Genomic DNA, 54,059 nt, shown 5'->3' with positions numbered 1-54,059 from the left:
CTTAAATGAGAACTCAAACCCCAGTTTGAGAACTCAATATTAGCTTTTGCGTACTAAATATACTTAAATGAGAACTCAAACCCCAGTTTGAGAACTCAATATTAGCTTTTGCGTACTAAATATACTTAAATGAGAACTCAAACCCCAGTTTGAGAACACAAATCGCGTTATGAGAAGTTTTCAATTTATTACCCCTCGCGGGGATGGAAAAATTGAGCGCAGTTGTCAGTGCGATATCTTCGATGGGCTTCGCCTACGCATCCGCTACTTTACTACAGGCGATCGCACTTGTGATGATGGGGTTGATGTGGCGACGCTCACCAGTCGAATATCAATCAAACTGAGAAATCACAACCTCTCGATCGGGAAAACGCGCTATGATTGTCAGACTTCCGCCAAGAGATTTAATGTATCGAGAGAGGGTGGATATTTGAATATCATCCTGATGCTCAATTTTTGAAAGTGCCGATTGTACCACTCCCATATTTTTCGCGACATCGCTTTGTGTATGTCCAAGGGACTCTCGAAGTTCAGAAAGTGTCAATTTGAGCAATGCAAGGTTTGCTTGCATCTCACTTTCTGCCTGTTGTTCAGGAGTCATTTTTTTACGAAGTTCTTTAAATGGCTTCGTCTTCATAGGAACCCTTCTGTTTTTAATTCTTCTAAATGTTCGTCATACAACGTATCTGCTTTTGGCACATTCTCCTCGTACCAGCGATCGTCTCCTCCCTTGTTTCCTCCAAGAAGAAGAATGGCGACTCTCCTTAGATCAAATGCATAGAGTATTCGGTACGGTTCTCCTCTGTGTTGCACCCTCAACTCTCTCATGTGGGAATGACGTGAGCCGTTTATTTTTGAACTGTAGGGAAAAGGAAGTTCTGGCCCCCGCGCCTCAAGTAGTCGCACTACTGTATCTATTGCAACTTGGGTGCTGTCGTCTAGCTCAACCCACCACATTTCAAACTCGTTTGTGAATTCTACCTCCCACGTCATTATTACTTATACATATTTTCACGAGAATATCACCTTTAACTCATATTATGACTGTATCTGTGCAGAGGCAAGTAAACAAAGAATATTCTTAAACTTGGCGATGTCTACGACGGGCTATGACGCTCGATGACTCGCTACCGTTTCTCTACGAGACGCTACGCGTAGCTTGCTTCTCCGTTCGCGTAGCGTTCCGCAGGAAAGGAGTACGCTATCGGCGTCGCACTCCTGTTCTGTCTCCTTCTAACGGTACAATTTCTCTGGGTTTTTCTCTGCGTGGTCTATTTGATTAATAAAGTGCTACAAGTGACATTTATACTTTAAAAATTGTGTTGATAATGAAGTAGCGATCGCTTATTTAGCAGAAAATTTGCTTGAAAAACCAAGAAAATCAGGGCTTTTACGAATAATATTTACGTATGTTAATATTGTTTGGTTTAGGTACGGATATTCAGTATGGTTCCCATAAAGACCGTTCTAAAAAATTCAGAGCAAGTCACTCAGTTGTTTTCTCATCTCGAATTTGATGGCAAAAAACTCAATCATCAACCGGGTAGTGTATTGGGAAGTAGTGCATTGATTGCAGGAACCACTGTTGGGGCTGGGATTCTCGCTCTACCAGCCGTTACCCTGCCATCGGGTATTGTGCCATCCACATCTGGACTAATTGCTGTTTGGCTCTACGCCTTAGTGTCAGGGTTATTGGTTGCAGAAGTTACCTTAAACACGATGCGAACAGAAGGGCTTTCAAGTATAGGTTTTTTAGGAGTTGTTGAGAAGATCCTTGGTAAGGTGGGAGCGCGAATTGCTGGCGGTGCATATTTATTCATGCATTATGCTCTCTTGGTGGCATACATCACCGAAGGCGGAGAGATTTTAGGAGTGGCGGTGGCAAAAGTCTGGGGTATGCAGATATTGCCGACGTGGGTGGGCACAATGGCTTTCACGCTCTTATTTGGTGGCATTATGTATCTTGGGCGAGAAAAGTTTATTGAGAAATTAAACAGCGCCTTTGTCGGAATTGTCATCGTTTCTTTCTTAGGACTATTATTTCTGGGAGGAAGACATATTCAAAGTGCCCAACTATTATTTCAAAACTGGAGTGCCCTTGGTAGTGCCATTTCAGTGATGTCTGTGGCGCTGTTTTTCCAAAACGTTGTGCCATTGGTTGTGACGCAACTCGAAGGGGATGCCCGCAAAATTCGTCAGTCCATCTTTATTGGTTCTGTGATTCCTCTAATTATGTTCTTGGCGTGGAATGCCGTAATTTTAGGAAGCGTCAGTCCCGATATGCTAGATAGCACATCTGGTACAAGTGTTTTCGATCCACTACAAATTCTCCGAGGAGGTAGTGCAGGGCAATGGTTAGGAGTGCTAGTATCCATTTTTTCAGAGTTTGCGATCGTCACATCATTCATTGGATTTGTGTACGGGTTGCTGGATTTGTTCAAAGATATTTTCCTGCCTGCACAGTGGCAACTTTCTAGCCGCTTACCCCTCTATTCGCTGGTTCTTTTCCCGCCGATGACTCTGGGAACGCTTAACCCCAGCATCTTTTTTACTGCCCTAGATTACACTGGAACATTTAGTATTTCAGTTCTAGGTGGAATTATTCCGGCGTTAATGAGTTGGAAGCAACGTCAAGAACAAGAAAACTCAGATAGCACAAATCAACCACTCGTTCCTGGTGGAAAGGTGACACTCATTGCGATCGTTGGAGTGGCATTAGCTATGATGGGAAGACAAATTATGTCAATTTACACCAAATAAAACCATCAATAAAAATTATGTGCTACAAAAAACTATAATTGTAGTATAAAGATGCTAACCACAATTAAACTGCAACATCAGAGTCAAATGACAAATGACAAATGACTACTTAATCAAATGAGTGATTCTCGACTCGTCAAAATCAGCAAATATCTCAGCAAATATCTGCGACATACGCCAGATGCCATTGGCATTAAACTTGCTCCTGGTGGTTGGGTTGCTGTTGATGACTTACTTACCGCTTGCGCTCAAAATAAGTTTCCGATTACCCGCCAGGAATTACAGGTGGTAGTTGAATTCAACGAGAAACAACGCTTTTCTTTTGATTCTACAGGTAATCTTATTCGTGCAAACCAAGGACATAGTGTAAAAGTCGATTTACAATTAGAAGCTGTTGTTCCTCCAGATCGGCTTTATCATGGCACGGGACGCAAATCTGTAGAGTTAATTCTGCAAACAGGACTTTGCAAAATGTCGCGGCATCATGTCCATTTATCAAGGGATATAGAAACAGCACAAACTGTTGGTGCCAGGCATGGAAAACCAGTGGTTTTTGCTGTAAATACTGCGGCAATGCATCAGGCAGGTTATATCTTCTATTGTTCGGCTAATGGTGTTTGGTTAGTCGATTGTGTGCCACCTGAGTATCTACAAAGAATTTGAATTTTAACAAAATAGAATATTGAACAGGTATTTGCAAATAATTTACATAATGCGGAAGTTGCAACAATTATTGCATATTGGAATTGAACTCAGATCGATAGACCTATTGCACAAATACAAAATTTGCCCTTACCCTAAATCCCTCTCCCATTTTTGGGAGAGGGATTTAGGGTGAAAGCTCATTGATTCATGCAAGAAGTCTAATGTACCCATAGCGCTTGTACTCCTAATACTGTATTCTCTGATAGATTAGCGTTTGCAAAACCAGGGATTAGCAGTAATTCCATTCCGGTTTACACCTGAAAAAGTAACTTTGTAGATTTGTCTATAAAATTACAAACTCTCAATAGTAAAAATACTATCAATCTCTTAGCCTACTCACCCAATGTAGGTTAAAAATCTCACCAAACAAGCATTTTAGATTTATCCAAACCCCAAGATGCCTTCTAAGCGAATCTTGTTTATCAGTAACGGCCACGGAGAGGACAACCACACCTCTCATGTTATTCAGACCCTGCGCCAATTGTCTCCTTCGATTGAGATGGCGGCAATGCCAATTGTGGGAGAAGGAAAAGCTTACCGCAGCTTGGACATTCCCATTATTGGGCCCACACAAGTAATGCCCTCTGGCGGATTCTTTTACATGAAACGCCTCTATATGCTCAAAGATTTTCAATCGGGATTGATTGGGTTAACGTGGCAACAATTACAAGCGGTGTTGCAGTATGCTCCCAACTGCGATTTAATTATGTCTACTGGGGATTTTGTCTCCCAGACATTTGCTTACTTAACAAAGCGTCCCTTCGTTTCGTTTATCTCTTGTCTTTCTGCCCTCTATGAAGGGCAATTGCGTATCAATCCACTGCTGTGGCACGACCTTAATTCTTCCCGATGTCTGGCAGTTTTTACTAGAGATTCCTATACAGCTTCCGATCTCCAACGGCAAGGTATAGCTAAGGCTAGGTTTGGTGGGATTCCGGCTTTAGATCGGGTTGTCCCCACTGGCAAAGACTTGTACCTGAAACCGGATATTCCTGCGATCGCAATCTTACCAGGATCGCGGATGCCGGAAGCCGCGCGAAATTTCAGTTTGCAGTTGCAACTGGTGATAGAAATCGCCAAGGTGATGCCTGAGTCAGGATTCCAGTTTCGCGCTGCCTTAGTACCAAATTTGATGGAGCAATTAGACGACATTGCTAAAAGTCAAGGTTGGCAACTGAATCAAGGCATACTCACCTATTATCCTCCAGGAAGTTCTGCTGCGGAATCACCGCTTGTAGAAGTGAGATGTTACTCAGATGCCTTCAGTGATATTTTGTATTACTCTACCCTCGTCATTGGTATGGCAGGGTTGGCAGTGGATCTAGCTGTAGCGATGGGGAAACCGATCATCCAGATTCCCGGAGAGGGCCCTCAATTTACCTATCAATTTGCAGAAGCGCAAACGCGGCTGTCGGGCATTTCGGCTCAAACCATCGGCACTAAGCCAGCAACCCCTGAGATTCTCAAGCAAGCAGCTAACCGAGTAGTCGAAACTTTAGAAGATTCAGACTACCTCGCTAAGTGCAAAGTAAATGGCCCTGAGCGATTTGGCCCACCCGGCGCATCTGAGAGAATTGCCCGCTTTCTACTAAACTCTCTAGGAGAAACTGAGTAGAATATTGCGTCAGAATTCAGGAGTCGGCACGGTTGGGTAACATGGTGTGGTAGGCTAACGCCGTAATGCATCTCAATTCTGAATCCTGACTCCTGACTCCTGACTCCTGAATTCTTACTTACCTATGAAAGTCCGCTCTAGTTACTGGCAACTGTTGCCTTATCTCTGGCCCCAATGGCCGCTGTTAATTCGGGGATTAGCTTGTATCTTAGGATTTGTGTTATTCACCGTAGCAGTGCCCTATTTAGCAGGTCAGGTCGCTTTTAATCTTGGTCAGGGAAATGTTAACCAGATTGCCTACTGGCTCGGACTAGCCACTTTGGTATTTTTTGTTCGAGGGCTTTGTCAATACGGGCAGAATGTCTTTATGATCGCTGCTACTCTGAACATGGTTTTAAACTTGCGTAAGCGGGTTTATGCTCACCTGCACAAACTTGGATTAGATTACTTTGAAACGACACAGACGGGAGACCTGACTTATCGTCTAACTGAAGATATCGATCGCGTCGGCGAAATTGTAGACAAGTTATCCCATCAGTTTCTTTCCAATTTGTTGCAGTTAATTGCGATTCCCATTTACATGCTCTACCTGAATTGGCCGCTCACTCTTGCGGGTTTGATTTTGGCTCCTTTAATGGCTTGGTTGATCGGGCAATTTGGTCAGCGATTACTCGTGCTATCTCGCCAGAGCCAAAATCAGGTTTCCAATTTGTCGGCGATGCTAACTGAAGTATTTAGCGGAATTCGCGTCGTTCAAGCTTTTGCAGCCCAAGAATATGAAGTGAAGCGATTCAATAAAGAAGCAGAAATCAATCGCCAAGCTAAGTATCGCGCTTTACAACTCAAATCCATTCAATTTCCCGTTGTCGGTTTTTTGGAAGCAGTTAGTATTATACTGCTGTTTTTATTAGGAGGATGGCAGATTTCTCAGGGACAACTGACATCTCAAGGGTTTATCAGTTTCTTAGCTGCTGTGGCTTTACTGATTCAGCCAATCGACATGCTGATTAGCAATTACAACGAGTACAAACAGACCGAAGCTTCTGTTGAACGCATCTTTGAACTGATGGCGAAGGAACCTAGTATCAGCGAAAAATCGAATGCTCAGGCAATGCCACGAGTTATGGGCAAGGTAGAGTATCGTCATGTCGATTTCGCCTATAATCCCGACCAGCCAGTTCTTAAGGATCTTTGCCTGAACGCTTCTCCTGGTGATGTGATTGCCTTGGTTGGTTCTTCTGGAGCAGGCAAATCGACGTTAATTAACCTTTTACTTCGCTTTTATGACCCTCAGAGGGGTCAAATTCTAGTTGACGATCTTGATATCCGTGATGTCACACTTACCAGCTTGCGCCATCAAATTGGCATTGTTCCCCAAGATGTTACGCTTTTTTCAGGAACCATCGCTGAAAATATCGGTTACGGTCAAGAAGAATTAGATTTAGCAGCGATTCAGGAAGCAGCCAAGATTGCCAACGCTCACTCCTTTATCACCCAATTTTCTCAGGGTTATCATACCTGGGTGGGAGAGCGTGGAGTTAACCTATCGGGAGGACAACGCCAAAGATTAGCGATCGCCAGAGCAGTTGCCAACGATCCTCGAATTCTCATCCTGGATGAGGCCACCTCTGCCCTCGATTCTGAATCAGAAGCACTAGTTCAAGAAGCACTAGAACGAGTGATGCAAAATCGTACCGTGTTTATTATCGCCCATCGGTTGAGCAGCGTTCGTCGAGCTGACTGCATTCTCGTCATCGAACAAGGAGAGGTGGTTGAAGCTGGTACTCACACCTCCCTATTGTCTCAAGAAGGACGGTATGCCCGTTTTTACGCCCAACAGTTCTACTCTACAGATGAGTAGTAGTCTGTCAATAAATGAGTAATGAGTAATGAGTAATGAGTAATGAGTGATGAGTAATACCCATTATTTATTACTCATTACTTTAAAATTAAAGACAGTTGGAGTCGGCGATTTATCGCGTTTCTCTAACTTTTTCAAATCAATACCCCAGCAATACAAGCGGTGATAAAACTCGCTAACAATCCAGCAATCATTGACCTTACACCCATGCGAGCTAAGTCATGCTGGCGATTAGGTGCTATCCCCGCAATGCCACCAATGGTAATACCAATTGAACCGATATTTGCAAAATTACATAATGCGTAAGTTGTAATAATTACTGCCCGTTGAGAAATTTTTCCACTTTCAATTAGTGCCTTCAAATCCAAAAAAGCAATAAACTCATTCAAAATTGTTTTTGTACCCAATAAAGCCCCAACTTGGCGACAATCAGCCCAAGGTATGCCCATTAGCCACGCCACGGGAGCCATCAGAAAAGACAAAATCCACTGTAATGAGAGTTGCTGTAAGCCCACAAATGCCCCTAACCATCCCAAAAGTGCATTCAGGGCAGCCAATAACCCTAAAAAGGCGATAATCATCACCCCAACATTAACTGCTAGTTTCACGCCGTCAATTGCTCCGGTGGTAGCAGCATCAATTACATTTACATAATTGGTTTCTATATATGCTTTTGCTTTGCCAGCCGTCTCTGATACTTCTGTTTCTGGGTAAAGTAATTTTGATACCACCAACGAAGTGGGAGCAGTCATAAAGAAAGCAGCAATCAGGTGTTCTGCTGGGATGCCAAAAGAAAGATACGCTCCTAGTACTCCCGCCGCAATTGTGGCAAAACCACCCGTCATCACCGCATGGAGTTCCGATTGCGTCATATTCGCTATATAAGGTTTAACCATCAGCGCCGACTCTGTTGGCCCCAAAAAGATGTTACCTGCACAAGATAAAGATTCAGAACCCGATGTTTTCATCGTTTTCATCATTACCCACGCCATCACATTTACGACTCGTTGTAAAATGCCGTAGTAATACAAGACGCTGATGAAGGCAGAGAAAAAGATAATTGTCGGCAGCACTTGGAAAGCAAAGAAATGATCCTTAAAATTTTCTCCAAAGACAAATTTTGCACCAACATCAGAAAATGCTAGAAATTGGCCGACAATATCCCCCAGAGATTTAAACACAGTTAAACCCCAAGCAGTTTTAAGAATCACTAGTGCAAACACAAACTCCAATCCCAAACCCCACGCCACTATTCGCCAACGCACCGCACGACGATTAACAGAGAAGGCGTAGGATATACTGAGAAAAACTAAAATTCCCAACGCAGAGATGGCGCGTTCCATGATTACTCCTGAAAAGGTATTGTTAAGGCACTTAGTCACAGAGCATACACAAAATCTGCCTTTTTTTGGGGTTTTTTAGTCAATTACTAGAGTTTTGATGCCGTAAATAAGAATTTAGCGATGTCTACGACGGGCTACGCCTACGCACATTCATATCTTGTTACAAAATAGTCTTCCCAAACCTTAAGCACATTTGTATTAATAGGAACAATCAATATAAACAGGAAAAAATTAACTTGGAGGGAAAAGAGAACTATGGTGGCACTGACCGGTTATCAAATACATGAGCTAATTTATTCGGGATCTAAAACCCTAGTGCATCGCGGTATTAGAGAATCAGATAAAAAGCCAGTAGTAATTAAACTGTTGCGGCGTGAGTATCCCACATTTTATGAACTGGTGCGATTCCGCAATCAGTACACCATTGCGAAAAATCTAGATATTGATGGAATTATCAAAACTTATAGTCTAGAGAACTATCAAAACAGCTATGCCTTAGTTATGGAAGACTTGGGTGGCATTTCTCTCCAAGAAGAGATGCCGAAGTGGGGAGACAAGGGGATGGGAGCAACTGCTGATGGGTTGCAGGCATTTTTTCATATTGCTTTGCAAATTGTCTCAATTCTTGATGGACTGTATCACAATCGGGTGATTCACAAAGACATCAAACCCGCCAATATTTTGATTAACCCCACCACAAAAGACATAAGACTGATCGATTTTAGCATTGCCTCCTTACTTTCCAGAGAAACGCAAACTCTGACTAATCCAAATATTCTAGAAGGGACATTAGCATACCTTTCTCCCGAACAAACTGGACGAATGAACCGAGGAATTGACTATCGCAGCGACTTTTATTCCTTGGGTGTCACCTTTTTTGAACTCCTCACTGGAGAGTTACCTTTTATCACAGATGAACCGATGGAGTTGGTGTATTGTCACTTGGCAAAACTTCCTCCACAGGTACATAGTCTCAATCCCAACATTCCGCCAATTCTGTCTGAAATTATCGGCAAACTGATGGCAAAAAATGCCGAAGATAGGTATCAGAGTGCATTGGGGTTGAAGTATGACTTAGAAATTTGCTGGCGTCAGTGGCGAGAAACTGGCAGGATCGATCTGTTTGAGTTAGGAGTGCGGGATATTTGCGATCGCTTCATCATCCCAGAAAAGCTCTATGGTCGGCAAGCAGAAGTAGAAAACTTACTCGCAGCATTTGATAGAGTAGCTAACCCCCCTGAATCACCTCTTGGTAAGGGGGGACTAAGGGGGGTAGAAATGATTTTAGTAGCAGGTTTCTCTGGTATTGGTAAAACTGCCGTTGTTAACGAAGTTCATAAACCCATTGTGCGACAACGGGGTTATTTTATCAAAGGGAAATATGACCAATTCCAACGCAACATTCCCTTGGGAGCTTTTGTCCAAGCATTTCGAGATTTAATGAGGCAATTACTTAGTGAAAGCGATGCTCAACTTGAACAATGGAAAGCCGCAATTTTAACAGCTTTGGGTGAAAATGCTCAGGTAATTATCGAAGTTATTCCCGAACTAGAAAAAATTATTGGGCAACAACCGCCAGTATCTGAACTTTCAGGGACTGCTGGACAAAATCGTTTCAATTTACTGTTTCAGAAATTTATCCAAGTTTTTACAACCAAAGAACATCCTTTAGTGATGTTTATCGATGATTTGCAATGGGCAGATTCAGCATCTTTGAAGTTGATGCAATTGCTGATGAGTGAAGCTGAAATTCACTATATGTTAGTTATTGGTACTTATCGCGATAATGAAGTTTATCCAGGACATCCGTTATTATTGACATTAGAAGAAATTCATAAATATAGAGATTGTCTTAATACTATTACGTTAGCAAATCTTAATCGCACAGATGTCAATCATCTAATTAATGATACTCTTAAATGTAACCTAACAATTACCCAAAATCTCACAGATTTAATATATCAAAAAACTCAAGGAAACCCCTTATTCACTAATCAATTCCTCAAATTCCTGCACGAAGAGAAGTTAATTAACTATAACTTTGATATGGGTCATTGGCAATGTGACATTGCTCAGATTAAAGCATTAACATTTACTAATGATTTGGTAGAGTTTATGGTGCTTCAGTTGCAGAAGTTACCAGAAGCAACTCAAAAAGTTTTGCAGCTTGCAGCTTCTATTGATAATCAGTTTGACTTAGCAACTCTCGCAATTGTCCATGAAAAATCTCTATCAGAGACAGCAGCAGACCTATGGAAAGCTTTGCAAGAAGGTTTGGTCATCCCTACAACTGAAGTTTACAAGTTTTATCAACAGGAATTAGAAGAATCTATAATTACTTCTGATTCTTCGATGCTCAATTCTACTTCCTGCTCCTACAAGTTTTTGCACGACCGCGTTCAACAAGCTGCTTATTCTCTAATTCCTGAAAATCAAAAGCAGACAGTACACCTCAAAATTGGGCGATTAATGTTGAGAAATATCTCGCTTGAAGAACGCGAAGAACATTTGTTTAAATTAGTCAATCAGTTAAACTTAGGAGTTGAATTAATTACTCAATCAGAGGAACGAGAAGAACTGGCAAAATTAAACCTAACCGCAAGTCATAAAGCCAAAATTTCGACTGCTTATGAAGCCGCTGTAGAATACACAAATTTTGGAATTAAGTTACTCACAGAAGATTGTTGGCAACATCAGTATGAGTTGGCATTAACACTATACTCAACCTCTGCCGAAGTCGCCCATCTTAACGGTGATTTTGAACAGACGGAACAATGTATACAAGTAATATTACAACATGGCAAAACACCGATCGATCAAGTCAAAGCCTACGAAGTCAGAATCTTATCTCAGGTAGCACAAAACAGAATGTGGGAAGCTATAAAAACGGGACTCCATGTTCTCAAAATATTGGGAATAGAACTGCCCGAACAGCCAACACCAGAAGATATTAACCGCGGACTACAGGAGACACAATTAGCTTTAGATGGTAAATCTATTGAAGGGTTACTAGAGTTAAAATTAATGACTGAGCCAGATAAGTTAGCAGCCATGAATATTTTGACAAATATTGCTGCTGCTGCTTATCTAGTTATCCCAGAACTCTATCCCTTAATATTATTTAAACAGGTTAATTTATCCCTCAATTATGGAAATACTGCTAATTCGCTTTATGGATATTCATCTTATGGGCTGATTCTTGGCGGGATTGTAGGAGATATTGATTCAGGTTATCAATTCGGTCAACTAAGTCTAAAACTATTAGATAAATTAAATGCTAAAGAATTCATTGCTAAAACATATATGATTGTTTATGGCTGTTTGAATCATTGGAAGAAGCATCTTAATGAACTTTTACTTCCTATCCAATCAGCTTATTATAGCGGAGTAGAAATAGGAGATTTAGAATTTGCAGGTTACTGTGCATGTAATTATTCTTTGAGTTCATATTTTGCTGGTAAAGAATTATCTTCTCTAGCACAGGAAATAGGAAATTATAGTCAAGGACTCGCACAAATTCGTCAAGAACCATCCTTACATAAAAATGAACTCTATCGGCAAGTAGTGCTTAACTTACTCTCAAAAAATCAAAACCCTTGCCGCTTAATCGGTGATGCTTACAATGAAGAAACCATGTTGCCGCTTCATCTCCAAGGCAACGATCAAACTATGATTTGTTCGTTGTATTTTAATAGATTGGTTCTTTGTTATTTATTTGCTGACTATACTCATGCTATTGAAAATGCTGATTTAGTACAGAATTATTTAGAAAGTCTTCTTGGAAGTATTATCCTTGCTCTATTTCATTTCTATGATTCTCTGAGCCAATTAGCCGTATATTATGATGCTTCTGAAGATAAGCAAGTATTAATTCTCAAAAGGGTTACAGCCAATCAGGAAAAAATCCAGAACTGGGCGCATCATGCGCCGATGAATCATTTACATAAGTTTTATTTAGTGGAGGCTGAACGCTATCGCATTCTCGGCGAATATATTCAAGCAATGGAAATGTACGATCGCGCCATTCAAGGAGCAAAAGAAAACGAATATATCCAAGAAGAAGCTCTTGCTCACGAACTCGCTGCCAAATTTTATTTAGGATGGGGTAAAGAGCAAATTGCCCAAACCTATCTGATAAATGCTTACTACTGCTATGTTCGTTGGGGCGCTAAAGCCAAAGTTTATGATTTAGAAAAACTTTATCCTCAATTACTCGCCCCGATTCTCCAATCGGAAACAATTCGCCTCCATTCCACAGAAATAGCATCTACTCTCCATAAGAAAATGCCTCTGTCTAGTTTTAATACTGGTGCAACAATTTCATCTAGTAGCACCGGCATTTCCGAAGCTTTAGATTTAGCAAGTGTTCTGAAAGCCTCTCAAGCACTATCTAGCGAAATTCATTTAGAAAAGTTGTTCTCGACATTAATGCAAGTGGTGATGGAGAATACCGGAGCCAAAAAATCTGCTTTAATTTTACTCAAGGATAATATTTGGGCGATCGAAGCAATCGCAACATTCCAGAAAGCGCCAACTATTCTGCAATCTATTCCCATTGAGTTGAGTCAAGATATCCCTCTAACTCCAATTAACTATGTCAAACGCACCTTAGAAACATTAGTAATTGATGATGCAACTGCGAACAATTCCTTCACCTCCGACTCCTACATTATCCGACAACAACCCAAGAGTTTACTGTGTACCCCCATTCTCCATCAAGGGAAGTTAATCGGCATCCTTTACTTAGAAAATAATCTCATTGCTGGAGTATTTACCCATGATAGACTCCAAGTAATCAACCTATTGTGTTCGCAAGCTGCCATATCTTTAGAAAATGCTTCTCTTTATCAGCGATCGCAAGAGAATGCCCAAGAATTAGAACACTCACTTACAGATTTAAAACAAATGCAACTACAACTGGTGCAAAGTGAGAAAATGTCAGCATTAGGTAATTTAGTTGCAGGTGTAGCCCACGAAATCAACAATCCTGTAGGCTTTATTGCAGGTAATATTCAGCCTGCTGTTGATTTGGTTGAAGATTTGTTTAACCTCATCGAGCTTTATCAAGAAAAGTTTCCGAATCCAGGTGTAGAAATTGAAGAAGAAATTGCCGAAATTGACCTAGAATATATCCGAGAAGATTTGCCAAAAATGATTTCTTCGATGAAATTAGGTATTGACCGAATTCGGAGTATTAGCAATAGCTTGCGAACCTTTTCTAGGGCAGATACAGAAAACAAAGTTGCTTTTAATATTCACGATGGTATCGATAGTGCAATTTTGATTCTGAAGCATCGCTTAAAAGCATCAGAATTACATCCAGAGATTAAAATTGTGAAAAAATACGGGGATATATCTTTAGTAAAATGTTTTCCTGGACAACTGAATCAAGTATTTATGAATTTATTGGCAAATGCCATTGATGCTTTAGAGGAGTCTAATGTTGGACGTAGTTTTCATGACATTAATAATACAATTGAAATTAAAACTTGTTTTAGTGAAGACAAACATCACGTTTTAATTTACATTCAAGATAATGGTATGGGAATGTCTGATGAAGTTAAACAAAAGATTTTTGACCATTTATTTACAACTAAATCTGTCGGTAAAGGTACAGGATTAGGATTAGCGATCGCACGGCAAATTATTGTAGAAAAACATAGCGGTACTCTGGAAGTTAATTCTGTACAGGGAGAAGGTACAGAATTTGTGATTCAAATTCCGATTTAAAACTACGCCTCTTGGCGCGGGTAGCCAAAGCTAAGATGGCTGCCAATGAGCGTGTAGAAGTCATTTGGCGCGTGTGCAGCACCCCCTGCACAACCCGGAACTTTGCACTTATCGCTAACAGTTTGGGCGACTTTAGAAAGCTCACTGGTGTGTGGTGTCATGTCCCATCCTTCGCCACCATAGCTTGTGGTTTTTTCAATGTTATGCAAAACGATCGCTTCCAGCTGCCAACCATTGATTTTACACTCGCCCAAGCGATAAATTTTAGACAATGCTGGATCTGATAAAGCTAAACGTAATTCCCTTTCTATTTGTACAAAATCAGGCTTTTCGGGCTGCATCTGTAAGTAAGCAAGCAATTCTGCGGCTGATGTGCCAGTTCTAAAAAACACCAATGCGTAACCGTCTCCTCCAGAAACGATACTCCAATCAACTAAAGTGAGTTCTGGTGACTGCGCCAGCGCCACAATCAATGAGGTGTCAGTTTGGTTATCTGTGCCAGTTATCCCACCATAACCAGACTCGATGCCAAAATTGCGATCGCAAACACCAATGATTTGCCAGACATAGTGTGCAACAGTAACTATAGGTTCATCTCTTTGTATACCCGACATAACTTCAGCATAGTTGCTCTGGTCAACATACAAATCGTAAGAACCTGGAGTATTGGAGTTTCCACATGGCGCATTGATTAATTTGCCAACAAAGTGGCAACGTTTAAAGCCAGACAGTGGATGCTGGCGCACCAAAGCAGCAAGGCGTTCAGCATCAGACGGAGCAAAAGTGGCACTGAAATAGTAATGAGGCCCTTGTCCGCACTCTTTGATTTCCCAGAACCAATCCTGAAATGTACTCACTATGTAAAGATACACACAACTACATAACGATCAAGATAACTGGTAGTAGATAACATTGAACACCCACGATATAATCTCTAGGCGATCGGGTGCAGTGATTTGTTAGCTAGCATTGGGTTCATCAGGATCTTCATCAACATGAATCGGCTAGCAGATTATACTTGCGATGCTGTTCTTGGGCAAACTCATAAAAAAATCGGACTACATATACAGACTCACCCAAAGAAACGCTCATAATTGTCATGACTACCGATCCAAAACCATGTCACTGTATCTCCTTCCAAAACTCCAAGTGCTCGATAGCCTCGTGTTACCCTCACTGACCAAATCCCCTCCTGACTGTTGATGCACTTGAAATGTAAAGACGGGTGAAATGGATTCTCTGCCCAAAGCCGATATGCTTTCCTGGCACTTTGCCTAATTTCATTGCTCAACTGTCGATACTCAAACCAAAAGGAAGGAAGTACTGCTGACTTCATAGCTGGTCGTAGTTCATTGCAGTGGCTTGTCCCTCTGCAATTTCTTGTTTGGCAAGTTTTGCAGCAGCAATAAGTTTTGATTGTGTTCTCTGGAACGATTCATTCCATGTTATTTCATCTTGTAGATCATCAATGTATTCCCGCAGATGCTCTGCAATTCGATCTTGTACCTCAATGGGTAAAGACTCCATCATTTTGATTACGGTGGTAATTGCTGTTGATGACATAGTGAATTGCTCTCACGCAACGCTTTGCTCTTAAAGCTAACACCAATCGCCTTCTATTCATCAAACTCTCATGCCTGACGACATCATTGACTCTAACCCAAACACAATGAGCAAGTGTTGTGCGTAGCCGTAGCCCCTCGTAGACATCGCTCAAATACCCAATTATTTTAAAATGTTCAACAAATGCAGTGTTAGCTTGTGCCACTACTTAATAATAGTCACCAAACCTGACTAGAATAAGTACTTACTGTACTTAATGTAGTGGAAGAGACTTCTTATTGATGAGATAGTTGTCAGTATTTTGCCAATAGCTGCGGTTGAACTTAGTTCCCATCGCTCCATAGATTTGGCTTCCATGCTATGACCTGCCATATTACGAATAGATCCGATTGCTTGTGAGATATCACGTTGTTTAGTGTTAATGAAACTATAAGCAGTTCCCAAATCATCCCTGTAAGCATACAAAACGTTGTTGGCTAATTCTGAAATGCCAGACTTTGCTCCGATTTTTTTTATGTCAATAGTTCCAATTTCAACAGAAAGCCTTCTCAAAATATCCTCGTAAGCTCTTCCCGAACATTCGATAGCACTTCTTGGGTTATCTTGATAAGTAAGAAGACTAGCTACCAATTCCTCAAGTTCACTGTGGGTAAGCCATTGGAAGACCTCATCACCAAGGACTCTGTTTAAGTAAAGTCTTACTCCTACATCATCTAGCAAATCTCTAGAAAAATCTTCTGTTAGCTCTTTTACCTCTAATTCATACTCTTTGATGATTAAAGATCCTTTAGCATCAATTAAATTGCAGGTCTTAGCCCACAGACTTAGCAACTCGAAAATTGCTTTAATATCCTTATTAAAAGAGTAAAAAGAACTTAGCCTCCTAGCTGATACTTCGAGGCTATCTCCCATCGCTAAGTGACGAAGAAAAAGAATAAAAGGCTCCCATGCTTGAAGCCACTTTCTAAATACAGCAATCTTCAACTCGTCAGAAGGTTTAGCAGTAAGCAACTCAGAGCATTGCTTGACCGTGGCAAAATAACCATTATCTTGGTTGTCTATCATTCTAAGTAAGCAAGCCGCATCAACTGCACTTTTGACATAGGGCTTGCTTTTTCCTGTATATTTTTCTAAAGAGTCTAGGTTGGCTTTACTATAGGAACTACGAATTACTATATCCATCACTAGACTCACTGATACTTTGTGAGCAGGTAGTTGATAAGTCAGATTCTCGATCATCGTCAAAAATTCCGTGAGTAGCTTTGAAGAATGTAATGATTTTGCTGGTATCCCATTCACTCATATCAACATTAATGGAAATAGTCGTCGGTATAACACTCAGTGTTGTGCCCTGTAACGACGGTAGCTCGACATGAGATTTAGATTCAGCAGCAGGTGTCTGGCTGACCGATGGATAATCCTTGAAAACGGACGTAGAATCACTCACATCTATTTGTTCAGAATCAATACTTGAAGACTGTTCTTCTAAGGTTGAATCAGATTTATCAGAATTACACGCTGCATCAATTAAAGATTTCGCATTTTGATTCCATTCAATACGCGATGGCTGTCCTTTCCTACCAGTTATGAATTTACCAAGTCCCGTCAACGAGATGAGTTTACCAAAGGCAACAACTCCATCCTCACGGTTACTCCCAGAAGAACCATAGTTATGTTTCCACCAATAATCTTTTATAGCTTCTGTTTCTGTAGTGGATAAATCACCAGTTTGAGAAATACTTTCAAGGTAATGACCATAGGGCGTATAGCTAAGAAAGAATTTAAGAAAAAGTTCTTCTTTACGTTTGTTATCTTTTTCAATAGCAAACTCTTTTCCAGCAGGGCTAAATATTAGTTGATTTTCTAAAATGCCTAATATTTCAAGAGTTTTTCGAGAAGTTTCAAAGTTTGATTTGTTGTATATCTCCTTAATAGCCTTCTCATTGTCTGGTTTTCTTTTGATAGCTTCAATAAGCTGGAGAATATCTTGATCATCGGTCTTGTATGGTAGTGTAACATTAGATACCTTTTCTGGTGTATCTTCGATACTAGGCATTTTTGTTTTGCTCGATAAAATTATATACGGAATCTTAGCCAATAAAAAGCAACTGTGTCAATACTAGTCGCCCGTATATCAAAAATTAACCTTAGCCTAAAATGATTGTGAATCAAGCTTTTCAGAGATATAAAACTTCTCATACAGAATAAGAAGAAATATTAATTTACTTTTTAGCCCCTAAAAGCTTTCTTTCACAGTATTCTTGAACAAACTCTCATACAACCAATTTGTATTATTTCCGACATACCGCTTCATTTTGCCTTTAACTTTTGAGGAGAGGAATAATGATTATAGAAAAGATGGATGTTTGCTCGGCAAGGTCAAAATACTCTCCTAATCAATAACTTAGTAGCCTAGCGTGAAGTTAAGCGGAGGCAAGCAACCTTGACACAGAGAGCTTGTGTTCGTCTGCTCTAACATTGTGTTAAGTGTCGGAAACTCGCATATCTAGCTGAACCTGGGTATCATCTCTAGCGATTTTGCTTGGGTGAAAGCTCTCTCTATCTGAAGTGGGCAGGGCTTTGTATGTTTGTAGCACTGCATCAATAGGCACAGTGGATATAATACTTAGCCCAGCAACAGGTGATTTCACAGCACTGATCTTTCCTTTTAAAAGTCGTAATGCAACACTAGGCAAATTTGGTGTAACAAGTAGCAACGGATCTGGATTTTCCCATCTGATTCGCCTAGTACTTTGCTTCTTGGCTTTACTTGAGGAGTTATCCAACAACTGAATATACATCCCCGATGAGTCAACAGATTCAAATTCAGTACGTATCTTTTTCATCGCTTCAGCTAAACTATGAGCTAGTTTTTGGTCACTATTTGTCGCAGCCATATAAAAGGGATATGTCCAAGGAATTCCATATTTTAGTAAATCGATCTGCTTGTCATGCTTCTGCTCGACTAGTTTTCTTATAAATTTAGGAATGACTAAAGAACAAGCCCATTCTGAAGAATCAAAATTTGACAAAGATGGTAATGATTTACTGGGTGGATAAAGTTCATCTGTAATTTGGGAGTAAAGACAATAGAGAGGAAACAAGCGGTAATGACGTGCAAAATTTAGCAGCAGGCGACGTTGCTCACCTGAACGATAGTTAAGAGAACGACAAGTCAAATTAGCTGGATTCACAACTTTTGCTTGCACTAATAAGGATAACCAAGCACCAGGCTCACCTATGCACCATAACCAGTCAGCACCACTTTGCGATCCTTCTTCTCTACGACTGAATTTCTTAGTCAGGATAAAATCGCTGTGCTTTAGTGCAATTGTTATTAAGTTGATATCAGTGATACTTTCTTCAAGGATGCTTAAACGAGATGACAGACTACCTTTAATAATGTTGTTTGTCCAAACTGTACGTTCTTGAAATGTTCCATATAAATCCCGAACCGATAATTTCATGCTTACTTATTTCTTTGTATTTGACAACCCCATAACCGTGCGATAATGAAGCTCAATTTGCGCGACGGCTTCAGACTTGCGTTTTGTCTCCCACTGACTGCGGTTAAATAATTCTTGTCGCAATTCATCAGCATTAATTGTTGTCACTTTGCCATCGGCAACAATTTGCTTGCCATTCACCCAAACACTATCAACAACATTACTAGGACGACCTAAAACTAGCAAACCAATGGGATCTGTACGGGGTAACAATGATAAATTGGTGAGGTCATAAAGTACTAAATCGGCTTGTTTACCTACAGTTAAAGAACCGAGTTTTTCTGCTATATTCAGTCCCTTTGTACCTCCCAAAGATGCCATTTCTACTGCTTGTCTGGGTGTAATCCAGTGTTGATAATCTGAGTCTGTAATATTATGTAAAATAGAACCAATTTTGATAGCTTCTAACAAATCTTGGGAGTCATTACTAGAAGCACCATCGCAACCAAAAGTTACATTTACTCCAGCTTGGCGATATTTTAAAATTGGGGCGATGCCACTGCCTAAACGCAGATTACTTAATGGGTTATGAACAACTGTAGATTGAGTTTCGGCAAGGATGGCGATATCAGCATCATTTAACCAAACACAATGAGCAAGAGAAGTTTTATTGCTCAAATATCCGATTCTTTTCAAATGTTCTACAGCAGTACAACCATACTTTTCTTCGGCGAGTTTTTCCTGTGCTTTGGTTTCGAGTAAATGGGAGTGACGACAAAGATTGTAGCGATCGCTTAACTCAGTACATCCTTCAAATAAAGCATCAGTACACAATTGAATCCCCGTTGGTGCAACTAAAATATTTACACCCTCATCTGGGCGATGAAATTGTCTTACCGCCTCTTCAATGATTTCCAATGTTGCCGCAGTTGAACGAAAATAAGGTTCATGAGTTTGGGTTGATTCCCCGGATGGAATACCTGCGGAGAGGGATTCATCTTGAATTAAGGGGGCGATAAAGGCGCGAATTCCCACTTCCCTGTAAGCGCGAGTTGCAATGGCGATCGTTTCTAACTCAAGTCCGGGAATTAACACCAGATGATCTACTACACTCGTCCCGCCGGAAAGTAATGTTTCCACCGCAGTACCCAAGGCGCTGAGATAAACCTGTTCGGGATCGAGGGGGGCAAAATCATACAGTTCCGCCAACCATAATTCTAAAGGAAATATTGACATAATTCCTCGCTGCCACATCTCTGATGAGTGGGTGTGGGCGTTGAAAAAGCCAGGTAGCAATAGCTTATTTTTGCCATCGATAACAGTGCCAATTACTTGTAGATTGGTGGCAATGGCGGCAATTTTATCATCTACAATCTGTACATCTACCGTTGCATAATCATCACTGACGGCAATCAAAACATTCTGGATAGTGAAATTTACCATATTTAACCTTGATTAAGTAATTGTATTTTGACTTGAATTTCAAGTTACAAAATAGAAAATGGTGTTGGGTATTGGAATTTTATGAATTTACCATTACGGACATTGGGAGTTGCCCCAAATGCGTGGACAGTGAATGATGCGATCGCAGATATCACTCGTCCTCAAAAGACTCCACAACCCGTTATCTTATCAACAGAAACTAAAACCCTGCGCCTAGACTTGGCAAAGACTGCTATCCTCGTCATTGATATGCAAAACGACTTCTGTCACCCTGATGGTTGGTTAGCGCATATCGGTGTAGACGTAACTCCAGCGCGTCAGCCTATTGAACCTTTGAACAACTTACTTCCCGAACTGCGTGAGGTTGGCGTTCCAGTCATTTGGATAAATTGGGGTAATCGTCCCGACTTGCTCAATATTAGTGCTAGTTCGCGCCACGTCTATAATCCCACAGGGGAAGGTGTGGGATTGGGCGATCCACTACCAAGCAATGGTGCTAGAGTACTCATGGCAGGTAGTTGGGCTGCGGCAGTAGTAGACGAGCTAGAACAGATACCCGAAGATATTCGTGTGGATAAATACCGCATGAGTGGGTTTTGGGATACACCATTAGATAGTATCTTGCGGAATTTGGGAAGGACAACATTATTTTTTGCTGGTGTTAATGCCGATCAATGTGTGCTAACTACCTTATGTGATGCCAACTTCTTAGGATATGACTGCGTATTGGTTAAAGACTGCACCGCCACAACTTCTCCTGAATATTGTTGGCAGGCGACGTTGTATAATGTCAAACAATGCTTCGGTTTTGTCACTGACTCGCAAGAAATTTTAACAGCGCTGCAAAATGGTGAGGAGTGAGGAGTTAGGAATAATTAGTGATTTTGTGATTTAGAGATACAGTTAACAACTTAATATTCAAGACTTGGATTTTAGGAATTTTCATGCCCATCGATAACTCAGAGGGGATAAATAAATGTACGCTACTCGTTGTGTAATTCCGGTTATCAAATCTAGCAAAGATTACCAAGTATATCGCATCAGTCCCGACGCCTCTAATCGATTAGCAATTATCTTCGATTCGACAAATGCTAATACTTCTTTGACTTGCTGCATAGAAATTTTTGATGTTGGTGGACAAACACCCCCAAATCGCCATCAGTGGGCAGTGGAAATGTTTTTCGTCCTCAAAGGAGAAGCGATCGCTATATGTGATGGCAAGAGTGCCACGATCAAAGCTGGAGATAGTTTATTAGTGCCTCCCACTGGTACTCATTTGATTAAAAATACTGGTTCTACTCGCTTGTACACGTTGACTGTGATGATTCCCAATGAAGACTTTTCGGAATTGATTCGCAGTGGGATTCCGGCGGAGTTAGATGAAGAAGATATGGCAGTAATAGGGAGATTTGATGCTTTGATGCCTTGTTAAATTGAAGGAGGCAGGAGGCAGGAGGCAGGAGGCAGGGGGCAGGAGGCAGGTGGTCACTGAGCGTAGTCGAAGTGAGGCAGGAGGAGCAAATTAATCATCTAGAGATTCGTTCTTCGTTCCCATAAATAGCATGGGAACGAGAGAATATTATGAATTACCAATGATTTGTTTAACAACGCCAACAAAGCGTTCCATGTCGGCTTGGGTAATGGCTCCCATTGTTGATACTCTGAAGATTGATTGAGCTAAATTTCCCTGTCCAGAATAAATTATATAGTCTTGTGCTTTCAGTTGATCGTGAAATTCTTCATAGCTGAAACCATCTGGTAAGTAATAGGCATTCAAGACAACGGATGAACTGCCAAGAGAAAGCAGGGGTTTAATTCCGATTGAGGCTAACCCATCTCTGACTAAGCTGGCAAGTTGGTTGTAATGTTTGTGTCTGGCACGCCAACCTCCTGCTTCTGCCATTTCTTGCAAAGCTTCTGTTAGGGCATAAAATGTCTGTACTGATTGCGTAAAAGGTGTGCCACCTCGGTCTTGTTGCTGGCAATAGGTTCCTAAATCTAAATATAAGGTGCGAGGGATGGTGTCTACTGACGGCAGTGCATCCCGTTGCAGGATGACAAAGGATACTCCAGGGACACCATGCAGACATTTATTCGCTGTCGCAGCGCAAGCGGTGATTCCCCAATCTGCAAAATTTAATTCCTCAGCACCAAAGCTGCTGACTGCATCTACTAATAGTTTGATGCGGCGTTCTTGGCAAATTGGCGCAAGTTCCGCCAATTTATTTAAGCGGCCGGTAGTAGTTTCGTGATGGACGACAGCAAGGTGGGTGATATCGGTGTTTTCATCCAGGAGTTTGACTAAAGCCTTGATATCTATTTCGCCATCCCAAGGATGGGAAAGTGTGATGTAATCAATGCCGTGAATTTTGGCGATTTTGGATAGCCGTTCGCCATATACACCGTTTTCAATTACTAGTAATCTCCCGTTTGTGGGTACTAGACTGCTGATCATCGCTTCCATCGCGGCGGTACCAGAACCGGTAAGGAGAACTGCTGCCCAGCCATCGCTTTCAAGACCATAAACTTGAAGTAGCTGTTCGCGGATTCTGCTTTGAAGTTGGGAAAATTCCACCTCACGATGACACAAATCGGGACGCAACAGGGCATTTCTGACGCGATCGCTCAAATTGACGGGGCCGGGATTTAGTAAAATCATTTTGTCATTTGTCATTTGTCATTTGTCATTTGTCATTTGTCATTTGTCATTAATAAATGAAGAGTTTGTACCTTGAATTTATTAACTACGAATTAGGAATTGCAAGGTCAGAACCAATATGTTTCATAAAGCGTTGTAAAACTGCTTCCGGGGTGAGATTGGGTCTGGGTAGCTTTTCTAAAGTTCCGGGACGGATTTTTAAATGAGCGAATTTAGGTCTAGTGTTAGCATCTGCGGTAAATAAGGCATCTAAAAGGGCGGGATCATCTCCGGCTAATGTCACGCCGTAACCGCACGCTTCGGCAATCTTGGCAAAAGATATACCCGCAGAAACAGTGGCTTGTGCGCCTGTGGAATCGTGGACTTCATTATCTAAAAGAATATGGGTCAAGTTAGCACCGCCATAAGTGCCGATGGTAGCAAAATTACCCATTCGCATTAATGCTGCCCCATCGCCATCAATTACTACTACCTTGAGGTCTGGACGTGCTAAGGATAATCCCAATCCCATTGAGGAAGCGCAACCCATCGAGCCGACCATGTAAAGATGATTGGCGCTGTCTTTACTAGCGAAGAGTTCGCGTCCCGTGTATCCGGTGGTGGCAATTACTACAGTGTTTTCTGGATTGGTAAGTTCCACAATCCGAGCCAATGCTTCGCTGCGAGAAATGCGTTGTTCTTTGCGATCGCGAAAAAAGCTTTGCTGAATATGAGCGCTAGCACTATTTTCTCGTTCGGGGATAGAAGAACGGGTGAGTGCATGGGGGGCGTTGGCGTAGCCCATCGAAGATATCGCTCCTTTACGCATAATTAAAGCATAAGGACGGCGCTCTTGTTGCATATAATCTGTGGCTCTTTGCAGAACGGGTTCTATTTCTGCTGCATCTGTGGGAAAAAATTCCCAAGGTATAGTCATTGTTTGCAGCAATTTATCTGTAATTTGCCCCATTAATTCATGTTGCGGTTCGTCTTGCAATAGGCGATCGCCTCGCAAGGTACAAATCAGCAGCAGTGGAATCCGAAAGATATAAGTGAGGGAGGTTAGCGGGTTAACTGCATTCCCCAAACCAGAATTTTGCATCATCACCACTGCGGGTTTACCAGCAATTGCGGCTCCAGCAGCGATCGCTACAGCATCTCCCTCATTGGCTGCGGAGATATATTTAAGTTGAACGTCATTGATGACGTAGTTAATAAAAGGCGTGAGAAAAGAACAAGGTACGCCAGTGTACCACCCAAAGCCAAGATTACGCGCAGCTTCTACAAATTCCTCTGCCTGAATCATAATTAAAAATTTACAGCAATTTTCAGGGATTTAGACGATTAAGATGGGGAGTGGGAAATTGGGATTAGGGAGAAAAGATTATTACTTCGACTTCAGAAAGCCAAACTTCAGCTTCAGAACTCAAAACTTTAACCTTAAAGCTTCGTCGATGAACCTCAAAGCTTCGTTAATGAACCTCAAAACTTCGTTAATGAACCTCAAAGCTTCGCCGATGAACCTCAGAGCTTCGTCGATGAACCTCAGAGCTTCGTTAATGAACCTCAAAGCTTCGTCGATGAACCTCAGAGCTTCGTCGATGAGCCTCAAAGCTTCGTCGATGAGCCTCAGAGCTTTGTCGATGAACCTCAGAGGTTGTTTGAAAAGTAGTTAGCTGTGATTTTAGGTGCTTGTTGATCCCCCCTAACCCCCCTTAAAAAGGGGGGAACCGGAATTAAAGTCCCCCTTTTTAAGGGGGATTTAGGGGGATCTAGAACGTTTTGCTACCAACAAGAGGACTTTTCAAACATTTTCTCAGAGCTTCGTTGATGAACCTCAGAGTTCAAAATTTTATTTCCACCTCCCCACTCCCTATTGTTTTAATTGAAAAGCAAGGTCAAGATCGTCTAAAGAATTAACATCTAACCAGTTACCGCGAATATAAAGTACCTTGATCGGTTTGCCTTGCTCGATTAAATAATTGCATAATTCTGGCAAACCCAAACTGTTGAATTCCGGTCGTTTTTGTAATTCATTCAGTGCTTCACTAACCCACTCTCTACCTTGACTCCGCAAGCGCAACATCCCAATCCAGCGGCCGCTAGACTTTCCTAATTGCGTTTGTGTGGTTTTAGAAATGTTCAACAGGTTGACATCCTGTCCAAACAGAGAAAGATCGTCTGGAATTGAGCAATAGGCGTAATCAGGTGAACCGCTAACAGATTTGCTGTTGGCTACAGAATCAACCACAGCCACAATTTCTCCGGGACATTCTAATAAATCTCGCAAGATGTAGCTTCTAAATAGTAAATCGCCGTAAAGCACCAGCATTTCTTCGCTAAAACTGGCTTGAGCTACGGCTAAGGATGCTAATTCTCCCGTTGTTTCATAATCTGGGTTGCAGATGACTTTAGTCCCCGGAACATTGATGGTTTCTGCTTTGTAACCGGCGACAACGGTAATATCATTGATGGCAAGTTTCTTGAATTTATCCACCAATAACCTGAGTAAAGGTTTACCTCCAAGGGGTAACATGACTTTTGGTTTATCTTGCGTCAACCCTGCTAATTCTTGTCCTCTGCTAGCAGCCAAAACGATCGCTTGGGTATGTTGTCGTCCGTTGTTAAAGTAGCGTTTTTCAGCTTCTTGGAGTTCATCCGCCCCTTGTAGTCGGAAGATTTCTTTTACGGGAGCAATATCATCTTCAATGTTGATTAAAGTTTCGCTGGCTTTCACTTCACGTGCGATCGCTTGCATACTAGCAACAGCAGATCGAATCAGATGGTTTGCCCAGATGACCAAATTAACTTCAGCTTTGCGAAAAACATCAGTAGGCGTGCTGTAATATTTAGTCGGTATAAACACTAACGGGGAACGACCCGCCCATTCTTTAGCAAAAGCTAGCACTTGATCGGGGCGCGATGATTTACTGTGAATCAAGATCGCGGTTGCTCCGGCGGCGTGGTAAGCTTCAGCCCGACGCAATGCCTCCGAAAGATCCCAGCCGGCGATCAAAGCTTCGAGTCGGGCGACGATGCAAAAATCTGGATCTGTCTGACTATCTTTACCCGCTTTAATTTTGCCGCAGAATTCATCAATTTCAGCCAAAGGTTGGCGACTACCGTTGATAAAGCTATTGGTTTTGGGAAAAAGCTTATCTTCAATACAGACTCCAGCAATACCTCGCTGTTCTAACTTCTTAACTAGGCGACGCATATTATTAAAGTTGCCATAGCCAGTATCACCATCTAATAAAATCGGAATGCTAGTAACATCAGACATAAACTCAAGCATTTCTACAACTTGAGTCCAACTGGCTTCATTATTATCTCGAACGCCATATTGAGCCGAAAGGGCTAATCCACTCGCCCAAATTCCTTTAAATCCAGCCTCTTCCACAATCCGGGCGCTAATCCCATTGTGAGCTTCCATGATGAAGTCGAGTTGAGGCGATTCTAGTAATAACCGCAATTGGGCACACTTATTTAATTTTGCAGAGGTATCATTGGGTGCAAGTATTTGATGCATTTATTCTGCTTTTTTCAACCTATATAATATTGCGGTTCTCAATTACATGGAATACAGACCTCACCTAACCCTCTCCTCAGAGGCTACGGTGTACACACAAGTCTGAAATAGCTAGATTAACCAGGGTTTTACCCCACCCTAACCCTCCCCGTATGTATTGGGGAGGGAACTAGATTTTATTGTTTCCCCCCTTCACAAGCTACGGTGTACACACATCTTTCTAGAAAACCAAAATCGTCGTAGATCCCCCTAAATCCCCCTTAAAAAGGGGGACTTTGAGAGCTTTTTGCCCCCCCTTTTTAAGGGGGGTTGGGGGGATCAAAAGGCTGTGGTGCAACTCTAGAAGACTTGTGTGTACACCGTAGCCTTCACAAGGGGGGATTAAGGGGGGTAATTCGACTTCTGTGTACACGGTAGCCTTTTAGGAGAGAGGTAAAACTGTAATGTATCCAAACCAAAACTACTATAAATAAAGATATTTTCAGACATTTTCTGCTACTTCTATCTGAGGTAAAATCTCGTTTTGGGCGCGTTGAATATCTTGGGGAAAATCGATTTCAAGCCAAGGTAATCCAGTGATGTCTTCGTAGCCAAATGTTTCTGGAGTTTCTAAGAGCAGATCCCGAATTACTTCTTCATAAGGTTCATTATCGCGTCCATCTGCAACATACTGTTCTGTGCGAATCGCAAGACGGCAAGCAACAGCACTTCCAAAACGAAAGAATCCCACTGACTCACCGGCAAAATCGTAAGCTAAACCAGGAGCTACTTGTTTACGAAACTCCACTAGATAATTATCTCTAACACAAAGCTTCACGGGTTCATCTCCCGGTTCAAAATCCCGATCTAATAAAAAGCTGTTGGGGATATTTGTCTTTACCAATCGTTCGATGATGCGGCGATCGCACAATACATCTGCATCCATTAATAATATGTCATCGCCAGCAACTAAATGCTGACGTACAGTCCAAAGGCTGATCGTACTGCCTTTGGTGTAGTCAGGATTATAAATTGTACTGACCCAACTTTCGGCTCCTAATGCTTTGATTTCATCCTGAATTCTTTGTGCTTGATAACCCACAGCAATCACTACTTCATCAATTTGGTAATGACGGAGATAGTCAAAATGCCGCTCTAGTAGAGATTTGCCGTTAAATTTCAGTAAGCATTTGGGTTGGATTTGCCCGTCTTTACCTAAGCGTCGTCCAACGCCAGCAGCTAAGATAATTGCCTTCATCGTCAAGTCACCAACACTAGCTTAGACACCAGTAAATCTGAAAATTTTCCCAGTATTTTATAATGACTGTTTTTGGCTCAAGACAATATTTGTTAATTAATTCTTAACATGGAGGCAGTGTTTCGACTACGCTCAACAACCGGGCAGGAGGCAGGTGGTCACTTAGCGTAGTCGTTGGCGCAGCGTCTCGTAGAGAAGTGAGGCAGGAGGGATGTAAGATGGTGGTGCTAAGAGCGAAATGCTTGGCGAAAACCAAAATAAGCGATGTCTACGACGGTCACTGAGCGCAGCCGTACCACTTCGTGGAAGCAAGCTACGCGCAGCGTCTCGTAGAGAAATGCGGGCTACGCCTACGCATCTTTCATATTCGAGATAAAACGTTTTAGCATACCCATGCGGGTGTCGGTGACGTACTCCAAAGTCAAGACAATGCGCTGTTCGTTGTCACCTAAAGGAGTAACTCTGTGGTAAAGTTTGTCACCATTGAATAAGACTAGAGTACCAGGAGTTAAGGAGAGCGATCGCATTTCCATCTCCCGTTCTAGAATATCTTTGCAAAGTTCATCTAGCTTCAAAAGGATTATTAAAACGCTTGTTGTAGTTGTTTAGATGTCAGCGATTTAATCAAACTTAACGGTAGTGGTTGCTGACTAATTGTATTAACATAATCTGTACTCAAATAGGAAAGGTAAGTTGGCTGTTGAGCAACATAGGTTTCAAAAAAGGAAACACTCAAAGTTTTAACATAACGACGTGCCAAAGCCGGACTTGAACCGATTACCCGTGTAGAAACAGGTATGGTTGAATTTGGTGATTCTGCAATAGTAGAAAAGTGTGTACCGCCCTTGATAAGTGCTAAAAATTTATTTGGAGTTGTTAACCAAGTGAAAGGCTGAATTTGTTCTATTAAAGCCGGAGCAACAGTATCAGAACTGCCAGATACAATCATCACGGGAATTTTTATTTGGCTGAGGCTAGCTTGACCAAAAATACTGCTATCAACTGGATTAATTGCAATTGCTGCTTTTATTCTTACATCAGATAAGTTGTATTTATCCTTTGGTAATTTTACTGCTAAACACTGAAGTAAAAGCGAAATATTTAACGTATCTTCCAAAGCTGGACAGTCAACTTCCAATTGCTCAAAATTAATCTTTGCACCTGCTAATGCTAATGCTGTATACCCACCAAATGATTGTCCTATTATACCAATTTTCTCTAAATTTAAACGCCCCTGAAATGCTGGATTAGACTTTGATAAACGAGTTAATTCGTCTAGTAAAAACTTAATATCTAAAGGTCTGTCAATAAGTTCTCTAGGATTGGTCACTCTATGTGCTGTACCTGATAATAATGCTTGCAGTTGTTTTGAATTACTGCCAGGATGTTCTGGAACAGCAACTACAAAACCATAAGAAGCCAGATGTTCGGCTAGATAAGCAAAACTTGTTCTGTCAGAACCAAGCCCGTGCGAGATGACAATTATCGAACGAGGAGTTTGAGCAATTGGAAGGTAAATATCGACTGGAAAAATTCGCTTACGCGAGAGGTCATTAAGTGTGATAGTTTGCTTTAAGAAACGAGAAGTTCCGGTTTTTCCTAAATCCATCAATGGAACGATATTAAGTGTAGAAGCAGTAGTTGTCTTTGGTTGGGATTGTTGGTTAATAAGTGCTACTGCTTTTTGAGTTTGATTGACTAAATTCTGCAATGTTTCTGCAATTGCCAAACTCTGGTCTAAATTAATTGAAATTGCGTTCGCAGGAAACTTGTGTAATACATTTAAAAGCGTAAAATCTTTTCGATCTGCGGCTGACAAAATCAATGCTGCACGAATTGCATAAAAGCCTGACAATCTAGATTCTGTCTGAAGAACTTTTCCCAATTTTTTTAATAATTCTTCACCAATTGGTGTATAAAGAAACTGCGAAATTTCTATTTCATTTAAAGGAATAGGAGTTAGTAAAACTTTTCGCAGTTGAGTTAGTTCTTTTTTACTTACATACTGTGTATATCCAGCCAAATCCTCGTCTACTTTGCCTGTTCTAGCATAAGTTTCGAGCGAACTAATTGGAATAGACCTTTCTAAAAGACCGTAATTAAATTTTATGCGCTCTGCACCTAAAGCGGGGTAAGCAGTTAGTGTAGGTAGCAACCCGATACTAAAAATTCTCAAAGCCAATTTCAGCGAAACAGTTTGGAGAGCAAGAAAATAAGGATGGCTGCGAACTTTTGATAGCATGGCTATACTAATATCAATAACGAAGGGAATAATTAGAGCGAAACACTTGGCGAAAACCAAAATAGGCGATCGCGTCTTTCATATTCGAGACAAAACGTTTTAGCATACCCATGCGGGTGTCGGTGACGTACTCCAAAGTCAAGACAATGCGCTGTTCGTTGTCGCCCAAAGGAGTAACTCTGTGGTAAAGTTTGTCACCATTGAATAAGACTAGAGTACCAGGGGTTAAGGAGAGCGATCGCGTTTGTGTCTCCCGTTCTGGAATATCTTTGTAGAGTTGATATTCCAACTTACTGGATGAATTATCAACCAAACCAAGCAACACTGTATAGCGTTTACCGTGATAGTAAGAAGTATCGTAATGATACTGGATATGGTCTCCAGGCTCAGTGTAATAGTACAGCGCGTAAGTATGGGGATCGGTATCAGGACAGGGAAGGAGTTTTTCTGCGGTAATTTTGTTCAGGAACTCGAAAAAGGCACTGAGTTGATAAAACTCTCCGAAAATCGGAGCAAGGCTATCTAAGCTATAGCGGCTGATACTACCGCCCTTTTTATGATTGGGAATATAGTTGCGGTTGATAGCAGGTTGCAAAGTTGGCAACAGCGCCAAGAACTTCTCAATGATGGAGTTGGGGACAAAGTTCTCCACTACCAAAAATTCATTTTGAGCTTGAAACTCAACTTGAAGTTTCTGGTAATCAACGGCTGCTATAGCTTTATCAATTTCAGTTTGAAGCTCCATTGATGTCCATTGATAATTATTTATTTATTCTCTCACTGCTTCCTTATCTAGTTTGATTCAGATTGCGGGAGTGTCCAAAATTGCCAAATTACCCATATAGCAAAGGTTGGCGCACCAATTGTCGCTGCGATTAATAACGGCTCTAGTCCATTCAGCAAGGGAACTATGGGAAACAAATACAGCACGTCTTCAATGTCAAAGCCGGCGAAATTTGGTTGACGGCTGGCGTCTTTACCTAAACGTTGTTCCATTTGGTTTCGCAAATGAAAGATGCAAGCTACAGACACGCCAGATACTATCCCCATCACCAACGCCCACCAACCAAATTTTCCTTCCCTAAGACCATATCCAATACACACAAACAATAGAATATGGATGATGGCGTCACTAACAAGGTCATATTGATGTCCCCATTTGCTGCTTTTCCCACTCAAACGGGCTAATTCACCGTCTGTATGATCGAGAAAGTTAGATAAAGCAAATAGCCATGCCCCAATGTTAACCCAAATGGTATCACCAACTGCGAGGGCGACAGCCGCCACTAACCCTGTCACAAGTCTTACTGTGGTGAGATGATTAGGGTTTACCCAACTGTCTTTTAGAGGTCGAACTAGCCAGTAAGCAAGTTGAGCATCCCAAGGCTTTGCGATCATAGATGAACTCGGATTTAATGTGGTCTTTGAATATCTTTAACACTGCAAATTACCACATCCATCTAAAGTTATAAATTTTTATTGATGAACTTTCTCGTTTTGAACGTTAGATTGGTCAGCGAATGCTTTTAACTCGACAGCATCATGACTACAGAACAGGCGTACACTCTTATTGCGATCGCTTGATAATGCGCGTAGCCGATCTTGATTGAGCAACCGAGCCTGACGATCCACTTCCATCATCCATTGGTAGGCGCGCAAACCTGGCGTGCAGCTTTTTTTGGCTGAGTCCATCTCGTGCCGATAAAAATAGGCATCACCTGCGTGGAGAAGCCAACCCTCTGGTGTATCAATAGCGATACCAGCATGACCCCGTGTGTGACCAACAAGCGGGATGAAGAGAATCTCCGGCGGTAGCCCGTCGAGGTTACGTACTGCTTCAAAACCGAACCAAGGTTCGCCTCCCGCCGAATAGTACTTCCAGTGCTTAACCTCATCCCATTGTTCTGGACGATAGCGGCGTCTAGCGATGAAGCCGCGCCGATCCTGGGCGGTTTCTATCTCAGTCTGCATTACGTGTACGGTTGCTTCCGGGAAATCTTCCAGACCACCGGCATGATCGAAATCGAGGTGGGTAAGCACTATATGACGCACATCCCGCGCGGAAAATCCCAACTTTTCAACTCGATCGACTGCTGTGTATTTTTTATCGAACTGGATGCCATTGAAATGAATGAAGAACGGGCTGAGACGGGAGTAAGGCGAGTTGATATCGCGCAGTCCGAAGCCAGTATCAATCAGAACAAGTCCCTGCTCTGTCTCGATCAGCAGACAGTGGCAGACGAGGTGAGCCTTCGGGCCGCGACTGAAGCCATCGAAGAGGGCGCCACCAATCGGGCACATACAGCCGCAATTGAGATGATGAATTTGCATGAATCCTCCGTTACGACTTTGACAGTCAAAGTGAGTAGGGGCGCACAGCTGTGCGCCCCTACAGATGTGCAAATAATTTGGGATAATTTATTTTTTGTCAGTCCGTTAGCCCAGGCGATCGCACCCCGCTTAAAATGAGTCCTAACTGACCATATTCGCTTGATTAGGTGTAAATTAGTTGTTGCCTGACCCCGGCTCACTGAGCTTGCGATGCTGTTCAGCATTGACGGTATCAGGTAAAACCTTGCTCGCAGTGGCCTGAAGCTTCGTTTTGAGGGAACCGGCGATGATGTCATCTTTGCCTGCCATCAAAGCTTCAAAACCCTGCTTGGCGACCTCAGCCGGATCGTCCTTTCGATCGCTACCCACTTTTGTGTCGTCCATACCCGCGCGGTGGAAAAAGTTGGTATCGGTGGGCCCCGGCATGAGGGCGGTGACGGTAACGCCTGTGTCCTTCAATTCGTTGCGTAGTCCCTCGGAAAAGGAATGCACAAAGGCCTTGGAGGCGGCGTAGACTGTCTCGAACGGGCCGGGCATCAAGGCCGCAATCGACGATGTGAATAGGATTCGACCCTTGCCAAGCTCAACCATATCCTTTACCACGCGTTTGGCAAGATGTACAGACGACACGACATTTAGATCGATCAGATTGAGTTCGTCCTTTAGGTCGGTTTCACGGGCGAAATCACCACCGACACCAACACCTGCGTTGATGGCGATCGCATCTACTGGTCGCCCAGTCGCCTTAATCTGGTTGTAGAGTGTCTCAACACCGTCATAGCTAGCGAGATCGGCCTGCACCGTTTCAACTTTAGCACCCAGCCCCTCAAAAGCTTGAGCCGCTTCGTCAATGCTCGATCCGGTGGCTGTAACTAGGAGATCGAAGCCGTTTTGGGCAAACTGTTTTGCGAGTTCATAACCGATGCCGTTAGAGGCACCTGTCACCACAGCCAGGGGTCGGGTCAATGAACTGTTCATAACCATCTAAAATTCCTATGTAACTGCTCCACACTCGCTGGCGATGGTTTCATCGCTACCAAATAATTGCGTGGACTGTGGGCTTTCAACCCTTACAATGTTAGGCAGGTAGCAGTGCGATTGCGTCTTTCCAAGGAAGTATCGCAAGTGTATCTTCAAGGTTACTTTTTTACAGTTCTGTATATACCTCTAACAGACTTTCAGGCTCTCAAAACTTATTTTACTTGTGACGTTAGCTACGAACTTTCGTAACAATTTTCTGGGAATAAAATGAAGCCGATGCTTCATTTTTGGCGCAATCTTGGGCAAACTTAATCAAATGGTGTCCGACAAGTCCAACGTGAACCAAATTTTCAATATTACCTGCTTTTAGCGCTGGCTTGGCCATTTTCCAGAAAGTCTGGCGATAGTTACTAAATAAGCCTATCCGCACCAAAATATTAGTTAAATAAGTTAAACCCTTGCGAATATTAGCCGCAGAAGTCCGAGAGGGGCTGTTAGGTACTTCGATGCGATTTGGATAGGTGTGTTCCATGTTGTAGGCAAATCGCTGATATAAAAATTCCGGCTCATAAGCAGTTGTAATGCAGCGCCGCCACATCTCAATAACTTGCTCATAAGGCATCAAAAACTTAACATTTGATTCCCGGCTTTCATCAAAGAGAAGTCGTCCTTCTGTTTCTAACCTCCGCCATAATGGAGTTCTCGGTAATGCATGAAGTAGGTTAATTGTCAACATGGGAATTTGCGATGCCCGAATAAATTCGATTATTCGGTCTGCTGTTTCTGGAGTATCTGTATCTAACCCGATGATGATTCCTGAAACTACTTCCATACCATAACTATTTAAAACCTGAATCGCTTTTAAGATTGGCATACTCAGATTTTGGTCTTTGGAAATCGCATGGAGGGCATTTGGTTCTGGTGTTTCGATGCCGCAAAAGATTGTACAGAAATAAGCTTCGCGCATCATTTCCAGCAGCTTTGGACTTTGAGCTAGGTTGAGCGTTGCTTCACAGGCAAACTGGATGGGATAACCATTGCGTTTTTGCCAGTCAATCAGATGCGGAAGTAACTTCATGGCGGCGCGGCGATCGCCAACAAAGTTATCATCGACAAAATATACTGCCCCTAAATTGCCAGATTGTCGCATTGCATCTAACTCCGCGACTACTTGCTCTGGTGTTTTCATCCGAGGACTGTTGCCATAGAGTTCGGGAATATCACAAAACTCGCAGCGATAAGGGCAACCACTAGAAAACTGCACATTTGCCAAGAAATAATCATTGATATTCAGCAAATGATAAGCTGGCGTGGGAAACTCTGTTAAGGGTAAACGTTCCTTGGTTTCAAAGCGAATTTGTTGTTGCGGACGTTCGAGATTTTGGTCTAGATATTCGATCATGCGATCGCTAGCATCTCCCAATTCGCCCAAGTGTAAAATGTCAAAATCAGGATAATATTCTGGACACCCAGACACCGAAGGTCCGCCCACAACGGTAATTTTCCCGGCTCGATGGGCAAGTTCGTTAATTTGATTAATCTGTGGTTTTTGGATATGCATTCCACTCACAATCACCACATCAGCCCATTGATAATCAGCCCTCGTTGCTGATTTGACATTCTCATCAATAAACCGCACTTCCCATTCTTTAGGTAAGTAGGCAGCCACAATTAAAATACCTTGGGGTGGCATAAAAGCCCGAACATTACCCATAAGTGGGTAAGCGTGATGAAAAGTACCAAAGGAACGGCTGTACTTGGGAAAAATACACAGAATACGTCGATGGTGCGAAGGAACGTAGCGGGTTCCTTGAGTAACAGAAGCGGTTTTGGAATCGGCCGCTAGATTAATTTGGTTCTCTAAAGACTTCAAATTCACAGTCATCGCAAATTTCACCCTGGAAAACTGAGCAGGTAATTTGACAGTTTCTTGACAGAATTAGCTGTAATTCCAACTAGCTTACCAAAGAAAGGCAGAAGGCAGAAGAAATTATAAATGTATTTTTGCTTAAAACAAAGTCTTAGCGATTATAAATCGCCCAATCTTACCTTCAGTAAATCGCAAAGTTTTTTTCAAACTAAACAATTAATAACTTCCTCAAGGGTTTCTGAATCGGTTAGGGCTAGTTATTTTGGTGAAGTCAAGAGTAATTATTAGGATGGGCGTAAATTCCTTATAATTCAATACAGTTCAGTTAAGCATCTCTCTTCTCTCTGCGTTCTCTGCGCCTCGGCGGTTCGTTAAAAAGTTGACTTTGGTAACAGAGTTTCAACCTTAACTGAACCGTATTGCCTTATAATTTCATTTTTTGAAACTCTTTTCCAGAATATAAGTTTTATAAAAACTTAGGTATTATTTAGAACTAAATATATACGGAGAATTGAATTTAAAAAGCAGCAGCAAATTCCTTTGCAAAATCTTCTAACTTTACTTTGCCCATAGCAATTGGCTTATGCAGTTCATAATCCTGCCGCGATGCGCCGCTGTGAATGCTGGTGCCCATTTCAACAAAGTTGGCCGCAATATGTGTCGGCATTCCACTCTCTTCCAAACCGCCTTGTGTTTGCTCATCGGTCAAGATTACCCATTTTAAATCCGGCTTGCCAATGGCGGCGCCTAAAATGTGAGCAGTTTCGTTGGCTGTATGCTCGTCACTTACCACATACCGCACTTGCTTGCCGGTAGCAGCTGTTTCTATCTCTTCCGCAGCGGCGGCGACAATATCTATTGGGGCAACCATTACAAGCTTGTCGTCGCCACCATAGTTTGCGCCAATAAAGCCCAGCCCTTTTATCATATCTACAAAGTTGTAGAGATTGTAGTAGAAGTAACCAGGGCGCAAATGCGTAATGGCTACGTCTGACAGCTCATTCAAAATGCCTTCTACATCGTGAGAACCGAGGATGAATCCGGTGCCCTTATCTAAATTCGCGCCCATACTGCTGAGATGAACCACACGCTTTACGCCCGACTGTTGAATGGCTTGTACATAGTTGCTACCAGTTCTTTGGTAATACTCTCTTGGATCGGGCACGGTATAGTTTGGCGGCACCATAGCATACACGGCATCGGCACCAGTAAATGCGGACACCAGGAAATCAACGTCTTCCAGTGAGCCGATGGCAGCGGTGGCGCCCAAAGCTTCAATGTCTTTTTGCTTTTCCGGCTTGCTGCTGATAACCGTAACCGTATGACCTTTTTGCACTAACTCCTTTGCCAGTGGCTTGCTGATGTTTCCTAATGAACCTGTTACTATAACTTTCATAAATATTTCGTTTTTGTTTGCGAGGGTTTCTGAATTGGTTAGTGCTATTTGTTTTGGTGAAGTTAATGGTAATTATTAGGATGGGCGTAGATTCCTTAGAGGATGTCTGAAAAGTTTTTTTGTATACACGTAGCCTTTGGAGATCCCCCTAAATCCCCCTTAAAAAGGGGGACTTTAAGACTCTTATTCCCCCTTTTTTAAGGGGGGTTAGGGGGGATCGACAAATATTTGATACTTCTCAGACATCCTCTTATAATAATTTCATTTTTTGAAACTCTTTTCAAGAATATAAGTTTTATTAGTTTAGGTATTATTTAGAACTAATATGTACGGGGAATTGAATTGGCGTAGGCGTAGCCTTTGAGAAAAACTTTGCGATTTACTGACCTTGTGCCTGATTCATGGTGATATTTGAAGGGGTGTTTAACTGGTAAAATATAAAATCTAGCCTAGCAATGCAAATTTAATTGGTTGGCAAACAACTATTATGGAAATCGCGCATGGGACATAAAAAGAGAGATTTTCATTTTTTGTTGTATCCAACTGGGTATAGGCATTCGTCATGAATTTGATTTACTTTCTTTTGCGTTCTTCGTGGGGGATGGTAGCGATCGCGATCGCTACTGGATTTTTGAGTGGCGGTAGTAGTGCTGGCTTGATTGCCTTAATTAGCCATGCTGCAAGTAGCGGTACTCCTTTCCGCCTCACATCGATAATTTGGGGTTTTGCAGGGCTGGCTATAGTTGCACTAATTACCAGTATCGTTTCTCAAGTGATGCTGATTCGCCTTTCCCAGAATGCAGTCTTGCAATTACGGATGCGTTTAAGTCGCCAAATTCTCGCTTCCGAGTTGAGTCATCTGGAACGCTTAGGGAATCCTCGATTATTGGCAACTTTAACAGAAGATATTCAGGCGGTGGCTAATGCTGTTTATCAGATGCCTTTTATCTTTATTAATTTAGCGATCGTCTTGGGTTGTATAACCTATATAACCTGGCTTTCTTGGTTAGTATTGTTGATGGTATGTGGGATTTCAGTAGTTGCGATCGCTAGTTGTCAGTGGCTACTCAACAGAGGCGGGCAATTACTGACTCTAGCTCGTGAAGATGAAGATCATCTGTTTAAACATTTTCGCACCATTACCGAAGGAGTCAAGGAACTTAAACTGAATTACAAGCGGCGTGAAGACTTTTTAGAAGAGAAACTACAATCAACTGCTAACGAGTTCCGTCATCACAACGTTAATGGTCTAAGCCTTTTTGCCATAACTTCAAGCTGGGGCCAACTCATCTTCTTTTTCGCTCTCGGTTTTGTACTGTTTGTCCTGCCTAATCTGCTTACCATCAATCCCGAAACTCTCTCTGGTTACATTTTGACCTTCACTTACTTGGTGTTACCAATGGATAACATCATCAGTAAACTTCCTCTATTAAGCAAAGCTAGCATTGCCTTACAAAAAATCGAATCTCTAGGTTTATCTCTAGCTAGTCGAACTGAAATATCCACTGTTCCACCTGCTCTGAAATCTGACTGGCACAGGTTAAAATTTCAAAGTGTCACCCACACTTACTACACAGAACAAGAAGACAATAGCTTTATTTTTGGCCCCATCGATCTAACACTTTATCCTCAAGAATTAGTCTTCATTGTCGGCGGTAATGGTAGCGGTAAATCTACATTAGCCAAACTAATTACTGGTCTTTATATCCCAGACAACGGCGAAATCTGGTTTGATGACGAGTTAATTAGCGAAGAGAATCGAGAATGGTATCGCCAACATTTTTCCGTGGTATTTTCCGACTTCTATTTATTTGAAGAACTTTTAGGATTAAAAAATTCTAACCTGGATGCTCAAGCCAGAAAATATTTACAAAAACTGCAACTAGACCATAAGGTAAAAGTTGAAAATGGACAAATTTCTACCACTGCTCTTTCTCAAGGACAACGAAAACGGCTAGCTTTACTCACAGCCTACTTGGAAAATCGACCAATTTATCTATTTGATGAGTGGGCAGCCGATCAAGATCCAGTATTCAAAGAAATATTCTACACTCAACTTCTCCCAGAATTGCGATCGCGGGGTAAAACAGTGCTGGTGATTAGCCATGACGATCGCTATTTTCATTTAGCAGACCGAATTATCAAACTTGACTATGGAAAAATAGAGTACGATAAAACTTAATCTGGCAAAACAATTGATAATTATTAAAAGAATATTTGGAGTTTGACTAAATAAAACTAATGTCTGAACAAAAGCCCATAAGTCCTTGGAACTATAAACCTTGGTGGTGTCAACCCTGGTCTATAGTTCTCACAGGTATAACACTGATTGGTGGTAGCTGGTTACTATTTAAAACTATCTGGCTAACAGTTCTCGTTTCCATCCCAATAGGAACGTGGATGGCATTTTTTGTGTTGTTTTGGCCACAACTAATGATTCGCAGTGGAATTTTGGAGTCGTATAAAGAGTAGTTTGAGCTTAATGTAATGCTGGCAATTAGTCCAGGTAGAGAAAATTATTCCACCGTGTTCAGAGATTTAGCATCTCATTACCCCCCTTAATCCCCCCGATATATTGGGGGGAAATAGCAAATTTTGTTCCCTCCCCAATACATACGGGGAGGGTTAGGGTGGGGTAAAACCCTGGTTAATCAGCTATTTCAGACTTGTGTGTACACGGTAGCCGATGCTTTGGGGAGGGGTGCAATGACTGTGGAAATCATAACTAATTACCCGGACTTGATATAGTATTATCTCTGCATAAATATGCAGAGATGAGCAAAAGTGTGCTGCAAAGTTAAGCGATCGCTCAAGGAAATTGTGAGAAGAATTTCCCCGAACCAGTTTCTAACCCTCGGAGCTTATGTAAGTATAAAAAATTAGTAGTATCAAAAACATTAATCCATGATGAAAAACTCTGACGATATAATAAGTTTTGATAATTTTTTGCTCCTATTTATATTTTCAAGCTTCTTTTGGGCAAAAGACCTTGTAAGTATCTAAATACTTAGGGAATTTGCACAGGGAAAGTTAGGGTGACATGAACAACAGAGCAAACCAAAGGCATGAAGCGCATCATGTAATACAATATTTCTGTATATTCAACCGAATGTTGATTTTTATTGCAGAGATGTTAATGTCACGCAGCCTTGTTGCTGGAGAGGTAATGCTGCGGTTGTTCCAAAATTTACAACGTCCCAGACTTTCCTGGCTAAGGCTTAGATGCTCATCTGTGAAAACTCAAGCTGTTCCTCTACCTGACAATGAAGCAGAAAGGCTCAAAGCCCTGGCGCACTACAATATTCTAGATACCCTACCCGAACAAGCTTTTGATGACCTAACTGCTATTGCTGCCTACATTTGTAAGACTCCGATTGCTTTAATTAGCTTAGTTGATAGCGATCGCCAATGGTTTAAATCTAAGGTTGGACTAAAAAGTAGCGAAATACCCAGAGATGTGTCTTTTTGCTCCCATGCCATTCTGCAACCAGATGAGATATTAGTGGTTCCCAACGCCCTTAAAGACAATCGCTTTAATAACAATCCCTTAGTCAAAGGTAATCCCAAAATTCGTTTTTATGCTGGTGTCCCTCTAATTACGCCCGATGGTTTTCCAATTGGGACATTGTGTGTTCTAGATACCATTCCTCATCAACTAAGTTACCAACAGTTAGATGCACTGCGCCGCCTAAGTCGTCAGGCGATCGCTCAAATAGAACTCATTCAGGAAGTTCGCAACCGCAAACAAGCAGAGATCGAAGGAAGACAGTTATTGCTGACCGATGAATTAACAGGTTTGTATAACCGACGTGGTTTCTTCTTAATGGCTGCACAGCAGTTGAAAATTGCTCACCGCATGAAAGTGTTTTGCTGGGTTATTTTCATTGATTTAGATGGACTAAAACAGATTAACGACACCCTTGGTCATGACATGGGAGATGCCTTGATTATTGATGCTGGTCGATTACTTAAGCAAAGTTTTCGGAACTCAGATATTGTTGCCCGCTTGGGTGGCGATGAGTTCATTGTTTTCATCTCTAGCTACTTTAAGGATGCTGATAGTATCCAAGCGCGTCTACAAACAAATGTCGCCAGCTTTAATCAACAGCAAAACTGTAGCTATAAACTTTCGATGAGTATCGGCATAGAGCGTTACTCACCAGAGAGCAATATGTCACTAGAACAACTAATCGCCAAGTCTGACGAATTAATGTATGCTCAAAAGCGGCTGAAGCGGCAATCTCTTATATAGAATATCCTATTACATAACAGTCTTTAACTACGAATTACGAACTTGTACTGAGCGTAGTCGAAGTATTACGAATTACGAATTATTTTAATTTACCACCTGGCTGCCATGACTGCGGGGATCATCTTGATTCGCCGTTGGTGCTACTGGGGCTGAAAACTTGGAAACTTTGCCGCTAGCTTGAGCATAAGGGAGAGACGAACCAGTAACCAAAGCTTCTAAGTTACTAGCCATAATCGTCCGGGGTTGATCGCCGATGGCTTGGGCTATGGTTTCCCCTTGCTGACTCAAAAATACAAAATGGGGAATCCCATCCACCCGATATCTCAGCATTTCCGGCAGCCACTTGGTATTATCCACATTCAGCATGACAAAATTCATCTTGTCAGCATACTCTGTTTCTAGTTGAGTGATATCTGGGGCCATTTTCTGGCACACAGTACACCAATCAGCATAAAACTCTACTAGAGATGGTTTGCCGTTGCTGATGGCTACTTCTAACGGTGTGGAAGTCTCGCTTAACTTGGCTAGAGTTGCCGAGGTTGTTTCAGTTCGCAATCCTAAGACGAGGGAAACGCTAAGTGCGATCGCTACCATTACAATTAAGAAGTTTCTCAGACGCTTCCCGAATGTAGATTCAGGTTTTTCGGGAGAATTAACAGGTGAATCAGTACTCATAACAGCAGAATTATTAAAACTTCTTAAGCAATTTCTTCTTTAGTTTAGCTGACTCCAGGCACTCTATAATTTCTCTAGCTTTGGAAGCTTGAACTGGAAATTGGAAATTGGGCATAAGACACAAGAGGCAGAGGAGCGGAGGGACAGAGGTGCAGAGGGGAAAAACTTACTGCAACTTCTCCCCTGCTCCCCTGCTCCCCTGCTCCCCTGCTCCCCTGCTCCCCTGCTCCCAAAGCGCCTATTTACTTAACTTCCAAAATCGCTCCAGTTTCCTTCAAATAAACCCGCGTAAATGGTTCATCTTCACCCAAAGTATAATCTTCAATCAACCCTTTGCGACGAACAGAAATATCGTTGCCTTTTCTAATCACCACAGTAGAACCATCGAAAACATCTCGCGCCAAAATCATCTCAGTTTCGGTGGGATTATCCAAAACTACGATATTACTATTTTGGTAAAATATACCTTGTTCTTCGAGGATTTCTTCAGGATACTCGGCAATTAGCAAATCAAGTTTGGGATGACGCAGCAAAGTTTGAACATTGTTGTTGTAATCTTTGCTTAATACTTTTTTCGAGCGATTCACAAAAACGGCATCACGACAAACAGCACCTATTGTCAAGTTGGAATTTTGCAAAAGGATATGGTCAATCGTTGCTTGCAGTTCTTCAACTGAGATTTTGTTAAAGGTAATAATTGGTATCCTGGCATCCGTACCCGACTCAAAAAAGGTTTCTAAAATATGAGAAGGTACATCAACACTTTCACCAACAGAAGGTTTAAGATGCATTAAAACGCCTGGTGCAGCATTGATTTCCAAGATAGCAAAGTTACTGGATTTCCAAGATTCTGCAAGACTTTTGGTGATCACATCAATCCCCAGGCAAGTCAGTTGGAAATGTTGGGCAATATCTTGCGCCAAGATAATATTGTCATCATGAACTGTCGGAGTTGCATCGATGCTCATACCTCCAGCTGAAAGATTAGCAACTTTACGCAGGTACACAGTGCGTCCTTTCTCAATCACACTGTCTAATGATAAGCGTTGTTCGTCTAGGTAGAGTTCCATCGCTTCATCGATCTGAATTTTACTCATCGGCGAGGTTGGCGTATCTAAACGTGCAGGTTTGCGGTTCTCTTGGCGAATTAACTCTGCAAGTGTTAAATACCCATCACCCACAACTGATGCGGGACGGCGTTCTGTGGCGGCGACGAATCGACCATTGACACACAACATACGAAAATCCGATCCTGAGATGCTTTTCTCAACAATTATTCGGGTTTGCTGATTTTCGGGAATCGCTGCCACTGAACGATTATAAGCAGATACTAGTTCTTTTGAGTCTTGCACATCAGCCGTGACGCCAATTCCTTTGTGACCTACCACTGGCTTAACTGCCACTGGGTAGCCAATTTCTCTTGCTGCTGCCAAGGCTTCTTTCTCAGAAAAGACAATACTACCTTCAGGTACTGGGAAACCCAAGGTTTTCAAAAATGCCTTACAATCATCTTTGCGGGTAGTAAATTCTGAATCTAGATGGCTATCACAGTTAAATGTTGTTGCTACCCCCCGGACATGGTTTTTTCCCAAGCCGTATTGCATCAATCCTTCTTCCCACAGATAAAAGGCGGGAATACCTTTCTCGTAAGCTGTTCGCAATAGAGCGTAAACCGTGGGGCCACCGTAGACAGATGCGCGAAATCTATCTTGCAACCTCACCAGTTGCTCATCAAAGGCAAAGTCTTCGTCTTGGGTAATGGCTTCAAACCAATCCCAAACAAAGTAAATTACCTCTCTAGTTGTACGTTCATGTAGTGATTGGATGCTAATTCGCGTGAGATTTGGATATGGCTTCGCACTCCAGCGGTTAAGGTGTAAATCCATGTCCAATTTTGCGGCTTCGGACACAACTTGTCCAAAGAGATGCGCATAAGATTCGTAGGTTTGATCGCGAAGATTTGGATAGCGATCGCCAATCCTGGCAATATAATCTTCAATGGGCAAAGGCTCTCTAGAGTCAATTAGAGCAAAATCAAATGCTAGCGCCCCTACATTTAAATAAGGGTTGGGGCCAAGGTAATGCTTGAAGTTGAAAATATCGAATACATCCGTTCTTCTAGCATTAATGCGGACTAATTCACTGCTTTTTTGTAGAACCATTGATTGCGAACCTTCGGCTAAACACCCTGAATTTTTAGTGCTGAGTTTTAGTTACTCAGACTTATTGATTGTAGATTGACTCAAGTTAATTTTGGAGAGTGATGGCTTTGGCACTGAGCTAATCAGAACCCACGCTACCTCTATTACTAAGCATTTTTAACTATCTTAAGGCATAATTAAATCTCCACTCTTCTGCCAGGAAGCAAGAACAGTCAATTCATCCTGATGAATAATCAAAGATATAACCTTTGAAAGGTGCAACACTCATCCAAAAATTGTATAAATAGATGTGGGTTATTAAAAAGACAGTATAAAAAGACAGCAAAGTATGAATAGCACACAAGCTGCTCTAAGAGATGAAATTCGAGAACTAGCTGACGAAGCTTTTCACCAAAAGCTGATCTCTGGACACGGAGATGGGGCAGACATGAATGAGTATCAAATTGTCTACCAAGGTAAGCCCAGGCATCTCCCACTCGAACAAGCACGTTTTTTCTTAACTAACTTGCTTTACAGAAGTCGGGTTCATTAGGGCTTGCCATCAGATATTTATTTGCATCTAGTTAGGGTCAATAGCAATTACTCACATCGCCCGATAAATCTCCAATCGACAATGACAATATAGCCAAAAATGCCTCTAGAAAATACTTCTAGAGGCAGTTGACGTTGTAGATTTTATTTAGTGATTGGAAAATTAGATAATTTTTCAGAAAATTCTCTACGTTCGCGCAGCGTGTTGCAGATAGACACTCCGGGTAGCTTGCTTCCCCGTAGGAGTATGCATCTACGCAAATGTTAACCCTACTTTATCAAGGAATCTATCAAAGGGATGATTTGATACATTGAATTGTCATGTTTTAGTGAAATTTATTAACTCAAATCCCAGGGGACATCATGGTGGAAAGTAATATTAAAAGGCAGTTAGTAATTATTGGGGGAGCCGAAGATAAAGAGGGAGATTCCGTAATTTTACGGGACTTTATCCGACGCGCTGGAGGTACGAAGGCGTACATTGTAATTTTGACAGCAGCCACAGAACTACCAAGAGAAGTGGGAGAAAATTACATCAGAGTGTTTGAGCGGCTGGGAGCTGAAACTGTTCGTATTATTGATACAGAAACCCGTGAAGATGCATCTTCATCTACCGCATTGGAAGCTATTAAGAAAGCAACTGGGGTCTTTTTTACAGGGGGAGACCAAGCTCGGATTACCAGCATCCTCAAGGATACCGAAATCGATACGGCTATTCACCAACGATTCTCTGAAGGCGTAGTGATCGCAGGCACAAGCGCTGGAGCTGCTGTGATGCCAGATAAAATGATTGTGGAAGGTGATTCGCAAACACATCCTCGAATTGAAACTGTTGAAATGGGCCCAGGTATGGGATTTTTACCAGGGGTAGTAATTGACCAGCATTTTTCTCAGCGTGGACGCTTGGGACGCTTGATTTCAGCTTTAATACTAGAACCTGCTGTCTTGGGATTTGGGATTGACGAAAATACCGCTATGGTAGTAACAGATAACCAAATTGAAGTAATTGGTGAAGGTGCGGTTACGATTGTTGATGAATCAGAAGCTACATATAACAATATGGGCGAAATTTTGAAGGATGAATCTTTGGCGATTTGTGGAGCAAAGCTTCATATTTTGCCACATGGCTTCAAATTTGACCTGAAAACTCGTCAGCCTATCCTAAATAATGGCTCTGTGCCAAATGGCTCTCAACAACTTGCTTCAGTTAACACTTAACTTTTAGTTAAGTGTATTTAAACTGAAAGTTTTATTGAACAGAATTCAGGAGTCAGGAGGTAACAGAGCGTAGTCGTTGGCGTGGTAACAGAGCGTAGTCGTTCGCGCAGCGTCTCGTAGAGAAGTGCAGCCTCTCGTAGAGAAGTGAGTCATAATTCAGTTGGGTATTCTGTACAACTGACAAATAGTGCAGCGTAAAGCCTTCTCTTTTCCCAAAGGGAAACGCGGCGCGTAGAAAGCATCTTGATTCTGAATTCTGAGTTCTGCATTTTTCTTCAACTAATCGCTGTAATATCATGTCCGGGTAATTAGTTGTGATTCCCACAGTCATTGCACCCCACCCCGCCGGCGGGGTGGGGTTCTTGGGGTTTAGTAAGTAATCAAGCGGACATGATATAACGCCCCTGCCTCAACCTTTAGTAGGCAGGGGGATATCAAGAAGAATATCAAGGCGATTTCGTTAAACTATAAAAACTGTCAGAACGAATCTGACTGCCATTTCGCCAAACTTCAACTCTTTTTGGAGTAACTAAATAATAAAAACTACCATTATCTGCTCGATATCTGTCTTTACCAATATTCAAAGCTACTATCTTTATAGGCTTGCTTGGGGCTTGCTTCAATTGTCCAATATAAAATAATTGACCATTTTCTTCACAGACTTTTACACGAGAGCTTGTAGTCTCACCTTCAATAAGACTAATTCCATTGCATTTAGTATCAGTGCTTACAGGTGTAAAATCTATTGGAATTGGCTGCTGTGAGGGTGAAACTTGATTGGCTACTGGGGGTGGCGAGACTGGACGGTTCTGGTTATCCACTTGCTGAACTTTAGAACCGGAGCCAACACTTGCAGTTACGGATGTCAACAAACGAACGGGGTCAACTGCTATTCGACCATTTGGATGAACTTCAAAGTGCAGATGAGGTGCTGTACTATTGCCTGTAGATCCCATCTCGGCAATCATTTGACCTTGAATAACCTGTTGACCTTTGCTCACCAACAAACGGCGATTGTGACCGTAAACAGTAATACTGCCGTCGAGATGTTTAATAGTTATGGCATTTCCTAATCCCCAATTATCCCAACCTGCTTTAACAACTGTACCGGATGCCGCAGCAATAACAGGAGTTCCAGATGCCCCTGCAATATCAATTCCTTCATGTTGATATTTGCGGAAGCCTTGAGAAATAAACCCTTTAGTTGGCCAGATTAAGTTAGAAGTAGGGATAGGAATTTGCCCAGTTGGGGAATCGCTTGCCAATTGGGTTAAGGCAGATGTCGCTGTACTTAATACAGCGGTTAAGGATATTAACCCAACTAGTCCATAAGTACGGTATCGATAAATTATAGATTTTTTCATAAGTTGCAAGTCTATTAAAACAATAATTCAGACACTTTCTGATTATTTGTTGTTTCAAGCTTACTCGCAAAATATCAGGAAATCTTTAGTGACTGGAGTTTAGACTAAAGCATGACAAAATGACCCAGCAGTAGTAAGTTTACAAGTTACACATCTGGAAGTAGAAAAACTAAAAGGTCAAACCAGTGGTCAATCGCTTTCTCGACGGTAGTAAAGCTGCCAGAATGAGCATAAAACAGGCATAGACAGTCCCACCCACGCTAACCATAACAGAACGCACACCCAAAGCAGAAAATTGGACCGAAAGGAGAAATCACCATGACCCTGACAATGACACCCACTATTACCGCCTTTGAACGGTCGCCTGATGGCGGCAAGGGACTGGCGCGTGACATGCGCGTTCGCTGGGCACTCGAAGAAGTGGGTCAACCTTACAACGTTCGTCTTGTTTCGTTCAGTGAGATGAAGCAACCCGCGCACCGTGCGCTTCATCCTTTCGGGCAAATTCCAACCTATGAGTCAGGCGATCTCACCCTGTTCGAGTCGGGGGCGATCGTGTTGCATATCGCGGAGCGCCATACAGGGCTGTTGCCAGACGATGCGAATAGTCGAGCGCGAGCGATCGCATGGATGTTTGCCGCACTTAACACGATGGAGCCGCCAATCGTCGATCGGGAAATCGCCACGTACTTAGAGTGTGATGAAGCCTGGTACGAGCAGCGCCTGCGTGTCCTCGAAGGTCGCATCCGTAACCGACTGGCAGAACTTTCCAGTCACCTTGGAGATGCCGACTGGCTCGATGGCGCATTCAGCGCAGGCGACCTGATGATAGTGGAAGTGCTGCTCAGGTTGAAAGACTCGGGTATGCTGGACGACTATCCGAATCTCTCTACCTATGTCGCCCGTGGCGAAGCGCGGCCCGCCTTCAAGCGTGCTTTCGCCGCTCAATTAGCGGTTTTCACTGGCAAGCAACCGACTGGCTGACTAGCGCAAAAGATAGATATAATATCATGTCCGGTTAAAGACTTATCATTAAGACCGCAGAGGCGCAGAGGAGCAGAGGTGCAGAGGGGAGGGGTTTTTGGGCTTTCTGTATAGACTTTAGGAATTAGAACTAATTAGTCGGGCATTATATAACACTATGGACCATAGTGTTACATCGAAAGCTTGTCCGCTTAATTACTTATTAAATCTGAAGAACCCACCCCGCTAAAGCTACGCTTTGTCTCCCTTTCTTGCAAGCAGCTTCTCGAATCGGGGTTAAAGAGTTTATTTGTTTGTAGTGAAAAAATGGGCGAGTTAAACTTGCCTAACCCACCCAATAAAACTAAACATTAGAGAAATTAGCCATTAAAAACGCGACTGCGCCACTTATTCAACCGGGCTTCTCCAATTGTGGCAGACCGCCGGGAATCAGCAATTTGCTCTTGCAAAGCTGCAATCTGTTTTTCTTGGGCGTCAGCTTGCTGTTGCAAAGATGTATATTCACCTGTGCTGGTGGGTAAACTAGAAGACTGCCAACTACTACTAAATTTTGTTGTCCCAATGTTGGCAAATGGTCGTAAGTCTGCTAATTGTTGTTGCAAAGTTGCAATCTGGCTTTCTTGCTCTTTAATCTTTTGCCGCAAGCTTTCTTCGGCTGCTGTAGGAGCTGCAATAAAGGTATTAACTGGAGCAGCAGTTTCTGGCTTGGGCTTGAATATTTCAGCCAGCAATGCACTAATATCCGTGAGTTTCTGTCTACCGTAAGGAGCGTTGGTAATTAGCGATCGCACCAGTTGAGGTTCATTATTGTTTGCTAAGTTCTTATCGCTGCTAGAGTTGCTCCGCAGCAGTTGTAACATATTGGTAAATTCCAATATCTTTTTGCCCGTTTGAGTTTTATAACCCCGGTAATATGGCACTATATTCTCGCCAAAGGCATCTAGATACTCGTCGCTATCAAGATAAGAATCAATATCTGCCTCAAAACCTTCCTCATCTAAAATGTTGCTGTGATGTTTAGTTTCGGAGTAATCATCGGGAGCGCGACCCAGCAGGTGCTTAAAGTTCAGTTCAATTGCCCGATAGCGGTAAACGTTATCAAAAAATCTAGAGCGATACAACTCTGATTTGGCAACTTGACGCACAAACTCACGCACATCGATTATGCCTTGCTTAAGTTGTGATTCTGGAACGATGAGCCGCTCACTTTCCATGATGTAGGCATTACCCAACACTTGCCGATAAACTGCCCGAATTACAATTTCAATGTCATCAACTGAAGCAGTATTCCACAGTTCTATAAATTCTATTTGGGGAAATGCTTGATATTGGCGTCGTCTGGTTTCTTCGTCTAAGAAGGTCTGCATAGTTGGGTTAGTGTGGGTAAGAGTGACTAATTTGTAAAGTAAAAATAAAATTTCTGTAGGGAGCTAGTATTTGGCTTTGGTTTCTAAAGTTGTAGCAACTGGTGAACCAGCGCACTCAAGAGGACATTATGTTAGATGCATATTTCGAGATGATTTGTCACTCAAATACAAATCAAAGCATCTAAGAGGATGTTTTAAAAGTGTTTTGCGGTGACTTTAGGCACTTTTAGATCCCCCCTAACCCCCCTTAAAAAGGGGGGAACCGGAATCAAAGTCCCCCTTTTTAAGGGGGATTTAGGGGGATCTAGAACTTTTTGTTACCGAGAAGAGGACTTTTCAAACAACCTCTAACGCACCACTAGATAAAATGGTGGGTTAGGTTAAAGCCATAACACACCCTACTTAATATTTATTAATTACTGGTTATTGATATTAACTTATCAAGTTTCGGGGAGTTTTTTAGTTACATTTTCTAACAAACTTAGACGGCTAACTATTAATAACTAACAGCTAATCACGATCGGAAATTAGCAATTAGACATTAACAATTAGCCGTCAACCCCCTTGGGGAGTATTTAAAATTCAAAACTTAATTTTGAATTGAAGTATAAACGCCTATCAGAATAATTTCCGTAGGATAGTAACTTTCAAGCACGCTCATCAAATCTAGTGTAGAAACCACCGTATTTTATCCAGTATTGTTTCAAAGTATGATGAGGTGTATGTAAACTAGCTTTTGCCTGATATAAAATAACTTGGCGATGATCTCCCATCCAAATTTTATTAACCGGGTCAACGGATATTACTGTCCCTCCTAAAGAAGCAACGCATTCAGAGAATCTCTCAATCGTTGTATATTCTAATGTCTCGAATATAAAAAAATTACCCGAACAAATCAAATGGCGGCTGCGAATCCAGCAGCGCATCTTTTTTTCAGCCAGTGGAGGCAACATTTTGGTTTTAACAGATTCAAGCTGAATCAACATAATGCGCTCACCGCAGGTAATTCATCAGCAAAACTTGCCCGTTTTTCAAATTGCAATGGCCCAGCAGTAGATCCCCATATTTGCTTGTGGGTTTCAATATCCATACCTTTATCTAGACTTATCCAAGTACGCTCGGTTATTTCTACTTCGCTGACAAGATATGTCTGACATCCATTGCGTTGAATCAAACATTGATTACCCGGTTCCACACTACCTCGAAACATTTCACCTTCTCGTTGGAAAACCATTGAACAGTGATAACGCCGTTCGATGCTTTCTAGGGTGATGGTTTTGAGGATATCTAATTCACGAGCTGCACCTGCATAAAGCATAGGATCTTTCAAGCTGTAATTTTCGATATAAATGCGATCGCCCAAATCGACTAGTCTATGTACTCCTTGACGATAGGGTGTCCATAAATCGTGGTCATAAGCTTGTTCAGAATAGAAACCGATACCAGAAAAAAATTCAATCGGTAAAGGACGAAAATAAATGTGAATGTGGGCGTAAAGTTGTGGATTTGCAAAAGATTGCTTGTAGTTGCTAAAATCTCCTGCCATCCAACAGGCTAAGGTGAGCAAATCGCTAGCGTTAGTGCTAGATTCGCTGGGCGCTATCGTCACGTCGCTTCGCTCCAAATTCAAAATTCAAAATTCACGCATTACAATCCCCATAAATAAATTAGGAGCTTGTATCCTTTTATGTTTTAACCCGATATTTGCTAACTTGTTGAACTTGACAAAGAGCGAATTTCTGAAGAAAAGGAAGCTGTTGTCACGCCTTTACCATCACTGGTTTTAATCGTCGCTACCCGAAATCGGAGATTTGGGTTAGCAAACCAAATTCGCTCTTCAGCAGCAGCGAGTTCATACTCTGTTAGCAGGGTAAAAATACCATCGTCACTCAGATGATATTTAGCCACTGCTGGAATTGTTTCAGCGTACCCCTTGTCCCGCAGGAGTTTGCCCCTAGAAGGATTTTCGACATCGGGAATTGGTACTAGTACAGTACTGCCAGAGATTGGTTTATCGTCCCAGTCTGATTCACCTTCCCAAGTCATCCGAAAAGGGTGAGTGATACTGCTGGGTTCAGTGTCATACAATTGACAGATTGCTACCACTGCTGGATCGGTGGTGGATAGAGACTCAATTTCAATGTTAGACAATACTTCTTCAAAGTGGGCGAATGCTAAATGATGAGCGCTACGCTGCGATCGCCATCGTCCAATTGAAAGTTCAAAAAAGTCAGTAATTTCCATTAGAAAAATGATCTTAAAAAAGTAGCTTAAAATCCAAGAGATATTTTGGCAAAAAAGAAAGTTATTCTCCTAGTCTATATGTTAGCCTCCTTGACTACAACAGCATTTGGGAGTGCTGAGTGGGGAGAGACGCGATTAATCGCGTCTGTACAAGAGTTAGAGGTTAGGAGTTTTCTTTTGTCCCCTTGTCCTCATTCCCCAATCACCAGTTCCCAGTCTCCTACTTAGACAAATCTAAGCAACTTCAGTGATACTGATAATTTTGCCGCCTGTGCGATGAATATTTTGCACTTGTCCAGACAGTTGGCTGTAGTTAACTACATATTCCAGGTTGCCTAGACGAGTACGGAGATTACCTGCACCTTTAACAGCCTTAATCAAGAAGCGTTTGTCGGTGCTGCTGACACTAGAACCAACTGCGGGAGCTTTGATGGATGTGGGTAAGTTGGAACCGATATCACCGATCAGTTTGGCTTTGCGATCGCTATCGCTGCTAGCGAATCCTCTGACTAAGCTAAAGGTGCGGTTAAAGGTAACATTCTTAATTCCGATTTGGGAGCTTGTGCTGCGCACATAAGGAACAATATTCTCGCCAAAATTCTGCTGATATTCGTTGCTATCGATATAGGAGTCGATCTCAGCATCATAGCCCTGTTCGTTGTAGATGCGGACGTGTTCGGAAATTTCTGCTCGATCGGCAGGAGGACGCCCTAGTAGGTGTTTGAAGTTCAGTTCAATGAACCGATACTGGGAAGAAGAGTTGAAAAACAGGGATTGATAAATTTCTGATTTTGCAACTATGTTGACGAATTCGCGGACGCTGATTTTGCGATCGCGCAATTGCGATTCCGCACTAGCTAGTCGCTCGCTTTCCAACAAGTGAGCATTACCCAAAACCTGTTTGTAAACTGCCCGAATCAGTGTTTGTAATTCACTTTCGCTGGTGTTCGGACGCAGATCAACAGTAGGTGAATCAATAGCCCAAAGTGACATTGAAGTATCTCCTGAAAAACGCTAATTAAATTTCCGAGCATCCTACCCCTTGTAGAGGTAGAATTTCCCATCAGTTGTCAGTTATTTTTGCTACTGACTAGCTTTTGTAAAAGTTTAGTTTGTGAAAGTGTGTTAAATATTTTCGTATTTGACAACTGACAGCAGTAATCGCTTTGGCTAACTTTTGATCGGTCGGGATTTACGCAAACTACAGCCGAAAAGAATAATTTTTAGGTCAGGGCAATGTATGTAGACGCATTGCCGAAGCGTCTAATAGAGAAGCAGCTTTCCGCATATTGCCTCTGAACTTGCCTGTAGTTTTGCGTAAATCCCAGAACGAGCGACACTGAGGATTGAAAGATTATAAACTGAGTACAGCGGAATTATTTCCCAATCCCTAATCTCTAAATCCCCAATTTCTATTCTTTAGTTGACAGGGGTAATACTGGCGATCGTACCGCCCTGCTTGTGAATCCGCTGATACTCTTGTGAAAGCTTATTGTATGGCACGAAAAAGACTTGGTTACTGCGGCGAAATTTGGAAATATTATTTACCACATTTGCCTTGTAGCCAGTGACTTCAATCCGGTAAACCTTTCCATCATCACCAGATCCCACACCCTGACGAGTGCGAGGAGTAGATGTTGGGTTGCGGAATGTAGCGCCCTTGCTGGCTGGTGAAATTACAGGAGTAGGTGTACTTTGAATTAGCAAACTGTTTAATTTTGGTTGTTTGCCAGCTAAGTCACCTTTCAGGCTGCTGCTAGAAGAACCACGTACCAGTTGAAACAAGTGGGTAAACTGAACCAAACTCTGAATAGCTTCGGTTTTGTAGCCCCGAATATAAGGGACAATGTTTTCCCCAAAAGTTTCTTGGTATTCGTCGCTATCTAGATAGGAATCTATCTCAGCCTCAAAGCCCTTTGTATCCAGAATAGTGCTGTGTGTACGCGTTTCTTCTAGATCCAATGGCGCACGACCAAGGAAATGTCTGAAATTTAATTCAATCGCCCGATAACGAGGGGCACTATCAAAAAACCGCGAACGGTAAAGTTCCGACTTCCCGACTTGACGCACAAACCCGCGAACGCTAATTTCACCCCGTTTGAGTTGAGATTCAGCAACGGAAAGGCGCTCGCTCTCCATTACATAAGCATTGCCTAGAACTTGTTTGTAGACACTTCTAATTACGGTTTCAACATCCTCATTAGAGCGATTTGGCCACAGATCGACGGGATCGGTGTCTTCAAACAGAGCGACCCCTAATCGTGATGCTGGTCCAAAAGCCATTCAAACTATCTCCCAGTTAACAACTAAATTTTATGAGAAGGATATTCAGCAGATGTTAAAAAACTTTACATCATTGTGACAAAGGGGAGGACATAGAGATTTTAAATCCTTATTAGTCGTGATGATTTTAAGTTTTTGCATCGTTTGCCTTTACACATTGTGATACGATGCCGAAACCATATTTATTAAAATTTGTTAAGTTAAATCATACTTTAGAGAAAATTTAGCTTTTTTTTAGTATTGGATTTGTAATTGGGATGCAAGTAATGGTATTCTCCCATTCCCTTGA

Annotated in this window: 48 protein-coding genes; 17 read left to right on the top strand and 31 right to left on the bottom strand. The window is 42.0% G+C overall.

All coding sequences use genetic code 11. The annotated features are described in order from the left end of the window. Positions 1-203: 203 nt before the first annotated feature. Positions 204-344, top strand: coding sequence for a hypothetical protein (locus V7K84_RS02190; protein WP_334835952.1), 141 nt, complete (start codon positions 204-206; stop codon positions 342-344). On the opposite strand, the gene V7K84_RS02185 is transcribed toward V7K84_RS02190, so the two are convergent. Together V7K84_RS02185 and V7K84_RS02180 are read right to left on the bottom strand one after the other, a co-directional pair. Then, positions 332-637 carry a helix-turn-helix domain-containing protein gene (locus V7K84_RS02185; RefSeq protein WP_334835950.1) on the bottom strand — a complete coding sequence of 102 codons (306 nt, stop codon included), beginning with the start codon at positions 635-637 and terminating at the stop codon, positions 332-334. The two genes, V7K84_RS02190 and V7K84_RS02185, sit on opposite strands and share 13 nt — an antisense overlap. Then, the gene (locus V7K84_RS02180) at positions 634-993 is read right to left on the bottom strand and encodes a type II toxin-antitoxin system RelE/ParE family toxin (protein WP_334835948.1); all 360 of its coding nucleotides are present in this window, start codon (positions 991-993) and stop codon (positions 634-636) included. Before V7K84_RS02180 ends, V7K84_RS02185 begins: the two co-directional genes overlap by 4 nt. Positions 994-1,109: 116 nt before the next feature. Here V7K84_RS02180 and V7K84_RS02175 point away from each other — a divergent pair, with 116 nt between their 5' ends. The 5 genes from V7K84_RS02175 (at position 1,110) to V7K84_RS02155 (ending at position 6,941) form a co-directional block, all read left to right on the top strand. Beyond that, complete coding sequence (locus tag V7K84_RS02175; RefSeq protein WP_334835946.1) at positions 1,110-1,283, top strand: hypothetical protein; 174 nt, start codon at positions 1,110-1,112, stop codon at positions 1,281-1,283. Between the two features lie 163 nt (positions 1,284-1,446). Then, complete coding sequence (locus tag V7K84_RS02170) at positions 1,447-2,760, top strand: amino acid permease (protein ID WP_334835944.1); 1,314 nt, start codon at positions 1,447-1,449, stop codon at positions 2,758-2,760. Between the two features lie 117 nt (positions 2,761-2,877). Beyond that, a complete protein-coding gene (locus V7K84_RS02165; RefSeq protein ID WP_334835941.1) occupies positions 2,878-3,423 on the top strand; it encodes an RNA 2'-phosphotransferase in 546 nt (181 codons plus the stop codon). Between the two features lie 439 nt (positions 3,424-3,862). Then, entirely contained in the window at positions 3,863-5,080 is a 1,218-nt protein-coding gene (locus V7K84_RS02160; RefSeq protein WP_334835939.1) for a lipid-A-disaccharide synthase-related protein, read from the top strand. 124 nt (positions 5,081-5,204) lie between these two features. After that, positions 5,205-6,941, top strand: coding sequence for an ABC transporter ATP-binding protein (locus tag V7K84_RS02155; protein WP_334835937.1), 1,737 nt, complete (start codon positions 5,205-5,207; stop codon positions 6,939-6,941). A 134-nt stretch (positions 6,942-7,075) separates the two neighbouring features. On the opposite strand, the gene V7K84_RS02150 is transcribed toward V7K84_RS02155, so the two are convergent. Beyond that, positions 7,076-8,284 carry a NupC/NupG family nucleoside CNT transporter gene (locus V7K84_RS02150; protein WP_334835935.1) on the bottom strand — a complete coding sequence of 403 codons (1,209 nt, stop codon included), beginning with the start codon at positions 8,282-8,284 and terminating at the stop codon, positions 7,076-7,078. A gap of 255 nt (positions 8,285-8,539) precedes the next feature. Here V7K84_RS02150 and V7K84_RS02145 point away from each other — a divergent pair, with 255 nt between their 5' ends. Further along, positions 8,540-14,014, top strand: coding sequence for a trifunctional serine/threonine-protein kinase/ATP-binding protein/sensor histidine kinase (locus V7K84_RS02145; protein WP_334835933.1), 5,475 nt, complete (start codon positions 8,540-8,542; stop codon positions 14,012-14,014). A 2-nt stretch (positions 14,015-14,016) separates the two neighbouring features. Here the strand turns inward: V7K84_RS02145 and V7K84_RS02140 are convergent, their stop codons facing one another. The 7 genes from V7K84_RS02140 to V7K84_RS02110 all read right to left on the bottom strand — a co-directional run bounded on the left by V7K84_RS02140 (position 14,017) and on the right by V7K84_RS02110 (position 20,466). Next, positions 14,017-14,871, bottom strand: coding sequence for a hypothetical protein (locus tag V7K84_RS02140; RefSeq protein ID WP_334835930.1), 855 nt, complete (start codon positions 14,869-14,871; stop codon positions 14,017-14,019). Between the two features lie 215 nt (positions 14,872-15,086). Beyond that, positions 15,087-15,350 carry a type II toxin-antitoxin system RelE family toxin gene (locus V7K84_RS02135; RefSeq protein ID WP_322665440.1) on the bottom strand — a complete coding sequence of 88 codons (264 nt, stop codon included), beginning with the start codon at positions 15,348-15,350 and terminating at the stop codon, positions 15,087-15,089. After that, positions 15,347-15,577: a hypothetical protein gene (locus V7K84_RS02130; protein WP_069068837.1), complete on the bottom strand. Its 231-nt coding sequence runs from the start codon at positions 15,575-15,577 to the stop codon at positions 15,347-15,349. Before V7K84_RS02130 ends, V7K84_RS02135 begins: the two co-directional genes overlap by 4 nt. 231 nt (positions 15,578-15,808) lie before the next feature. Further along, positions 15,809-16,759 (bottom strand): hypothetical protein, encoded by a 951-nt coding sequence (locus V7K84_RS02125; RefSeq protein WP_334835926.1) that lies wholly within the window; start codon positions 16,757-16,759, stop codon positions 15,809-15,811. Next, the gene (locus V7K84_RS02120; protein ID WP_334835923.1) at positions 16,740-17,633 is read right to left on the bottom strand and encodes a hypothetical protein; all 894 of its coding nucleotides are present in this window, start codon (positions 17,631-17,633) and stop codon (positions 16,740-16,742) included. Before V7K84_RS02120 ends, V7K84_RS02125 begins: the two co-directional genes overlap by 20 nt. A gap of 427 nt (positions 17,634-18,060) precedes the next feature. Next, the gene (locus V7K84_RS02115; protein ID WP_334835921.1) at positions 18,061-19,044 is read right to left on the bottom strand and encodes a hypothetical protein; all 984 of its coding nucleotides are present in this window, start codon (positions 19,042-19,044) and stop codon (positions 18,061-18,063) included. 6 nt (positions 19,045-19,050) lie between these two features. Next, positions 19,051-20,466 carry an amidohydrolase gene (locus tag V7K84_RS02110; RefSeq protein ID WP_334835919.1) on the bottom strand — a complete coding sequence of 472 codons (1,416 nt, stop codon included), beginning with the start codon at positions 20,464-20,466 and terminating at the stop codon, positions 19,051-19,053. Positions 20,467-20,547: 81 nt separating this feature from the next. Here V7K84_RS02110 and V7K84_RS02105 point away from each other — a divergent pair, with 81 nt between their 5' ends. Further along, positions 20,548-21,327, top strand: a complete 780-nt coding sequence (locus tag V7K84_RS02105; protein WP_334835917.1) for a cysteine hydrolase family protein — start codon at positions 20,548-20,550, stop codon at positions 21,325-21,327. Positions 21,328-21,442: 115 nt separating this feature from the next. Continuing rightward, positions 21,443-21,898 (top strand): cupin domain-containing protein, encoded by a 456-nt coding sequence (locus V7K84_RS02100; protein ID WP_194042486.1) that lies wholly within the window; start codon positions 21,443-21,445, stop codon positions 21,896-21,898. Positions 21,899-22,045: 147 nt separating this feature from the next. Here the strand turns inward: V7K84_RS02100 and V7K84_RS02095 are convergent, their stop codons facing one another. Continuing rightward, complete coding sequence (locus tag V7K84_RS02095) at positions 22,046-23,140, bottom strand: 2-aminoethylphosphonate aminotransferase (protein ID WP_334835915.1); 1,095 nt, start codon at positions 23,138-23,140, stop codon at positions 22,046-22,048. Positions 23,141-23,210: 70 nt separating this feature from the next. Then, a complete protein-coding gene (gene aepY, locus V7K84_RS02090; protein WP_334835913.1) occupies positions 23,211-24,410 on the bottom strand; it encodes a phosphonopyruvate decarboxylase in 1,200 nt (399 codons plus the stop codon). Between the two features lie 43 nt (positions 24,411-24,453). Between aepY and V7K84_RS02085 the strand changes: the two genes are divergently transcribed. Further along, positions 24,454-24,780, top strand: a complete 327-nt coding sequence (locus V7K84_RS02085; protein ID WP_334835910.1) for a hypothetical protein — start codon at positions 24,454-24,456, stop codon at positions 24,778-24,780. Between the two features lie 197 nt (positions 24,781-24,977). Here the strand turns inward: V7K84_RS02085 and aepX are convergent, their stop codons facing one another. The 7 genes from aepX to V7K84_RS02050 all read right to left on the bottom strand — a co-directional run bounded on the left by aepX (position 24,978) and on the right by V7K84_RS02050 (position 32,443). Further along, entirely contained in the window at positions 24,978-26,633 is a 1,656-nt protein-coding gene (gene aepX, locus V7K84_RS02080) for a phosphoenolpyruvate mutase (RefSeq protein ID WP_334835908.1), read from the bottom strand. Positions 26,634-27,114: 481 nt separating this feature from the next. Next, a complete protein-coding gene (locus V7K84_RS02075; RefSeq protein ID WP_334835905.1) occupies positions 27,115-27,870 on the bottom strand; it encodes a phosphocholine cytidylyltransferase family protein in 756 nt (251 codons plus the stop codon). A gap of 350 nt (positions 27,871-28,220) precedes the next feature. Continuing rightward, complete coding sequence (locus tag V7K84_RS02070; RefSeq protein WP_334835903.1) at positions 28,221-28,445, bottom strand: hypothetical protein; 225 nt, start codon at positions 28,443-28,445, stop codon at positions 28,221-28,223. A gap of 8 nt (positions 28,446-28,453) precedes the next feature. Then, a complete protein-coding gene (locus V7K84_RS02065) occupies positions 28,454-30,112 on the bottom strand; it encodes an alpha/beta hydrolase (RefSeq protein ID WP_334835901.1) in 1,659 nt (552 codons plus the stop codon). A 13-nt stretch (positions 30,113-30,125) separates the two neighbouring features. After that, the gene (locus V7K84_RS02060; protein WP_334835899.1) at positions 30,126-30,857 is read right to left on the bottom strand and encodes a 2OG-Fe(II) oxygenase; all 732 of its coding nucleotides are present in this window, start codon (positions 30,855-30,857) and stop codon (positions 30,126-30,128) included. A 47-nt stretch (positions 30,858-30,904) separates the two neighbouring features. Next, the gene (locus V7K84_RS02055) at positions 30,905-31,510 is read right to left on the bottom strand and encodes a CDP-alcohol phosphatidyltransferase family protein (RefSeq protein ID WP_334835897.1); all 606 of its coding nucleotides are present in this window, start codon (positions 31,508-31,510) and stop codon (positions 30,905-30,907) included. Positions 31,511-31,588: 78 nt separating this feature from the next. Next, positions 31,589-32,443, bottom strand: coding sequence for an MBL fold metallo-hydrolase (locus V7K84_RS02050; protein ID WP_334835894.1), 855 nt, complete (start codon positions 32,441-32,443; stop codon positions 31,589-31,591). Here V7K84_RS02050 and V7K84_RS02045 point away from each other — a divergent pair. Beyond that, positions 32,429-32,581 (top strand): hypothetical protein, encoded by a 153-nt coding sequence (locus V7K84_RS02045; RefSeq protein ID WP_334835892.1) that lies wholly within the window; start codon positions 32,429-32,431, stop codon positions 32,579-32,581. The genes V7K84_RS02050 and V7K84_RS02045 overlap by 15 nt on opposite strands. Positions 32,582-32,617: 36 nt before the next feature. Here the strand turns inward: V7K84_RS02045 and V7K84_RS02040 are convergent, their stop codons facing one another. The 3 genes from V7K84_RS02040 to V7K84_RS02030 all read right to left on the bottom strand — a co-directional run bounded on the left by V7K84_RS02040 (position 32,618) and on the right by V7K84_RS02030 (position 36,690). After that, entirely contained in the window at positions 32,618-33,427 is an 810-nt protein-coding gene (locus V7K84_RS02040) for an SDR family NAD(P)-dependent oxidoreductase (protein WP_334835890.1), read from the bottom strand. Positions 33,428-33,653: 226 nt separating this feature from the next. Then, complete coding sequence (locus V7K84_RS02035; protein ID WP_334835889.1) at positions 33,654-35,309, bottom strand: B12-binding domain-containing radical SAM protein; 1,656 nt, start codon at positions 35,307-35,309, stop codon at positions 33,654-33,656. 502 nt (positions 35,310-35,811) lie between these two features. Continuing rightward, positions 35,812-36,690 carry an NAD(P)H-binding protein gene (locus tag V7K84_RS02030; RefSeq protein ID WP_334835886.1) on the bottom strand — a complete coding sequence of 293 codons (879 nt, stop codon included), beginning with the start codon at positions 36,688-36,690 and terminating at the stop codon, positions 35,812-35,814. A gap of 562 nt (positions 36,691-37,252) precedes the next feature. Between V7K84_RS02030 and V7K84_RS02025 the strand changes: the two genes are divergently transcribed. From V7K84_RS02025 to V7K84_RS02015, 3 genes are all read left to right on the top strand, one after another. Next, the gene (locus V7K84_RS02025; RefSeq protein WP_334835884.1) at positions 37,253-38,872 is read left to right on the top strand and encodes a cyclic peptide export ABC transporter; all 1,620 of its coding nucleotides are present in this window, start codon (positions 37,253-37,255) and stop codon (positions 38,870-38,872) included. 59 nt (positions 38,873-38,931) lie between these two features. Continuing rightward, positions 38,932-39,162, top strand: coding sequence for a DUF6737 family protein (locus tag V7K84_RS02020; protein WP_334835882.1), 231 nt, complete (start codon positions 38,932-38,934; stop codon positions 39,160-39,162). Positions 39,163-39,826: 664 nt separating this feature from the next. After that, entirely contained in the window at positions 39,827-40,942 is a 1,116-nt protein-coding gene (locus tag V7K84_RS02015) for a sensor domain-containing diguanylate cyclase (protein ID WP_334835879.1), read from the top strand. An 84-nt stretch (positions 40,943-41,026) separates the two neighbouring features. Here the strand turns inward: V7K84_RS02015 and V7K84_RS02010 are convergent, their stop codons facing one another. After that, on the bottom strand, positions 41,027-41,617 hold the full coding sequence (locus V7K84_RS02010; protein WP_094348983.1) for a thioredoxin family protein: 591 nt from the start codon (positions 41,615-41,617) through the stop codon (positions 41,027-41,029). 242 nt (positions 41,618-41,859) lie between these two features. Further along, positions 41,860-43,779 (bottom strand): ATP-binding protein, encoded by a 1,920-nt coding sequence (locus V7K84_RS02005; RefSeq protein ID WP_334835877.1) that lies wholly within the window; start codon positions 43,777-43,779, stop codon positions 41,860-41,862. A gap of 328 nt (positions 43,780-44,107) precedes the next feature. Here V7K84_RS02005 and V7K84_RS02000 point away from each other — a divergent pair, with 328 nt between their 5' ends. Both V7K84_RS02000 and V7K84_RS01995 read left to right on the top strand, forming a co-directional pair. Then, complete coding sequence (locus V7K84_RS02000; RefSeq protein ID WP_094348985.1) at positions 44,108-44,311, top strand: hypothetical protein; 204 nt, start codon at positions 44,108-44,110, stop codon at positions 44,309-44,311. Between the two features lie 362 nt (positions 44,312-44,673). After that, the gene (locus V7K84_RS01995; RefSeq protein ID WP_334835874.1) at positions 44,674-45,528 is read left to right on the top strand and encodes a cyanophycinase; all 855 of its coding nucleotides are present in this window, start codon (positions 44,674-44,676) and stop codon (positions 45,526-45,528) included. Between the two features lie 446 nt (positions 45,529-45,974). Here V7K84_RS01995 and V7K84_RS01990 read toward each other — a convergent pair whose 3' ends face one another. Continuing rightward, on the bottom strand, positions 45,975-46,892 hold the full coding sequence (locus V7K84_RS01990; protein WP_334835871.1) for a M23 family metallopeptidase: 918 nt from the start codon (positions 46,890-46,892) through the stop codon (positions 45,975-45,977). A gap of 318 nt (positions 46,893-47,210) precedes the next feature. On the opposite strand from V7K84_RS01990, the gene V7K84_RS01985 reads away from it, so the two are divergent. Continuing rightward, on the top strand, positions 47,211-47,876 hold the full coding sequence (locus tag V7K84_RS01985) for a glutathione S-transferase family protein (RefSeq protein WP_334835869.1): 666 nt from the start codon (positions 47,211-47,213) through the stop codon (positions 47,874-47,876). A gap of 359 nt (positions 47,877-48,235) precedes the next feature. On the opposite strand, the gene V7K84_RS01980 is transcribed toward V7K84_RS01985, so the two are convergent. The 6 genes from V7K84_RS01980 to V7K84_RS01955 all read right to left on the bottom strand — a co-directional run bounded on the left by V7K84_RS01980 (position 48,236) and on the right by V7K84_RS01955 (position 53,770). Then, on the bottom strand, positions 48,236-49,243 hold the full coding sequence (locus V7K84_RS01980) for a phycobilisome rod-core linker polypeptide (protein WP_334835867.1): 1,008 nt from the start codon (positions 49,241-49,243) through the stop codon (positions 48,236-48,238). Between the two features lie 647 nt (positions 49,244-49,890). Beyond that, entirely contained in the window at positions 49,891-50,229 is a 339-nt protein-coding gene (locus V7K84_RS01975; protein WP_099102916.1) for a CpeR family transcriptional regulator, read from the bottom strand. Beyond that, positions 50,223-50,852, bottom strand: a complete 630-nt coding sequence (locus V7K84_RS01970; protein ID WP_334835865.1) for a chromophore lyase CpcT/CpeT — start codon at positions 50,850-50,852, stop codon at positions 50,223-50,225. The genes V7K84_RS01975 and V7K84_RS01970 overlap by 7 nt, the downstream gene beginning before the upstream one ends. A gap of 98 nt (positions 50,853-50,950) precedes the next feature. After that, positions 50,951-51,487: a phycobiliprotein lyase gene (locus V7K84_RS01965; protein WP_334835863.1), complete on the bottom strand. Its 537-nt coding sequence runs from the start codon at positions 51,485-51,487 to the stop codon at positions 50,951-50,953. A gap of 234 nt (positions 51,488-51,721) precedes the next feature. Then, positions 51,722-52,480, bottom strand: coding sequence for a phycobilisome rod-core linker polypeptide (locus tag V7K84_RS01960; RefSeq protein ID WP_334835861.1), 759 nt, complete (start codon positions 52,478-52,480; stop codon positions 51,722-51,724). A 426-nt stretch (positions 52,481-52,906) separates the two neighbouring features. Further along, a complete protein-coding gene (locus tag V7K84_RS01955) occupies positions 52,907-53,770 on the bottom strand; it encodes a phycobilisome linker polypeptide (RefSeq protein ID WP_334835859.1) in 864 nt (287 codons plus the stop codon). Positions 53,771-54,059: the final 289 nt, after the last annotated feature.

The organism is Nostoc sp. (genome assembly GCF_036917315.1).
Classification (GTDB): Bacteria; Cyanobacteriota; Cyanobacteriia; order Cyanobacteriales; family Nostocaceae; genus Nostoc.
The sequence above is the reverse complement of the archived record's forward strand: the minus strand, read 5'-3'. Positions and strand labels throughout refer to the sequence as shown.

Coding starts and splice junctions, on each gene's coding strand:
- V7K84_RS02030 (WP_334835886.1), bottom strand. CDS start 36,690: ATGAAAGTTATAGTAACAGGTTCATTAGGAAACATCAGCAAGCCACTG.
- V7K84_RS01965 (WP_334835863.1), bottom strand. CDS start 51,487: ATGGAAATTACTGACTTTTTTGAACTTTCAATTGGACGATGGCGATCG.
- aepY (WP_334835913.1), bottom strand. CDS start 24,410: ATGATTCAGGCAGAGGAATTTGTAGAAGCTGCGCGTAATCTTGGCTTT.
- V7K84_RS01955 (WP_334835859.1), bottom strand. CDS start 53,770: ATGGCTTTTGGACCAGCATCACGATTAGGGGTCGCTCTGTTTGAAGAC.
- V7K84_RS01990 (WP_334835871.1), bottom strand. CDS start 46,892: ATGAAAAAATCTATAATTTATCGATACCGTACTTATGGACTAGTTGGG.
- V7K84_RS02110 (WP_334835919.1), bottom strand. CDS start 20,466: ATGGTAAATTTCACTATCCAGAATGTTTTGATTGCCGTCAGTGATGAT.
- V7K84_RS02075 (WP_334835905.1), bottom strand. CDS start 27,870: ATGAAGGCAATTATCTTAGCTGCTGGCGTTGGACGACGCTTAGGTAAA.
- V7K84_RS02025 (WP_334835884.1), top strand. CDS start 37,253: ATGAATTTGATTTACTTTCTTTTGCGTTCTTCGTGGGGGATGGTAGCG.
- V7K84_RS02175 (WP_334835946.1), top strand. CDS start 1,110: ATGACGCTCGATGACTCGCTACCGTTTCTCTACGAGACGCTACGCGTA.
- V7K84_RS02105 (WP_334835917.1), top strand. CDS start 20,548: ATGAATTTACCATTACGGACATTGGGAGTTGCCCCAAATGCGTGGACA.
- V7K84_RS02160 (WP_334835939.1), top strand. CDS start 3,863: ATGCCTTCTAAGCGAATCTTGTTTATCAGTAACGGCCACGGAGAGGAC.
- V7K84_RS02125 (WP_334835926.1), bottom strand. CDS start 16,759: ATGGATATAGTAATTCGTAGTTCCTATAGTAAAGCCAACCTAGACTCT.
- V7K84_RS01985 (WP_334835869.1), top strand. CDS start 47,211: ATGACCCTGACAATGACACCCACTATTACCGCCTTTGAACGGTCGCCT.
- V7K84_RS01995 (WP_334835874.1), top strand. CDS start 44,674: ATGGTGGAAAGTAATATTAAAAGGCAGTTAGTAATTATTGGGGGAGCC.
- V7K84_RS02060 (WP_334835899.1), bottom strand. CDS start 30,857: ATGGAGCTTCAAACTGAAATTGATAAAGCTATAGCAGCCGTTGATTAC.
- V7K84_RS01975 (WP_099102916.1), bottom strand. CDS start 50,229: ATGTTGATTCAGCTTGAATCTGTTAAAACCAAAATGTTGCCTCCACTG.
- V7K84_RS02085 (WP_334835910.1), top strand. CDS start 24,454: ATGGGGAGTGGGAAATTGGGATTAGGGAGAAAAGATTATTACTTCGAC.
- V7K84_RS02115 (WP_334835921.1), bottom strand. CDS start 19,044: ATGAAATTATCGGTTCGGGATTTATATGGAACATTTCAAGAACGTACA.
- V7K84_RS02170 (WP_334835944.1), top strand. CDS start 1,447: ATGGTTCCCATAAAGACCGTTCTAAAAAATTCAGAGCAAGTCACTCAG.
- V7K84_RS02035 (WP_334835889.1), bottom strand. CDS start 35,309: ATGACTGTGAATTTGAAGTCTTTAGAGAACCAAATTAATCTAGCGGCC.
- V7K84_RS02145 (WP_334835933.1), top strand. CDS start 8,540: ATGGTGGCACTGACCGGTTATCAAATACATGAGCTAATTTATTCGGGA.
- V7K84_RS02050 (WP_334835894.1), bottom strand. CDS start 32,443: ATGCAAATTCATCATCTCAATTGCGGCTGTATGTGCCCGATTGGTGGC.
- V7K84_RS02045 (WP_334835892.1), top strand. CDS start 32,429: ATGATGAATTTGCATGAATCCTCCGTTACGACTTTGACAGTCAAAGTG.
- V7K84_RS02005 (WP_334835877.1), bottom strand. CDS start 43,779: ATGGTTCTACAAAAAAGCAGTGAATTAGTCCGCATTAATGCTAGAAGA.
- V7K84_RS02000 (WP_094348985.1), top strand. CDS start 44,108: ATGAATAGCACACAAGCTGCTCTAAGAGATGAAATTCGAGAACTAGCT.
- V7K84_RS01960 (WP_334835861.1), bottom strand. CDS start 52,480: ATGTCACTTTGGGCTATTGATTCACCTACTGTTGATCTGCGTCCGAAC.
- V7K84_RS02010 (WP_094348983.1), bottom strand. CDS start 41,617: ATGAGTACTGATTCACCTGTTAATTCTCCCGAAAAACCTGAATCTACA.
- V7K84_RS02165 (WP_334835941.1), top strand. CDS start 2,878: ATGAGTGATTCTCGACTCGTCAAAATCAGCAAATATCTCAGCAAATAT.
- V7K84_RS02095 (WP_334835915.1), bottom strand. CDS start 23,140: ATGACAAATGACAAAATGATTTTACTAAATCCCGGCCCCGTCAATTTG.
- V7K84_RS02130 (WP_069068837.1), bottom strand. CDS start 15,577: ATGTCATCAACAGCAATTACCACCGTAATCAAAATGATGGAGTCTTTA.
- V7K84_RS02150 (WP_334835935.1), bottom strand. CDS start 8,284: ATGGAACGCGCCATCTCTGCGTTGGGAATTTTAGTTTTTCTCAGTATA.
- V7K84_RS02180 (WP_334835948.1), bottom strand. CDS start 993: ATGACGTGGGAGGTAGAATTCACAAACGAGTTTGAAATGTGGTGGGTT.
- V7K84_RS02015 (WP_334835879.1), top strand. CDS start 39,827: ATGTCACGCAGCCTTGTTGCTGGAGAGGTAATGCTGCGGTTGTTCCAA.
- V7K84_RS02190 (WP_334835952.1), top strand. CDS start 204: ATGGAAAAATTGAGCGCAGTTGTCAGTGCGATATCTTCGATGGGCTTC.
- V7K84_RS02040 (WP_334835890.1), bottom strand. CDS start 33,427: ATGGTTATGAACAGTTCATTGACCCGACCCCTGGCTGTGGTGACAGGT.
- V7K84_RS02065 (WP_334835901.1), bottom strand. CDS start 30,112: ATGCTATCAAAAGTTCGCAGCCATCCTTATTTTCTTGCTCTCCAAACT.
- V7K84_RS02135 (WP_322665440.1), bottom strand. CDS start 15,350: ATGAAGTCAGCAGTACTTCCTTCCTTTTGGTTTGAGTATCGACAGTTG.
- V7K84_RS02020 (WP_334835882.1), top strand. CDS start 38,932: ATGTCTGAACAAAAGCCCATAAGTCCTTGGAACTATAAACCTTGGTGG.
- V7K84_RS01980 (WP_334835867.1), bottom strand. CDS start 49,243: ATGCAGACCTTCTTAGACGAAGAAACCAGACGACGCCAATATCAAGCA.
- V7K84_RS02120 (WP_334835923.1), bottom strand. CDS start 17,633: ATGCCTAGTATCGAAGATACACCAGAAAAGGTATCTAATGTTACACTA.
- V7K84_RS02100 (WP_194042486.1), top strand. CDS start 21,443: ATGTACGCTACTCGTTGTGTAATTCCGGTTATCAAATCTAGCAAAGAT.
- aepX (WP_334835908.1), bottom strand. CDS start 26,633: ATGCATCAAATACTTGCACCCAATGATACCTCTGCAAAATTAAATAAG.
- V7K84_RS02155 (WP_334835937.1), top strand. CDS start 5,205: ATGAAAGTCCGCTCTAGTTACTGGCAACTGTTGCCTTATCTCTGGCCC.
- V7K84_RS02055 (WP_334835897.1), bottom strand. CDS start 31,510: ATGATCGCAAAGCCTTGGGATGCTCAACTTGCTTACTGGCTAGTTCGA.
- V7K84_RS02185 (WP_334835950.1), bottom strand. CDS start 637: ATGAAGACGAAGCCATTTAAAGAACTTCGTAAAAAAATGACTCCTGAA.